Raw genomic sequence first — 56026 nt, 5'->3', positions numbered from 1 at the left:
GAGCCCGCGAAGACGAGTCCGTAGTCGGTCAGTTCGCAGGAACCGCCCATGTCGGTGAAGATCTCACGCAGCTTGTCGCCGGGCTGGGTGGTGCGGGACGGCCAGTCGGGGATCACGATCTTGCCGCCGGTCACCAGGGCGGCCGCCAGGAACGGCTGGGCGTTGGACAGGTCGGGCTCGACCGTCAGGTCCCGGCCGAGCAGCGCGCCCGGCGTCACCCGCCAGACGTTCGCCTCGCCGCCGGACTCGGGGGTGTCGACCTGGGCGCCGGCCGAGCGCAGCATGTCGACGGTCATGCGGATGTGCGGCATGGACGGCAGCGCCGAACCGGTGTGGCGGACCTCGACACCCTGGTTGAAACGCGGTCCGGACAGCAGCAGGGCGCTGACGAACTGCGACGACGAGGACGCGTCGATCTCCACCGGGCCGCCCTCCAGGGCGCCGCCGCCGTGCACGGTCAGCGGCAGGGCGCCGCGTCCGTCGTCGTCGACCCGGGCGCCCAGGACGCGCAGCGCGTCGATCACGCCGTGCAGCGGACGCTCGTACGACCGCGGGTCGCCGTCGAAGCGGACCGCGCCGTCGGCGAGGGTCGCGACCGGCGGCAGGAAGCGCATGACCGTGCCGGCGTTGCCGACGTCGACCGTGGCGGGGCCGCGCAGGCCGGCCGGGATGACCCGCCAGAACTCCCCGGTGCCGTCCGGGCCGACGCCCTCCTCGATCTCGACGCCCATCGCGCGCAGGGCCCCGGCCATCAGCAGCGTGTCCCGGGAGCGCAGCGGGCGGCGCAGCCAGCCGGGCTCGGAGGCGAGGGCGGCCAGCACCAGTGCGCGGTTGGTGACCGACTTGGACCCGGGCACGTGGACGGTCGCGTCGACGGCTCCGCTCGCGTGCGGGGCGGGCCAGGGATCGGTGTGCGCGGGATTCACGGTCATGGCGCCCACTTTAATGGCTGAAGGCGGTCCGGGATCTTGATCAAAAGTGTCGAAACCTGACCGAAAGTGCAACAGTGCACGTGCCGTGCATATATGCGGCAGCTCGGGTGCGGCCCCGGTCCTCGCCCGCCCGGTCCTCGTCTCCCGGTCCTCGCCCTCCCCGGTCCTCGCCCGCCCGTCACAGCTCCAGCAGCCAGCGCCCCCCGCCTATCAGCGAGCACAGCGACACCGCGTGGAACAGGAAGAACCACACCCCCGCCGGCGCGTGCGTCAGCCGCGCGAGCTGGTCGGCGTCGGAGTCCCCCGCGCCACCGCGCGCCCGCTTGGCCTGCAGCTCGAAGGCCGGACGCACCCCGCCGAGCAGCAGGAACCACACCACCGCGTACGCGAACGCCGCCTGCACCTGCGGCCCGGCCAGCCACGACACCAGCACGAACGTGCCGCCGGAGACCACCACCGTCAGCACCCCGTAGGCGTTGCGGACCATCACCAGCAGGGCGACGAGCAGGGCCGTCGCCAGCCACAGCAGCAGGGTGATGCGGCCCGCCGCGAGCAGCGCGGAGCCGCCCAGGCCGAGCAGCGGGGGAGCGGTGTAGCCGGCGACCGCGGTGAGGATCATCCCGAGGCCGCGCGGCTTGCCCCGGCTCACGGTCAGGCCGCTGGTGTCCGAGTGCAGGGTTATCCCGGTCAGGGTGCGCCCGGTGAGCAGCGCCACGAGCCCGTGGCCGCCCTCGTGGGCGATGGTGATGGCGTTGCGTGCCATCCGCCACGGCCCGTGCGGCACGACGACGGCGAGCGCCACCACCAGGGTCGCGATCACCACCCACAGGTCGGGGTCGGGCTGGGTGCCGGAGACCTCGTCCCACAGGGAGGTGAGCGAGGCCGATGCGAGGTGGTCCATGTTCGGGGAGGGCTCCTCGGATAAGCGCGGGGTCTGGCAGTGTGGCACGTATGTGCGGACGGTATGCGGCGAGTCGTCGACCCGAGGATCTCGCGGGAATCTTTGAGATCGAGAAGTGGGAGCCCAAGGAGAGCTTGGAACCCGACTACAACGTGGCCCCCACCAAGGAGGTCCACGTCGTCCTGGACCGTCCTCTGAAAGACGCCGGGGACCCGAAACCGGTTCGCCAGCTGCGGAAGCTGAAGTGGGGCCTCGTCCCGTCCTGGGCCAAGACGCCCGAGGGCGGTGCCCGGATGATCAACGCCCGCGCGGAGACCGTCCACGAGAAGCCGTCCTACCGCCGCGCCTTCAGCACCCGGCGCTGCATCCTGCCCGCCGACGGCTACTACGAGTGGGTCACCGGCAAGCAGGAGCGGGATCTGGAGGTCGAGGGGCGGAAGAAGCGGCCCCGCAAGCAGCCGTACTTCGTCACGCCGGCCGACGGGTCGGTGTTCGCCATGGCCGGGCTCTACGAGTTCTGGCGGGACAGGACCCTGCCGGACGACCACCCCCAGGCCTGGTGGGTGACCTGCTCCGTGATCACGACCGAGGCCGAGAGCACGCCGCTCGCGGTGGCGCCGGCCGACGGACCGCGCGCCCTCGCCGACATCCACCCCCGGATGCCGCTGATGCTGACGCCGGACCGCTGGGACGACTGGCTCGACCCGGCGCGCACCGACCCGGACGAACTGGCCTCCCTGCTGGCACCGCCGCCCGCCGGGCTGATGCGGGCCTTCCCCGTCTCCACGGCCGTGAGCAACGTCCGCAACAACGGGCCGGAGCTGCTAGAGGAGCTCGAGGCACCCGAAGAGGGCACACTCTTCTGACGTGAGCAGCGACACCACCACCGACACCGTCGGCACCGAGGCCGGCACCGCACGCATCACCTGGCACCCGGCGCCGGCGCCCCGGCTCGTGCTCGCCCTCGGCCACGGTGCCGGCGGCGGCGTAGAGGCGCGCGACCTCAGGGCGCTGGCGGCCGCCCTGCCCGCCCACGGGGTGAGCGTCGCCCTCGTCGAGCAGCCCTGGCGGGTCGCCGGCAAGAAGCTGGCGCCCGCGCCGAAGACCCTGGACACCGGCTGGCGGGGCGTCTGGCCCGCGCTCGCCGCGCCGGGACTGCCGGTGATCTCGGGCGGCCGGAGCGCCGGCGCCCGCGTCGCCTGCCGTACCGCGGCCGAACTGGGCGCGCACGCAGTCCTCGCCCTCAGCTTCCCGCTGCACCCGCCGGGCCGGCCCGAGAAGTCCCGCGCCGGGGAACTCCTCGGCACCGGCGTGCCCACCCTCGTCGTCCAGGGCGGCAACGACCCCTTCGGCAGACCGGAGGAGTTCCCCGAGGCGCCCGGCGGGACGTACGACCTGATCGAGGTGGAGCACGGAGACCACGGGTTCGCGGTGCCCAAGCGGGCGGCGACCGGTCAGGAACAGGCCCTGGAAGTGATCACCGGCGGCGTCGTGGAGTGGACCGGATCACTCGCCTGACGCCCCCGGGAATGCCGAGCGGGCGGCCACTGTTGTGGCGGACGTACGTTGCTGAGCCCTCAGCACCGACGCCGTAGGAGAGGAAGTCCGCCGCATGGGTTCGACCTTCTGCCCTCGTCGCAGCAGCCGCGCCGACCTGGACTGGACGGTGCTGCACGCGGCGAAGACCGCCCCCGTTCGGGCGGCGGGCGGACCGGATCGTCGTCTATCCTCCGATTCGAGCGTGGCCGCATTCGGCCCCGCGACAACACTGGAGGAGGTGGGTCCGGTCACTGGGACCGACGCAGGGACCGAACACGGCCAGGCGGAGCAGCCCGAGGGCCGGGGTACGGGCGCGGAGTCGACCGCGGAGCGCAGCGCGCGCTTCGAGCGGGACGCGCTGGAGTTCCTCGACCAGATGTACTCGGCCGCGCTGCGCATGACGCGTAATCCGGCCGACGCCGAGGACCTGGTGCAGGAGACCTACGCCAAGGCGTACGCGTCCTTCCACCAGTTCCGCGAGGGCACCAACCTCAAGGCGTGGCTGTACCGCATCCTCACGAACACCTTCATCAACTCGTACCGCAAGAAGCAGCGCGAACCCCAGCGCAGTGCGGCCGAGGAGATCGAGGACTGGCAGCTGGCGCGCGCCGAGTCGCACATGTCGACCGGTCTGCGCTCCGCCGAGTCGCAGGCGCTGGACCACCTGCCGGACTCGGACGTCAAGGAAGCGCTGCAGGCGATTCCCGAGGAGTTCCGTATCGCCGTCTATCTGGCGGACGTCGAGGGGTTTGCCTACAAGGAGATCGCCGACATCATGGGGACACCCATCGGTACGGTGATGTCCCGGCTGCACCGTGGACGCCGTCAGCTGCGCGGCATGCTGGAGGACTACGCCCGTGACCGCGGGCTGGTCCCGGCCGGCGCCGGAGAGTCGAACGAAGCGAAAGGCTCGGGGTCATGAGCTGCGGAGAGCCGCACGAGACGGATTGCAGCGAAATCCTCGATCATCTCTACGAGTTCCTCGACAAAGAGATGCCGGACTCGGACTGCGTGAAGTTCGAGCACCACTTCGAGGAGTGCTCGCCCTGCCTGGAGAAGTACGGGCTGGAGCAGGCCGTGAAGAAGCTGGTCAAGCGGTGTTGCGGTCAGGACGACGTGCCGGGTGACCTGCGTGCCAAGGTGATGGGGCGGCTGGACCTCATCCGGTCCGGGCAGTCCGTGCCCGACCACGACGTCACCGCCGCGCCGTCGGCTCCGCAGGAGTCCTGAGGCGCACGAGGCGTGACGCACGAGTCGTGACGCACCAGGCCCGACGCACGCGGCCTGAGTCACCAGGCCCGAGCCATCACGCCTGAGTCACTCGTACGTGCTAATCCGCGGGTTATCTGCCCGCGGCCTCCTCGTCGTCGCCCTAGGCTCCGAGCCTGACAGGCCTGGCCGGGGAGGGGCTCATGGACGCTGTACCGGCACGCGCGCGTGCCTACGTCGTCTGCGTCGCCCTCGCCGTCCTGGTCTGTCTGTGGCCGCTGCCGCGGGTGCACACGCCCTGGTGGGCGGTACTGCTGCTCGCCGGTCTGTACGCGGGCTCCGAACTCGTCGCACGGTCCCGTTTCGTGGGGACCTGCTATCCCGTGCTGCTCGCCGGCGCCTTCCTGCTGCCACCGCCCGCCGCCGCGCTCGTGGCGCTGCCCGGGGCACTGCTGGCCCCCGTGGCGCAACGGCCGCGCGGACTGCGGCGCGCCTGGCGGGCCGCCCAGTTGGCGCTGGCCGTGTGGGCGGCCGCGTGGACGCACTGGCAGCTCGGCGGGCGGGACGCGGTCGTCGAGTCCGACTTCCCTTACGCGCTCGTCCCCGCCGGTGCCGCGGTACTGGCGTTCTGCCTGGTCCTCACCCTGCTGGACGGCGGGATCCGGACGCTCGCCGTGGCAACGCCGCGGGTGCCCGTGGGCCGGCGCCTGCGCCTGCCCACGGGCCGGGTGTGGCGAGGGCTCTTCGTGCGCTCGCTCGCACCGGTCGCCGTGCACGGGCTCGCCGGGCTGATGATGGCGGTCCTGTGGCGCAGCCCCTACGGGCCGGTCGCCGCGCTGCTGGTGCTGCTGCCGATGTGCGTGGCCTGGTGGGCGTTCGCCCAGTACCACCGGGAGCGGGCCGCCCACCAGGCGACCATCCGCGCCCTGGTGCAGGCCGTCGACATCAAGGACGGCTACACGCGCGGGCACAGCGAGCGCGTCGGCCAGGCCTCCATGATGATCGCCCGCGAGCTGGGCATGGACGACGAGCGCGTCGAGACACTGCGCTTCGCCGGGATCCTGCACGACGTGGGCAAGCTCGGGGTGCCCACCCGGCTGCTGCGCAAGGACGGGCCACTGACGCCCGAGGAGCGGCGCGTGATCGAACTGCACCCCGAGTACGGGCACGAGATGGTGCGCGGCATCCGCTTCCTCGGCGAGGCGCGGGCCGCCGTCCTCCACCACCACGAACGGCTGGACGGCAGCGGCTACCCCTACGGCCTCGTCGGCGACCGCATCCCCGAGTCGGCCCGGGTGGTGGCCGTCGCCGACGCCTTCGACGCGATGACCTCCACGCGCTCCTACAGCAGGGCCCGGCCCGTCGCGGTGGCCGTGCGCGAGCTCCAGCGGTGCGCCGGGGGGCAGTTCGACCCCCGGATGGTGGGGGCACTGGTCCGCGCCCTGGGCCGCCACGGCTGGCGCCCCTCGGTGACCGCCGACGGCACACCCGCCCCGCGCACCGGCACGATCCCGGGCCAGGACGAGGACACGCGTGACAGCGTGGGCCGGGGGGTGGTGTCGTGACGCGGCACCGGGCCCGTTGCCGGTCGGCGGTGCCGGTGGCGGTGGCAGTGGCAGTGGCGGCAAACGACAGCGCCCCCGGCTCCGGATGCCGGTCGGGGTGCGTGGCTTCCGGCTTGGGGTGTCGGTCCGGGTGCGTGACTCCCGGCTCCGGATGCCGGTCCCGGTACGCGCCCCCCGGTAGCCGGCGTCCGGTCGACGACGCGGCCGCCGGCGCCGGCCGGCAGTCCGCTCCCGGTGTCCCGGGGCGTCCCCGCACCCGCGCACCGCGCGGCGACCTCGCCCCTCCGGACTCACGGCCACCGACGCCGGCGGGCGGACCACCCCCGGCACCGTCACAAGGCAGCCCGCTCCGCGGTCACGGGAGGCGTCCCCGGTGAGGCGGCTCGTGCCCGTGTGCGTGCGGATCCTCGTGCCCCTCTGTGCGGGGTTCCTCGTGCTCGGCTGCCTCGTCCCCGTGCTCTGGTCCGGGCTCGCGCAGCGCCCCGTCGCGCTGGCCTTCGGGGCGCTGGTCTCCCTCGGCGAGCTGACCCGGAGGTCCGGGGCCGAGGTCCGGGAGGCCGCGCCGCTCGGCGCCGCCGGGGCGCTCGCGTACACGCTGCTCGCGGACGTCGCCGGGCAGCCCGCGCACCACGGTGTCGCGCAGACCGTGACCGTCGTGGCCGCCGCCGCCCTGCTCGGCAGCGTGCCCCACGTCGCCCGCGGCAACGGCCCCGTCCTCGGACACCTGGCGCGGCGCGTGCTCACCGTCGCCTTCGCGGCCGTGTGCTTCCGTCCGCTGTCCAACCAGGGCGTCTTCGAGGACTGGAGCGGCCCCGCCCACGCGCTGCTGCTGCTCGCGGTGCTCGCCCTGACCACGTTGTGCGACGCCGTGCTCGCCGCGGCCCCCGCCCACGCCCGCACCGGGTGGCCCTTCGGCCCGCTGCTGCGCGAGGAACTGCGCGGGATGGTCGGCATCACGTCCGCGGTGTGCGCGACCGGCGCCGTCATGGCGCTCGCGGTCGCCGTCGCGGGACTGTGGGCGCTGCCCGTCCTCTGCGTACCGCTGCTGCTCACCCAGCTGTCCTACCGCCGGTACGCCGCCGTCCGGGCCACCTACCGGCAGACCATCGCCTCCCTGGCCCGCGCCACCGAGATCGCCGGGTACACCCCGGCCGGGCACGCCCGCCGCGTCGCCCGGCTCGGCGTGGCGGTCGGCCGCGACCTCGGGCTCTCCGGTGCCGAACTGACCGTCCTGGAGTACGCGGCGCTCATGCACGACATCGGCCAGCTCAGCCTGGTGGACCCGGTCCCGGCGGGAGCCACCGCGGCGCTGCCCGTCACCGAACAGCGCCGGATCGCGCTCCTCGGCGGCGCCGTCGTCCGCCAGACCGGCGTCGACGCGGCGGTCGCCGTGGTGGTGGAGCGCCAGGCCGACCCGTGCCGGGAGCAGCCGGTCGCCGCGCGGATCGTGCGGGTCGTGAACGCGTACGAGGAGAAGGCGCGCGAGGCGGGGCCGGGCGGCGATCTGACGGCGCTGGAGGAGCTGCGCCTGGCCACCGCGGGCGACTACGCTCCCGAGGTGGTGGAAGCACTGGCCCGGGTCCTTGCCCGAGGCAGCCTTACCGAGCCCGCGGCTGGGTAACCCATGGGTAATGAGCGCCTCCGCAGCCGCACGTGGTTTGATGCGGAGGAGAGGGTGTCCGGGGGCGCGAAAGGCACAGCCAGCCCACTGAACGGAACTGGCAGGCGGGAATCGTGAGGATCTTCGGCAAGGCACGGCACCGGCCCTCCGCCTCCTGGCGGCAGGCCACCGACCGCGCGTTCACGCTGATCGGCGACGGTCGCTACGACGACGCGGGTGCGCTGCTGACGCGGGCGGCCGACCTGGAGCCCTGGCTGTCGGAGTCCTGGTTCAACCTCGCGCTGCTGCACAAGTTCCGGCACGACTGGGAGCAGGCCAGGGCGGCCGGCCTCAGGGCCGTGGCACTCCTCGACCGGGACACCGGGGCCCCCGACTGGTGGAACGTCGGCATCGCGGCGACCGCCCTGCAGGACTGGCCGCTGGCCCGCCGGGCCTGGCAGGCCTACGGGCTGCGCACCCCCGGGAACGCCACGGACGCCGGTGAGCCGCTCGGCATGGACCTCGGCAGCGCGGCCGTACGGCTGTCCCCCGAGGGCGAGGCCGAGGTCGTGTGGGGGCGGCGGCTCGACCCCGCCCGGGTCGAGGTGCTGTCCATCCCGCTGCCGTCCTCCGGGCGGCGCTGGGGCGAGGTCGTCCTGCACGACGGAGTGCCGCACGGGGAGCGGACGACCGGCGCGGGGCACTCCTACCCCGTCTTCGACGAGATCGAGCTGTGGGCGCCCTCGCCCGTGCCCACCTGGGTGGTCCTCCTGGAGGCCGCCACCGAGTCCGACCGCGACGCCCTGGAGCAGCTGGCCGCCGACGCCGGGTTCGCCGCCGAGGACTGGTCGTCCTCCGTGCGGCTGCTGTGCCGGATGTGCTCGGAGTCCCGGATGCCGTCCGACGAGGGCGAGGGCGAGCACCTCGACCCGCACGACCACAGCGAGCCCGGACACCCCGGCCCCCTGGGGCACCGCACGGACGGGCAGTTGTGGGTGCCCGAGCGGGAGTGCGGGGTCGCTGCGCCGGCCGGGCTGGTGAAGGGGCTGCTGGACGGCTGGGTCGCGGACAGTCCGGACTCGCGTGACTGGCGGGACCTGGAAGAGGTCTGCTGAGCGGCCCCGTAGTCTTGACCGGGCAGCCGTCACCGGGTCTTCGCATCCGGGCCCCCGCACCGGGAGCCCGTACCACGAGTCCGCACCAGGACTTCGCGGCGACCGTGCGGCAGCAGTCGTCATGAGCACCACCCCAGCAGTTCGAGGAAGGCGTACGTCGGTCATGGCCCAGCAGGACACCGATCAGCAGCACACGGGCGTGCTCCCCGTGGACGACGAGGGCTTCGTCGTCGACACCGGGGAGTGCGAGCAGCGCGAGGCCGACTGGCGCGGGCGCGGCACCTCGCGCCCCATCACGGTGGTGGGCAACCCGGTCCTGCACAAGGAGTGCGAGGACGTCACCGACTTCGGCGAGGAGTTCCAGCAGCTGGTCGCGGACATGTTCGCCAGCCAGCGCACCGCCGAGGGCGTGGGGCTGGCCGCCAACCAGATCGGCGTCGCCCAGAAGGTCTTCGTCTACGACTGCCCCGACGACGAGGGCGTCCGCCACGTCGGAGTCGTCTGCAACCCCAGGCTCGTCGAACTCCCCGCCGACCGGCGCCGCCTGGACGACAGCAACGAGGGCTGCCTGTCCGTGCCGACCGCCTACGCGTCGCTCGCCCGCCCCGACTACGCCGAGGTGACCGGGCAGGACGAGAAGGGCAACCCGGTCAGGGTCCGCGGCACCGGGTACTTCGCACGGTGTTTGCAGCACGAGACGGACCATCTGTACGGGTACCTCTACATCGACCGGCTCTCCAAGCGCGAACGCAAGGACGCGCTGCGGCAGATGGCCGAGAACGAGCCCCGCTACCCCGTCGTCGCCAACGACTGACACCGCCCCACCCGCCTCCCCTCTCCCTTGCGCACGGCGCCCGTTCGGGTCTCACTCCCGAGCGGGCGCCGTTCGTCTGCCGAGAGCCAGCACACAACAGGAGAATTCCGGCATCAAGTCGTATCGAGGGGTAGTGAAGGGAGCAAATCCGTTCCCAGAACGGTCAGTTGTGGTGCTGAATGGGAAGTGCGGGGATACGCAACGGCGCACGCCCCGCTCAGCGAGAGGAGTGCGCCACCGGCGGCTGAGAGGGGTTTGTTCGTGCACGCTTTCCCACACGGCACCACAGCGACACCGACCGCGACCGCAGTACCGCCGTCGCTTCGTCTTCCGGTGATCGAGGCGGCATTTCCGCGGCAACTGCACCCGTATTGGCCGAGGCTCCAGGAGAACACCCGGACCTGGCTGCTCGAAAAGCGGCTCATGTCCGCGGACAAGGTCGAGGAATATGCCGACGGACTGTGCTACACGGACCTCATGGCGGGGTACTACCTGGGCGCCCCCGACGAGGTCATGCAGGCGATAGCGGACTACAGCGCGTGGTTCTTCGTCTGGGACGACCGGCACGACCGGGACATCGTCCACGGCCGTCCCGCCGCCTGGCGGCGGCTGCGCGGCCAACTGCACACAGCACTCGACGCACCCGGGGACCACCTGCACCACGAGGACACGCTGGTGGCCGGATTCGCCGACAGCGTACGGAGGCTGTACGGCTTCCTGCCGGCCACCTGGAACGCCCGCTTCGCCCGGCACTTCCACGCGGTGATCGAGGCGTACGACCGGGAATTCGGCAACCGCACCCGCCAGGTCGTGCCCGGCGTCGAGGAGTATCTCGAACTGCGCCGGCTCACTTTCGCCCACTGGATCTGGACCGATCTGCTGGAGCCGAGCGCCGGCTGCGAACTGCCGGACGCGGTCCGCAAACACCCGGCATATCGCCGGGCTGCACTGCTGAGTCAGGAATTCGCCGCCTGGTACAACGACCTCTGCTCGCTGCCCAAGGAAATAGCGGGGGACGAGGTCCACAATCTCGGAATCAGTCTCATCACGCACCACTCGCTCACGCTGGAAGAAGCGATCGGAGAAGTCAGGCGACGCGTCGAGGAATGCATCACGGAATTCCTCGCCGTGGAGCAGGACGCCCTGCGGTTCGCCGACGGACTCGCCGACGGAACCGTACGCGGAAAGGAACTGAGCTGCGCCGTACGGGCCAACGTCGGCAATATGCGGAACTGGTTCAGTTCCGTCTACTGGTTCCACCACGAGTCCGGCCGCTACATGGTCGACAGCTGGGACGACCGGTCCACGCCCCCGTACGTCAACAACGAATCGGCAGGTGAGAAATGACCGTCGAGTCCGTCCACCCCGAAACCGGCCCGCAGCAGGCGCCCGACCTGCCCGAGCCGCCGCTCGCGGGCGGTGGCGTGCCGCTGCTCGGCCACGGCTGGCGGCTGGCCCGCGACCCCCTGGCGTACATGGCCGGCCTGCGCGACCACGGCGACGTCGTCCGTATCAAGCTCGGCCCGAAGACCGTCTACGCGGTCACGAACCCGGAGCTGACCGGCGCCCTCGCCCTGAGCCCCGACTACCACATAGCCGGCCCGCTGTGGGAGTCGCTGGAGGGCCTGCTCGGCAAGGAGGGCGTCGCCACCGCCAACGGCCCGCTCCACCGCCGCCAGCGGCGCACCATCCAGCCGGCCTTCCGGCTCGACGCCATCCCCGCCTACGGGCCGATCATGGAGGAGGAGGCGCACGCCCTCACCGAGCGCTGGCAGCCGGGCACCACGATCGACGCGACCTCCGAGTCCTTCCGGGTCGCCGTGCGCGTCGCGGCCCGCTGCCTGCTGCGCGGGCAGTACATGGACGAGCGGGCCGAGCGGCTGTGCGTCGCCCTCGCCACCGTCTTCCGGGGCATGTACCGGCGCATGGTGGTCCCGCTCGGACCGCTGTACCGGCTGCCCCTGCCGGCCAACCGCGCGTTCAACAACGCGTTGGCCGATCTGCATCTGCTGGTCGACGAGATCATCGCCGAACGCCGGGCATCCGGTCAGAAGCCCGACGATTTGCTCACGGCATTGCTGGAGGCGAAGGACGACAATGGCGACCCGATCGGGGAACAGGAGATCCACGACCAGGTGGTCGCGATACTCACCCCGGGCAGTGAAACCATCGCCTCCACGATCATGTGGTTGCTGCAGGCACTTGCCGACCACCCGGAACATGCCGACCGCATACGCGACGAAGTCCGAGCGGTCACCGGCGGGCGCCCCGTGGCATTCGAGGACGTCCGCAGCCTGAAGCACACCGGCAATGTCATCGTCGAGGCCATGCGTTTGCGTCCGGCCGTATGGGTATTGACCCGGCGGGCGGTGACCGAGACCGAACTCGGTGGCTATCGCATTCCGGCCGGAGCCGACATCATCTACAGTCCGTACGCAATCCAACGCGATCCGAAGTCGTACGACGACAACCTGGAGTTCGACCCCGACCGGTGGCTTCCGGAACGCGCGACGAATGTGCCGAAATACGCCATGAGGCCGTTCAGCGTGGGCAATCGCAAGTGCCCCAGCGATCACTTCTCGATGGCGCAGCTGACCCTGATCACGGCCGCCCTCGCCACCAAGTACCGCTTCGAGCAGGTGGCGGGTTCCAACGACGCGGTCCGGGTCGGCATCACCCTGCGCCCGCACGACCTGCTGGTCAGGCCCGTGGCGCGGTGACGGGCCCGGCGGCCCCGCGGCTCAGGCGGCGGCCTCCGGACCCCGGAACGCGCGCCGGTAGGCGTGCGGGGTGGTGTCCAGGGCCCGCACGAACTGGTGCCGCAGGGCCGCCGCCGTGCCGAAACCGGTGCGCCGGGCGATGGTGTCCATCGTCTCGTCCGTCGCCTCGAGGAGCCGCTGGGCCAGCAGTACGCGCTGGCGCAGGAGCCAGCGGTAGGGGGTCGTCCCCGTCTCCTGCTGGAAGCGGCGGGCGAAGGTGCGCGGGGACATGTGCGCCCGGGCCGCGAGCTGTTCGACGGTGACCTCCTCGTCGAGGTGCTGGTCCATCCAGGCCAGCACCTCGCCGACCGTGTCGCAGGAGGAGCGCGGCAGCGGCCGTTCGATGTACTGCGCCTGCCCGCCGTCCCGGTGCGGCGGCACCACCATGCGCCGGGCGATCCGGTTGGCGACCTCCGGCCCCTGCTCCTTGCGCACGATGTGCAGACAGGCGTCGATGCCGGAGGCGGTTCCCGCGGACGTGATCACCGGGTCCTCGTCGACGTAGAGCACGTCCGGCGAGACCCGGGCCCGCGGGTACTGCCGGCTCAGCTCGGCCGCGTGGTGCCAGTGCACCGCGCACCGCCGCCCGTCCAGCAGACCGGCGGCGCCCAGCACGAAGACCCCGGAGCACACGCTCAGCACCCGGGTGCCCCGCTCCGTCGCCGTGCGCAGGGCTTCGAGCAGCTCGGGCGGGTACTCGCGCCGGGCGAAGTCGTTGCCGGCCGGCACGGCGATGAGGTCGGCCTCGTCCAGCCGCTCGAGTCCGTAGGGCGTGGAGACGGACAGCCCGCCGACATGGGTGCCGAGCGCGGGGCCCTCCGCGGAGACGACCGCGAAGTCGTACCCGGGAAGGCCCTCGTCACTCCGGTCGATGCCGAAGACCTCGCAGATCACGCCCAGTTCAAAGGGATGCACCCCGTCCAGCAGGACGGCGGCCACGTTCTGCAGCATGCTGCCAGTGTGGACCGGATGTGGCAGGAAGTCGAGGTCCTGCGGCAGTCCTGCCACTCCCGGTAAGGCGTCTCCGGAGCGACAGTGGTGTCATGACCGGAAACCAGATCGAAGCCCTTGTCGGAATGCTCGTGACCTTCGGACTCCTCGTCCTCATGGTCCTCCCCTCGCTGGGCGGCATCGTGCGCGACCGGCGCATCGACCGTCAGCTCAGGGAGGCCCAGGAGGGCCGGCAGAACCGGGGCCGGGCCGAGGAGACCCGGCGGACGCCGCGGCCTCAGAAGTCCTCGTCCAGGTCGACGGTGCCCTCCACCGCCACCTGGTACGCCGAGGGACGCCGCTCGAAGAAGTTGGTCAGCTCCTGAACGCCCTGCAGCTCCATGAAGGAGAAGGGGTTCTCGGAGCCGTACACCGGGGCGAAGCCGAGCCGGGTCAGACGCTGGTCGGCCACGCACTCCAGGTACTGCCGCATCGAGTCGGTGTTCATGCCCGGGAGGCCGTCGCCGCACAGGTCGCGCGCGAACTGCAGCTCGGCCTCGACGGCCTCCCGCAGCATGTCGGTGACCTGCTTCTCCAGCGCGTCGTCGAACAGCTCCGGCTCCTCCTTGCGCACGGTGTCGACGACGTCGAACGCGAAGGACATGTGCATCGTCTCGTCCCGGAAGACCCAGTTGGTGCCGGTGGCCAGGCCGTGCAGCAGGCCCCGGCTGCGGAACCAGTAGACGTAGGCGAAGGCGCCGTAGAAGAACAGGCCCTCGATGCACGCCGCGAAGCAGATCAGATTGAGCAGGAAGCGGCGGCGGTCGGCCTGCGTCTCCAGCCGGTCGATCGACTCCACCGAGTCCATCCACTTGAAGCAGAATTCTGCCTTCTCCCGGATGGACGGGATGTTCTCCACGGCCGCGAAGGCGGCGGCGCGGTCGTCCGGGTCGGGCAGGTAGGTGTCCAGGAGCGTCAGGTAGAACTGGACGTGGACGGCCTCCTCGAAGAGCTGGCGGGACAGGTACAGCCGCGCCTCGGGGGAGTTGATGTGCTTGTAGAGCGTCAGCACCAGGTTGTTGGCGACGATCGAGTCGCCCGTCGCGAAGAAGGCCACCAGCCGGCCGATCAGGTGCTGCTCCTCCGGGCTGAGCTTCGCGAGGTCGGCGACGTCCGAGTGGAGGTCGACCTCTTCGACGTGCCAGGTGTTCTTGATGGCGTCCCGGTAGCGCTCGTAGAAGTCCGGGTAGCGCATGGGGCGCAGGGTCAGCTCGAAACCCGGGTCGAGCAGGTTCTTCGTGGTGGGGTTCGCGGTGGCGGCGGGGGACTCGGGGTTCGTGGGGGTCTCGGTGGTCATTACTGGCAGGCCTCGCAGGACTCGGGGTTTTCCAGGGAGCAGGCGACCGCTTCGGGATCCGGGGCGGCCTGCACGGGGACGGTGTCGGTCCGGGCCGCGGCACGGGCGATCCGGGTCGCCGGGCGCGAACGCAGGTAGTACGTGGTCTTCAGGCCCTGCTTCCAGGCGTACGCGTACATCGAGGAGAGCTTCCCGATGGTCGGCGTCTCCAGGAACAGGTTCAGCGACTGGGCCTGGTCGAGGTACGGGGTGCGGGCGGCGGCCATGTCGATGAGGCCGCGCTGCGGGATCTCCCAGGCGGTGCGGTACAGCGCGCGCACGTCCTCGGGGATCCAGGAGAAGCCCTGCACCGAGCCGTTGGCCTCGCGCAGCGCCTCACGGGTGCGCGCGTCCCACACGCCGAGCCGCTTGAGGTCGTCTACCAGGTAGGAGTTGACCTGGAGGAACTCGCCCGACAGCGTCTCGCGCTTGAACAGGTTGGACACCTGCGGCTCGATGCATTCGTAGGCGCCCGCGATGGAGGCGATGGTCGCGGTCGGCGCGATGGCCAGGAGCAGGGAGTTGCGCAGCCCGGTGGCGGCCATGCGCTCGCGCAGCGCGGCCCAGCGCTCCGGCCAGGTGTGCGTCACACCGTAGTGGTCCGGGTGCAGTACGCCGTCGGCCGTACGGGTCCTCGCCCAGGCCGGTGCGGGACCGCTGCGCTCGGCGAGGCCGGCGGAGGTCTCGTACGCGGCGAGCATGATCCGCTCGGCGATCCGGGTGGACAGGGCCCTGGCCTCGGCGGAGTCGAAGGGCAGCCGGAGCTGGAAGAAGACGTCCTGCAGCCCCATCGCACCGAGGCCGACCGGGCGCCAGCGGGCGTTGGAGCGGCCCGCCTGCTCGGTGGGGTAGAAGTTGATGTCGACGACCCGGTCCAGGAAGGTCACGGCGGTGCGGACGGCCGCGTCCAGCCGCTCCCAGTCCATGCCGCCGCCCGCCTCGTCGACGAACGCTCCGAGGTTGACCGAGCCCAGGTTGCAGACCGCGGTCTCCCCGTCGTCGGTGACCTCGAGGATCTCCGTGCAGAGGTTGGAGGAGTGCACGACGTGGCCGGGGAGGGCCGTCTGGTTGGCCGTGCGGTTGGCGGTGTCCTTGAAGGTCATCCAGCCGTTGCCGGTCTGTGCGAGGGTGCGCATCATACGGCCGTACAGCTCGCGCGCGGGCAGCGTCCGGCGGGCGAGCCCGGCCTCTTCGGCCTTGCGGTAGGCGGCGTCGAACTCCGCACCCCACAGGTCGGTCAGCTCGGGCACGTCGGCGGGCGAGAACAGCGACCAGGTCCCGTCGGCGTCCACCCGGCGCATGAACTCGTCCGGAACCCAGTGCGCCAGGTTCAGGTTGTGGGTGCGGCGGGCGTCCTCGCCGGTGTTGTCCCGCAGTTCCAGGAACTCCTCGACGTCCGCGTGCCAGGTCTCCAGGTAGACCGCCGCCGCGCCCTTGCGCCGGCCGCCCTGGTTCACCGCCGCAACCGAGGCGTCCAGCGTCTTGAGGAACGGGACGATGCCGTTGGAGTGCCCGTTGGTGCCGCGGATCAGCGAACCCCGGGCGCGGACACGGGAGTAGGCGATGCCGATGCCCCCGGCGTGCTTGGACAGGCGGGCGACCTGGTGGAGGCGGTCGTAGAGCGAGTCCAGCTCGTCCTTCGGGGAGTCCAGGAGGTAGCAGGACGACATCTGGGCGTGCCGGGTGCCGGAGTTGAACAGGGTGGGGGAGGAGGGGAGGTAGTCGAGCCGGCTCATCAGGCCGTACAGCGCGGCGACCTCGTCCAAGGAGCGGGCGCTGTCGTCCTCGGCGAGCCCGGAGGCCACGCGGAGCAGGAAGTGCTGGGGCGTCTCGACGACCTTGCGGGTGACCGGGTGCCGCAGGAGGTAGCGGCTGTGCAGCGTGCGCAGCCCGAAGTAGCCGAAGCGGTCGTCGGCGGCCGGGTCGACGAGGGCGTCCAGCCGGTCCGTGTGCAGCCGCACGAACGCGGCGGTGCGGTCGGCGATCAGGCCCTCGCGGTGACCGGTGGCGACCGACCCGCTGAACGAGGTGACGCCCTGGGAGGCGGCCTCGGCGCGGATGGCGAGGGTCAGCAGACGGGCGGCCAGCCGGGAGTAGACCGGGTCCTCGGAGATCAGTCCGGCGGCCGCCTCCGTGGCCAGCTCGCGCAGCTCGGCCTCGTCCGCGCGGGCGGAGCGGCCGCGCAGCGCGGCGGCGGCCACCCGGCCGGGGTCGGCGTCCGCGAGGTCCGCGGTCAGCGCGGTCAGGGTCCGCAGCAGGGCGGCACCGGGCCCGTCGGGGGCCTCGGGCACGGGGGCGGCTGTCACCGGGGTGGTGTCGGCCGTCACCGGGGTCGCTGAAGCCGGGTCGGCTGGCGCGATGGTCACGTGGGGGCACTCCCTCGCTCGGCACGGGGCCCGGCGGAGGGCAGGAGGCAGCTCACGAACGCACGCGGCGTCGCGCCCACCGGCCCATTCCACGAGGCCCGGACGTCAAGGCACCCGGACCGGGACGGCCGGGCGCACTGTCGGCAGGTCCTCGGACTGGACATGCGTGCGGGGACGTACGCGGACGTACGGAAACACGCAGGTACACCGTTGCGGGACAGTTCCGGATTCGCACCGGATTCCCCTGCGGCGACAGCGAGCACGAGCATACATCTTGTGCCGGGGCGCGCCAGCACCCCCAGATGTTGTGTCCCGACGGGTCGTCAGGGTGCCGCGTCCGGCCGGGGCGGGAGCCCAGGTCCGTGGCCCGGGAACGTCAGTCCGTAGGTGAGGAGCGAGATGCCGTCCAGCTCCGGCAGCGGGTTCCAGTCGCGGTCGGGCGTGCGGACGAAGCCCAGGCGCTCGTAGAGGCGGTGCGCGGTGCGCATGGTGCGCTGGGTCGAGAGCACGACACCCGCGCAGCCCGGCACGGACCGGGCGCGGTCCGTACAGGCCCGTACGAGGGCCTCGCCGACGCCGCGTCCGCGTGCCTCGGGGGCGACGGCCAGCATGCGTATCTCGGCCTCGCCGGACCGGGCGATGTCCGCCATCGGGCCGCCGGACGGCACGAAGGTCACGCCGCCGAGCACGTGGTCGTCGACGGCGGCGACCAGCACCTCGGCGGCAACCGCCCGCCCGCCCACGTCGCGCAGCTCGTCGAGGTACGCGTCGCTCTCCCCGAAGTCGAGGAAGCCGTCGCGCAGGTAGGCCTGCGCGGTGAGCTCGCCGAGGGCCGCGAACTCCTCGGTGCCCGCCCGCCGTATCACGAAGTCCATGACGCCGAGTGTGCCCGACGGGTACGACAACGGGCCGCCGGATTTCTCCGACGGCCCGCTGAACAGGGCTGCTCTAGTGCGAGCTGCCCGCCGTGGCCGGTGGCAGTTCCACCTGGACGCCCGGATCGCCGGCGTCCGCCGTGTAGTCGGCCGGCTTCGTCTCGTCGACGCCGTCGGGCGCCTTGACCGCCCGCAGGACGAAGGTCAGGACGACGGTGACCAGGACGTTCAGCACGAAGGCGGTCAGACCGATGTAGCCGATCTCCCCGATGCCCGGGATCTCGTCCGAGGAGCCGCCGAAGTGCTTCTGCGTCGGCGAGGCGACACCGTAGGCCGCGACCGTGCCGTAGACCATGCCGACCGCCCAGCCGCCGAGCAGCGCCCAGCGGTGGAACCAGCGGGTGAACAGGCCGCCGACCAGCGCCGGGAAGGTCTGCAGGATCCAGATGCCGCCCAGCAGCTGGAAGTTGATCGCGACCGTCTTGTCCATGCCGAGGACGAAGATCAGCGCGCCCACCTTCACGAGGAGCGACACCAGCTTGGAGACCTTCGTCTCCTGCGCCGGGGTGGCGTCCGGCTTGATGAAGTCCTTGTAGATGTTGCGGGTGAAGAGGTTCGCGGCCGCGATCGACATGATCGCCGCCGGGACCAGGGCGCCGATGCCGATCGCCGCGAAGGCCACGCCGGCGAACCAGTCCGGGAACATGTTCTCGAACAGCTGCGGGATCGCCAGCTGGCCGTTGTCCACCTTGACCCCGGCCGCGATCGCCATGAAGCCGAGCAGCGCCAGCAGGCCCAGCATCAGCGAGTACAGCGGCAGGATCGTGGTGTTGCGGCGGATCACCTCACGGCTGCGCGAGGACAGCGTCGCGGTGATCGAGTGCGGGTACATGAACAGCGCCAGCGCGGAGCCGAGCGCCAGCGTCGCGTACGTCCACTGGCCCCCGTGGTCCGGGGTCAGCGCGCCGCTGCCCGCCGAGGTGAACTTGTCGTTCGCCGCGGCGAAGATGTCGTCGAAGCCGCCGAGCTTGATCGGGATGTAGATGATCGCCACGGCGATCACGATGTAGATCAGCGTGTCCTTCACGAACGCGATCAGCGCGGGCGCGCGCAGCCCCGACGAGTAGGTGTACGCCGCGAGCACACCGAAGGCGATCAGCAGCGGCAGGTCCTTGACGAACCAGTTGGTGTCCTCGCCGCCGCCGACGCCCATCACGTCCAGGACGGCCTGGATGCCGACCAGCTGGAGCGCGATGTACGGCATGGTCGCCAGGATGCCGGTGACGGCCACCGCCAGCGACAGGCCCTTGGAGCCGAACCGGCCCCGCACGAAGTCCGAGGTCGTCACGTACCCGTGCTTGTGCGAGACCGACCACAGGCGCGGCAGGAAGGTGAAGATCAGCGGGTAGACCAGGATCGTGTACGGCACCGCGAAGAAGCCGGACGCGCCCGCCGCGTAGATCGCCGCCGGGACGGCCACGAACGTGTAAGCCGTGTACAGGTCGCCGCCCAGCAGGAACCAGGTGACCCAGGTGCCGAACGAGCGGCCGCCCAGACCCCACTCGTCGAGGCTGTGCTCGTTCTCGGCCCGGCGCCAGCGGGCGGCGAGGAAGCCCATGGCGGTGACGAGGACGAAGAAGAAGATGAAGACGCCGAGCGCGACGCCGTTCACACCGTCGTTCATCGCGGCTCACCGCCCTTCGCGGCCGCGGGGGCGGCGGCACGTCCGCGCTGGTCGCGCTGCCACAGCTTGTACGCGGTCACGGTGAGCGCGCTGGACACCGGCACCCACGCCATCTGGTACCAGTAGAAGAACGGGATGCCGATGAAGGTCGGTTCGATCCTGGAGAACGAACCCACCCACAGCATGGCGACGAACGGTGCGACGAGGCAGATCCCGATGACGACGCGCACCGGCGTCACCACCGGCCCTCTGCTCGCCTCCGGCTCTTCCGGCTCTCTGGGCATGGGCGGCTCCGTCCCCTCGCTGATCACCTGGTGCAGTGCGCAGGAAATGTAGGTGACGGTGTCAAGACGGCGGAAGACCTCGTCCGCATATCGGTCCCCAACCGCAATCTGGCGACGCCCGGGGACTCGCTTGGTCTAGTCCTGAGGCCGCTTCAGCCGGGCCACGAACTTGTAGCGGTCGCCGCGGTACACCGAGCGGACCCACTCCACCGGCTGGCCGGTCTCGTCCCGCGAGTGCCGGGAGAGCATCAGCATGGGCAGCCCCACGTCGGTGCCGAGCAGGCCCGCCTCGCGTGGGGTGGCCAGGGAGGTCTCGATGGTCTCCTCGGCCTCGGCGAGATGGACGTCGTACACCTCGGCGAGCGCGGTGTAGAGGGACGTGTACTTCACCAGGGACCTGCGCAGCGCCGGGAAGCGCTTCGCGCTGAGGTGCGTGGTCTCGATGGCCATCGGCTCCCCGTTGGCCATGCGCAGCCGCTCGATGCGCAGCACCCGTCCGCCGCCCGTGATGTCCAGCAGTCCGGCGAGCCGGTCGTCCGCGGTGATGTAGCCGATGTCCAGCAGCTGCGAGGTGGGTTCGAGGCCCTGGGCCCGCATGTCCTCGGTGTAGGAGGTGAGTTGCAGCGCCTGCGACACCTTGGGCTTGGCGACGAAGGTGCCCTTGCCCTGGATGCGCTCCAGGCGGCCCTCGACGACCAGTTCCTGCAGTGCCTGGCGCACCGTCGTGCGCGAGGTGTCGAACTCGGCGGCGAGCGTGCGCTCCGGCGGGACCGGCGTGCCCGGCGTCTGAGTCCGGGTCATGTCGAGCAGATGCTTCTTCAGACGGTAGTACTTGGGCACGCGCGCGGTACGGACGGTCGCCCCACCCTCGTTCTCCGCACTGCTGACGTCGGTGCTCATGCTCTGCCTTCCCGGCTCCGGGCGCCGAAGCGACCGCTATCCCTGTCGGCCACGGCTCACATCGTGGCACGGCCCCGTGCCGGGAAGTCCCCGCACGCTCCGTGATCCCTTCTGTATACCTCCGGGACCACCCTTGGTCTAGTCCACAGCCGCGTCGGGCGGGGTGCCGCGGAGGCTGTCTGACGGGTTGTGGGGCGGTGCGGCGGGTACGGCTGGTACGTGTGCCCGAAACCGTACCGGTGCGTCGTCCGCCGGGCGGTGGTACACCCGGTCCGAGTGTGCCCGATCTGTGGCTTGCGCAATGAAAGGTCCCTGCATATCTCGGTCGCATCACGGACGGCGGGACTGGGTTTGAACACCCTTGACAGCCCTAATGGTCTGGGCCAAGCTCCCCGTACTGGTCTACACCATTGGTCCAGGTCCCGGCCCCATGGGCGGTCCGCGCCGACGAGCAACCGCGGGGAGGCAGGGGGGTGGTGTGGCATCCCTGAGGAGGGTGGCGTGAAGCGCAAGCTGATAGCCGCGATCGGTATCGCGGGCATGATGGTCTCGATCGCAGCATGCGGCGGCGACAGCGACGACGGCAAGAAGTCCGGGGCGGACGGTTACGCCGGCGAGACGCTCACCGTCTGGGTGATGGACGGCTCCTCGCCGGACGACTGGCAGGCGGCCGTCGCCAAGGAGTTCGAGACCAAGACCAAGGCCAAGGTCAAGTTCGAGGTCCAGCAGTGGAACGGCATCCAGCAGAAGCTGACCACCGCCCTGTCCGAGGAGAACCCGCCGGACGTCTTCGAGATCGGCAACACCCAGACGCCGGCCTACGCCAAGACCGGCGGCCTCGCCGAACTGGCCGACCTGAAGAGCTCGATCGGCGCGGACTGGACCGAGTCCATCAACGAGTCCTCCGTGTTCGACGGCAAGCAGTACGCGGCCCCGTGGTTCGTCGCCAACCGTGTGGTCGTCTACAACAAGAAGATCTGGGCGGACGCGGGGATCAAGGAACTCCCCAAGACCCGCGACGAGTTCTACGACGCCCTCAAGACCGTCGGTGAGAAGACCGACGCCGAGCCGATCTACCTGCCGGGCCAGAACTGGTACCACTTCGTCGGCCTCGCGATCGGCGAGGGCGCCGAACTGGTCAAGAAGGACGGAGACAAGTACATCTCCAACCTCGACGACCCGAAGATCGCCGCCGCGACGGAGACCTACAAGAAGTTCCAGGCCCTCTCCCAGGCGCCCAAGGACAAGGACGAGGCCACTCCGCAGCAGGGCGAGGTCTTCGCCAAGGGCAAGACCGGCGCGTTCATCGGCATGGGCTGGGAGACCGGCATCGCCATCGAGGCCAACCCGGCCATCGAGAAGGACATCGGCTACTTCACCATCCCCGGCCCGAGCGCCGACAAGCCCGAGGGCGTCTTCCTCGGCGGCTCCAACCTCGCCGTCGCCGCGGGCAGCGAGAAGCAGGAACTCGCCAAGGAGTTCCTGAAGATCGCCCTGTCCGACCAGAACGAGGGCGCGCTGGCCAAGGCCAACGGCGTCATCCCCAACAAGGACGCGCTGCAGACCAACCTCAAGGGCAACGCCGCCGCCGAGGCCGCCGCGCCGGCCGTCGCGGGCGGTGGCACCACGCCGCTGATCCCGGAGTGGGCCGCCGTCGAGAACGCGCCCAACCCGATCAAGACCTACCTGACCGCCGTGCTCAAGGGGAAGTCCCCGGCCGACGCGGCCAAGCAGGTCGAGGACGAGTTCAACAAGCGCCTGGCGCAGGAGCAGTAACACCGGGTCGGCCGGGGCGGGACAGCCGGATTCTGACGGCTCCCGCCCCGGCCACCGCACGCGGGTCGACGTACACAGGTCGAGAAGAGAGATCGCGAGCATGACCGTGCAGACCGAACGGCCGCCCTCAGGCCCGGCCGACGTCCGAGGGACGGACGGCGGCGGCACCGGCGGGCCGAGGAAGAGAGCCGCCTCCCGTGCCGGCGAGCTCGCCCCGTACCTGTTGCTGCTGCCCGCCTGCGCCGCCACCGTGCTGCTGCTCGGCTGGCCGCTGCTGAAGGACATCCTGCTGTCCTTCCAGAACCTCAACATGGGGCAGCTGATCCGGCACGTCACCGAGTGGAACGGCGTCGACAACTACAAGGAGACCCTCGGCAGCGAGGACTTCTGGCGGGTCACCCTCCGCTCGATCCTGTTCACGGCGGTCAACGTCGTCCTGATCATGCTCCTGGGCACGCTGGTCGGCCTGCTGCTCGCCCGCCTCGGCAAGCGGATGCGCTTCACCCTGCTGTTCGGCCTGGTACTGGCCTGGGCCATGCCGATCGTCGCCGCCACCACCGTCTACAAGTGGCTGTTCGCCCAGCGCTTCGGCGTCGTCAACTGGGTCCTGGACAAACTCGGCTGGCACTCCATGGCCGACTACAGCTGGACCAGCAGCCAGATGTCGACGTTCTTCGTCGTCACCCTGCTCATCGTGTGGATGTCGATCCCGTTCGTCGCCATCAACCTCTACGCGGCGACCACCACCATCCCCAAGGAGCTCTACGAGGCCGCGTCCCTCGACGGCGCCGGTGCCTGGCGCAGCTTCACCACGGTCACCATGCCCTTCCTGCGGCCCTTCCTCTACGCCACGACCTTCCTGGAGATCATCTGGGTCTTCAAGGCGTTCGTGCAGGTCTACCTCATCAACGAGGGCGGCCCGGACCGGCTCACCGAGATCCTGCCCGTCTACGCCTACGTCGAGGGCGTCGGGAACCAGCACTACGGCATGGGTGCGGCCATCGCCGCCCTGACCATCCTGCTCCTGATCGGCCTGACCGCGTACTACCTGAGGATCGTGCTCAAGCAAGAGGAGGACGAGCTGTGAAGCGCTCGCTCTTCGGCCGCCTGTGGCCCAACGTCACGGCCGTCGTCCTGTTCATCGGCTTCGTCTTCCCCGTGTACTGGATGTTCGCCACGGCTCTCAAGCCGACCGGCGACATCCTCTCGGAGGACCCGGTCTGGATCCCGACCGACATCACCTTCGAGCACTTCACGACCGCGACCGACGTCGACCACTTCTGGACGTACGTCACCAACTCGCTGACCGTCACCGTCCTCGCCGTGGTCTTCTCCCTGATCATCGCGCTGGCCGGGTCCTTCGCGCTGGCGCGGATGCGGTTCAAGGGGCGGCGCGGCTTCATCATCGGCTTCATGCTGGCCCAGATGGCGCCCTGGGAAGTCATGATCATCGCGATGTACATGATCGTGCGGGACGCGTCGATGCTGAACAGCCTGGTGCCGCTGACGCTCTTCTACATGATGATGATCCTCCCCTTCACCATCCTGACGCTGCGCGGCTTCGTCGCCGCCGTGCCGAAGGAGCTGGAGGAGTCGGCGATGGTCGACGGCTGCACCCGCGCCGAGGCGTTCCGCCGTGTCATCCTGCCGCTGCTCGCGCCGGGCCTGATGTCCACCTCGCTGTTCGGGTTCATCACCGCCTGGAACGAGTTCGCCCTGGTCCTGGTCCTCAACAAGGACGCCGAGGCCCAGACGCTGCCGCTGTGGCTGTCCAGCTTCCAGACCCAGTTCGGCGACGACTGGGGCGCCACCATGGCCGCCTCGTCCCTCTTCGCCATCCCGATCCTCGTTCTCTTCGTCTTCCTGCAGCGCAAGGCCGTCAGCGGCCTGACCGCCGGCGCAGTGAAGGGATGACGCACCCATGACGACCCTGACCAGGGCCCCCGACACCCTCACGCGCGACGCGCTCACCGTCCTCCAGCCCGGCTTCGCCGGCACCACCGCCCCCGACTGGCTGCTGCGCCGCCTCGGCGAGGGCCTGGCGTCCGTCGCCCTGTTCGGCCGCAACGTCACCTCGCCCGAGCAGGTCGCCGCCCTCACCGCACAGCTGCGCGCCGAGCGCGAGGACGTGCTGGTCGCCATCGACGAGGAGGGCGGCGACGTCACCCGGCTCGAGGTGCGCACCGGCTCCTCCTTCCCCGGCAACCACGCGCTCGGCGCCGTGGACGACGTGGGCCTCACCCGGGAGGTCGCCGCCGCGCTGGGCCGTCGGCTCGCGGACAGCGGCGTCAACTTCAACTGGGCGCCGTCCGCCGACGTCAACTCCAACCCGGACAACCCGGTCATCGGCGTACGCGCCTTCGGGTCCGACACCGACCTGGTCGCCCGGCACACCGCCGCCTATGTCACCGGCATGCAGTCGGCCGGCGTGGCCACCTGCACCAAGCACTTCCCGGGCCACGGCGACACCGGCGTCGACTCCCACCACGCCGTGCCGCTCATCGACGTGGACGCCGGGGTGCTCGCCGAACGCGACCTCGTCCCGTTCCGCGCGGCCGTCGCCGCAGGCAGCCGCGCGGTGATGAGCGCCCACATCCTGGTCCCCGCCCTGGACCCGGACCGCCCGGCGACGCTCTCCCGCCGCATCCTGACCGAGCTGCTCCGCGGCGAACTGGGCTACGACGGCCTCATCGTCACCGACGGCATCGAGATGCGGGCGATCTCCGGCACGTACGGCATCGAACGCGGCACCGCGCTGGCCGTCGCGGCCGGTGCCGACGCGATCTGCGTGGGCGGCGGCCTGTCCGACGAGGACACCGTGCGGCGGCTGAGCGACGCCCTGGTCGAGGCCGTCCGCTCCGGCGAGCTGCCCGAGGAGCGGCTGGCCGACGCGGCGGAACGCGTCCGGTCCCTGTCCGCCTGGACGGCCGCGAACCGGCCGGACCCGTCGGGCACGGGTGCCGGGGACACCCCCGACGGCGACGTGGGACTGCGCGCCGCCCGCCGCGCCCTGCGCGTCACCGCCGCCGACGGCTTCGCCCCGCTCACCACGGCGCCCTACGTGGCCGCCTTCACCCCCGTCGCCAACATCGCGGTCGGCGACGAGACGCCCTGGGGCGTCGCCGCGGAACTGCGCCGGCTGCTGCCGGGCACCGAGACCGGCAGCTTCAACGGTCCCGACGCCGGCCGCGAGGCGCTGACGGCGGCGGGCGGGCGCCGCGTCGTCGCCGTGGTCCGCGACGAGCACCGCCACCCGTGGATGGCGGCGGCCCTGGACACCCTGCTCGCGGCCCGCCCCGACACGGTCGTCGTCGAGATGGGCGTCCCCCGCGCCGCACCCCGCGGCGCCCTCCACCTCGCCACCCACGGAGCGGCCCGCGTCTGCGGCCGCGCGGCGGCGGAGGCGGTCGTGGGCACGGGGCACTGACGCCTCCTGCCACCGGAACGGCACAGGCGCCGGTCCCCGTCACGGGGGCCGGCGCCTGCGCGGGCGTGCGGGGCGGGTCAGATGCCCTGCCAGTCCGGCTTGTGGGCGTAGGTGTGCCGGAAGTAGTCGGCGAGCTTCAGCTTGGCGGCCGCCGCGTCGTCGACGACGACCGTGGCGTGCGGGTGCAGTTGCAGCGCCGAGGCCGGGCACACGGCCGCGACCGGCCCCTCCACGCTCGCGGCCACCGCGTCCGCCTTGCCCTCCCCGGTGGCGAGCAGCACCACGTGCCGGGCCTCCAGGATGGTGCCGATGCCCTGTGTGATCACGTGGTGCGGCACCTGCTCGATGTCGCCGTCGAAGAAACGCGCGTTGTCGACGCGGGTCTGCTCCGTGAGGGTCTTGATCCGGGTCCGCGAGGCGAGCGAGGAGCAGGGCTCGTTGAAGCCGATGTGCCCGTCGGTGCCGATGCCGAGGAGCTGCAGGTCGACCCCGCCCGCCGCGCCCAGCGCCGCGTCGTAGGCCTCGCACGCCGCCTGGACGTCCTCGGCCGTGCCGTCGGGGCCCATGAAGGCGTCCATGCCGATGCCCAGCGGTTCGAGCACCTCGCGGCGCAGCACCGAGCGGTAGGACTCCGGGTGCTCCGCGGGCAGCCCCACGTACTCGTCGAGCTGGGCGATCCGCGCCCGCGCGGTGTCCACGGCACCCGAGCGCGCCTTGGCCGCCAGTGCCTCGTACACGGGCAGCGGCGTCGAGCCGGTGGCCACCCCCAGCAGGGCGTCGGGCTTGCGCCGGAGCAGCTGTGCCATGGCCCCGGCTATGAGTTCGCCGCCCGCCTTGGCATCGGGAACGATGACAACTTCCACGCTGGCCTGCCGTTTCGAAGAGAGGACTCACCCGGGGTCCGGGACTGGCTATGTGGTGACTGTGTGGTTTAGACCAATCTAACAGAGCGGGGTCCTCGCGGTCGCGGGAACGGCGGACGGCCGCGGGTGACGGGTGGACGGGCGCGGGGTGCTGGGTGGACGGCCGCGGGTGACGGGTGGACGGCTCCCGGTGTCACCGGGAAAGGTGACGGCCCGCGTCCGGCCCGCCCCCTCGCGGGTCGACGGCGATAGGCTCGACAAAACTACGGTCCACCGCATGGACACGCTTAGTGGTCTAGTCCAGAATGGGCGCCAGGACACCGACCGTGTCGCTCGCGCGAGGTGACCGCAGGCTTCCGCCCTCCCCGCACAGGAGGGCGGACCGAGGAACCGGGGCTCTCTGCCCTGACTGCTCCGGCTCCTCGTCCTTCGGCCGACGGGACCGCACACCCCACGGCCGATGTTGCTCCGGGCTGCGGTGCCGGGAGGGTTGAGGGTCCCTCCCAGGCGCCGCGGCCCGCGGGTGTTCTCCGGGGCCCGTTCGAAGCGGGTCCGGGCCGTGCCAGGGCGTTGTCGGAGCGGGGGAGCGGTGGCGAGTGGCTCGTTTCGATCGCTGTCCGTACCGCCAGGTACGCTCAGCCCCGTGCCCTCCATGAACGAACTCGTACGCCAGCACACCGCGCTCGACGACTCCGATCTCGAGTGGCTCCACCTGCTGGTCTCGGAGTGGCAGCTTCTCTCCGACCTCTCCTTCGCCGACCTGGTCCTGTGGGTCCCCACGCGGGACGGCACGCGGTACGTCTCCGTCGCCCAGATGCGCCCCAACACCGGCCCCACCTCGTACCAGGACGACATGGTCGGCCACCTGGTCCCGCGCGGCCGGCGCCCCATGCTCGACGCCGCCCTGGACGAGGGCCGCATCGTGCGCGAGGGCGACCCCGAGTGGCGCGAGGAGGTCCCGGTCCGCGTCGAGTCCATCCCCGTACGCCGCCAGGGACGCGTCCTGGGCGTCATCGCCCGCAACACCAACCTGCTCACCGTGCGCACGCCGAGCCGCCTGGAGCTGACGTACCTGCAGAGCGCCTCGGACCTCGCACAGATGATCGCGGCCGGCGCCTTCCCGTTCGAGAACCAGCAGCTCGACATGGACGCCTCGCCCCGCGTCGGCGACGGCCTGATCCGGGTCGACGGGGACGGCATCGTGCAGTACGCCTCCCCGAACGCACTGTCGGCCTACCACCGCATGGGCCTGGCCGCCGACCTGGTCGGCCACCACCTCGGCCGGACCACCGCCGAACTCGCCCCCTCCCGCGGCCCGGTGGACGAGGCGCTCGCCAAGGTGGCCAGCGGCTGGGCGCCGCGCGAGTTCGAGATCGAGGCGCACGACGGGGTGATCCAGTTCCGCGCCATCCCCCTCAAGCCCAAGGGCACGCGCATCGGTTCGCTGGTGCTCCTGCGGGACGTGACGGAACTGCGCCGCCGCGAACGCGAGTTGATCACCAAGGACGCCACCATCCGGGAGATCCACCACCGGGTGAAGAACAACCTGCAGACGGTCGCGGCCCTGCTGCGCCTCCAGGCCCGGCGCATCGAGTCCGCGCGGGGCCGCGAGGCGCTGGAGGAGGCCGTGCGCCGGGTCGGTTCGATCGCGATCGTGCACGAGACGCTCTCCCAGAACCTGGACGAGCGCGTGGAGTTCGACGAGATCGCCGACCGCGTACTGGCGATGGTGGCGGAGATCTCCCCGGGCAAGGTCACCGGCCGGCGCGCCGGCCGCTTCGGCATCCTCGACGCCGAGGTCGCCACCCCGCTGTCCATGGTGCTGACCGAGGTGCTGCAGAACGCCCTGGAGCACGGCTTCCGCGACGGCGACACCGGCACGGTCGAAGTCTCCGCGGTCCGCGGCGGCACGACGAAGGAGGCCCGGCTGCTGGTCACCGTCCAGGACGACGGCGTCGGCCTGCCCGAGGACTTCGACCCGCACCGTTCCGGGAACCTGGGACTGCAGATCGTACGCACCCTGGTGGAGGGCGAGTTGGGTGGCACCTTCGACATGGTGCCGGTGCCGGCTCCCGACCGCGGCACTCGCGTGATCCTGGACATCCCGGTTCCCACGGAGAAGTAGCCGGAGGAGTGGCTGGAGGAGCAGCCGGAGAAGTAGCCGGAGGAGCAGCGGTGCGGTTCGGCGCGGGGTGGTGCGGGGCAGCGCGGGGCAGGGGCAGCAAAAAGCCCCGGACCTGTGAAGGTCCGGGGCCAGTGCTCGTGCGATGCATCGTCCCGATGCTCATCGGGGGGTACTGCGCGCTGCGGCTCGGGGGCGGGGGATGTGTACGCGCTGTACACGCCGCCAAGCTGAGGCTGTCAGTAGGGGCGGCTGGTCAGGCGGAGGCCTGACGAGCCCGGTTGCGGGCGGCACGGCGCTTCATCGCGCGACGCTCGTCCTCGCTGAGACCACCCCAGACGCCGGAGTCCTGACCGGACTCGAGCGCCCACTGCAGGCACTGCTCCATGACAGGGCAGCGACGGCAGACGGCCTTGGCTTCCTCGATCTGCAGCAGCGCGGGACCGGTGTTGCCGATGGGGAAGAAGAGCTCGGGGTCTTCCTCGCGGCAAACGGCGCGGTGACGCCAGTCCATGGCTGCTACCTCTCCTTGGTATTACGTGCGGGTTGCTTGTGAATGTGAACGCTTTCACGAATCCCTCGACAAGGGAAGGGCCTACCGCCAGGTTCCCTGGCGTGGTCCTGTGGTTTGAAGAGGGGTTCCGGTGATCTGTGGAGGCCGGTCTTGCGGGCCGTCCCGATCGCCAAGAAGAGACTCGCAAACCTCGGCGGCGGATACAACCCCTTCCGGAAAGTTTTTTTTGATTCTTCGGTGTCGACTAGGTCACAGCCGTACTTCCATGGGGTGGACCCTGGCCTAAACGTTCGAGTGAAAGGACTTTAGCCGGTTCTGCTCACACAATCACACGCAGTGCACGGCGTACGCCTGTGAACGTCACGCTGGTGCGCAGTCCCAGGTGGTCACCGTCCATCTGGAGGGGGAGAGGCACCTTCGAATGCAAGGTGAACCCCGTCAGATCGTGCAGCGAGACGGCATGCCGCCCACGCGGTCCGCGTTCGGGGGACGAAGTGAGCAACTGCGTGCCATACCGGGCCACCGCGCCCGCCGAGAGCCGGCTGAGACCGAACACGTCGAGGGCGGTGTCGAACGAGGCCTCGGGGGACGCGTAGATCGGACGGTTGCCGAGGAACGTCCACGGAGACGTGTTCGAGACTATGGACAGCACCAGGTCGGTGACCGGGTCCTCGCCCTCCCGTTCCAGGGTGATCGTCCCGTGGCGCCGGTGCGGCTCCCCGACCAGGGCGCGCATCACCTGGCGGACGTACAGGGCGTGGGTCGACTTCTTGCCCCGCTCGCGGTGCTGCTCGACACGGCCGACGACGCCTGCGTCGAAGCCCAGTCCGGCGTTGAAGGTGAACCAGCGCTCCGGGACCGCCTCGTCCTCCGTGCCCGGCGTGCCGGAGGCGAGCCCCAGGCCGACGGTGCGCTCGCGGCCCTCGCGCAGCGCGTCCAGCAGGGCGCCGGTGGCCTCCACCGCGTGGTTGGGCAGGCCGAGGGCGCGGGCGAACACGTTGGTGGAACCGCCGGGGACCACCGCGAGGCCGGGCAGGTGCTCCGGGTCGGGCCCGCCGTGCAGCAGGCCGTTGACGACCTCGTTCACCGTGCCGTCGCCGCCGAGGGCCACCACCAGTTCGACGTCGTCGCTCTGCGCGGCCTGTCTGCCGAGGTCCCGGGCGTGGCCGCGGTACTCGGTGGTGACCGCCTCCAGCTTCATCTCGCTGGCCAGCGCATGGATCAGCACGTCGCGCGTACGCGCGCTCGTGGTGGTTGCCGCCGGATTGACCACGAGAAGTGCACGCATGGTCTGCAGGGTACCTACTGGGTGGTACCCGGCCCAGGCCGAGGTGAAGAACCCCACGGACACCCCACAGACCCCCGGCGTGCGTGATATGCCCGACGCCCTCGCGGACGCCCGTGCGACGAGGACTACCCTTCAAGGGTGAGCAGCGAGCAGACCCCCACCCCCGAAGCCGCCGACGAGGCGGGACCCCGCCCCGGCCGGCTGACCGCCGCGGCCGCGCTGGCCGCGCTGGAGGGCCTGGCGCTCGTCGTGGGCGGCGCCTGGATGCTCGTGGGGGGACTCACCGGCCACCCCGACGACCGGACCTCGGCCGTCACCGGCGGCGTCACCCTGATCGTCCTCGCGCTGCTGCCGCTGCTCGCCGCCCGCGGGCTGCTCGCCCGGCGGGGCTGGAGCCGCGGGCCCGCCGTCGTCACGCAGATCATGGCACTGCCCGTGGCCTACACCATGGTGCGGGCCGACGGCACGGCCATCGCGGCGGGCGTCGTGCTCGGTGCCGTGGCCGTCGCCGGCCTGGTGCTGCTCGTCAACCCCACGACCACCCAGGCCCTCGGCATCCGCGGGCCGGGCAACGCCGGGCAGCAGCCGGGCAACGCCGGGAAGTAGCCGACGGCACCGGGAGACCGCTGCCCGATGACGCCGGGAGACCGCTGTCGGCGGCCTCCGGGCGGGGACCGGTCAGGACGGGGACCGGTCAGGCGGGCCGGAGATCGGCACCGGCACCGGCGTCCGGGGCCACTCCCCGCCACTCCCTGCCACTCCCTGCCACTCCTCGTCACTCCTCGACGAGCAGTTTCTCCCGCAGCTGCGCCAGTGTGCGGGCGAGCAGCCGGGACACGTGCATCTGCGAGATCCCGACCTCCTGCGCGATCTGCGACTGGGTCATGTTGCCGAAGAAGCGCAGCAGCAGGATCCGCTTCTCCCGCGGTGGCAGGTCCTCCAGGAGCGGCTTGAGGGACTCGCGGTACTCGACGCCCTCCAGCGCCTCGTCCTCGGCGCCGAGCGTGTCCGCGACCGCCGGGGACTCGTCGTCGGTGTCCGGGACGTCCAGGGACAGGGTGGAGTAGGCGTTGGCCGACTCCAGGCCTTCCAGGACCTCCTCCTCCGAGATCGCCAGCTTCTGGGCGAGCTCGTGAACCGTGGGGGAGCGTCCGTGCAGCTGGGAGAGCTCCGCCGTCGCCGTCGTCAGGGCCAGCCGCAGCTCCTGCAGCCGGCGCGGGACGCGCACCGCCCATCCCTTGTCCCGGAAGTGCCGTTTGATCTCGCCGACGACCGTGGGCGTCGCGTACGTGGAGAACTCCACCCCGCGGTCCGGGTCAAAGCGGTCGACCGACTTGATCAGCCCGATCGTCGCGACCTGCGTGAGGTCGTCCAGGGGCTCGCCGCGGTTGCGGAAGCGGCGCGCGAGGTGCTCGACGAGCGGCAGGTGCATGCGGACCAGCCGGTTGCGCAGCTCCGCGTACTCGGGGCTGTCCTTCGTCAGCGTGCGCAGCTCGCTGAAGAGCAGACGCGCCCCGCTGCGGTCCTGCGGGTCGTGCCGCGTGCCCTGTGCGCCCCGTGCACCGGGCACGCCGTCTTCCGAGTGGTGCTCGTGCTCGGAGTGTCGCTCGTGCTCGCTCATCGTCCCGCCCGTTGCCCTTTCCCGAGCTCCCGCCTCCGCTCGGACGGGGCGGGCCGGGGTCTCCCCGGCCCGCTGCCCGTCGCCCGGTACGACGGCCTCGGGTGAGGTCTCGTCCTCCGGATGCGGCCGGGCCTGCTCGGGGATGCCGTCGATGCCGTCCGCCGTGCGCCGGGCCTCGCTCTGAGAACGTGCGCCCCCGGTCGGCAGCTCCCGTGTGCCGCGCTCTTCGTCCCGCACCGGCCCGTCCCCGTTCGTCACGCCGGCCCGGGTCCCGCGCCGCGCTGTTTGTAGAGGCTGATCGAAACGGTTTTGTCCTCGTCCACGGCGGAGGAGACCTTGCCCGCGAGGGCGGACAGCACCGTCCACGCGAAAGTGTCCCGCGAGGGGGCGTGGCCGTCCGTGGTCGGCGCCGAGACGGTGACCTCGAGCGAGTCGTCGACGAGGCGGAAGACGCAGCTGAGCACCGAGCCCGGCACGGCCTGCTGGAGCAGGATCGCGCAGGCCTCGTCGACTGCGATACGCAGATCCTCGATCTCGTCGAGGGTGAAGTCCAAGCGGGCTGCGAGGCCGGCCGTCGCCGTACGCAGCACCGACAGGTAGGCACCCGCGGCCGGCAGCCGGACTTCGACGAAGTCCTGGGTCCCGGGCTCGCCTGCGATCTGGGACACCCTCACCTCCAAGGTGGTACAAGCGTCAAAGGGCCGAGGGTCGCCCCTCGGGGTAACGCGATACGTGGTTCAGCGGTGACGTTATCGCGCTCCGAACTTTCCTGTCCCGCAACCCCAACCCCTTGCTGTCACTCATAGTAAACACCCGAACACGCACAGTGGCTAGGGGTTGGGCGGGCCCAAATCGGAAGAGCGCGCGCCGGGTTGACGTACCCAGACGTCAGACGGTCGAACCGTCCCCGGCAGAGGTCTCGCGACACTCGCGCGACGCCTCACACGAGGACGTGGTCGACGAAGCACCAGCGCCAGCTCTCCCCGGGCTCGAAGGTGCGCATCACCGGATGGCCGGTCTCCTTGTGGTGGGCCGTGGCGTGCTGCCCGGGGGAGGAGTCGCAGCAGCCGACGTGACCGCAGTCGAGACACAGTCTCAGCTGCACCGGGTCCGTGCCCTCGGCCAGACACTCCGGACAGGTCTCGCCGCGTGGTTCCGGTTCCGGGTGCGGCAGCGCGTCGGCGTGCGTGCACTGTTTCATGATGGCCAGGTTACGACGGGTGTGCGGATCACCGCGCGGAAAATGAGGGCGGGCGAGGACGATGCACGTGATGCCGCTGCTGCTGCTCGTGGCGGGCAGCGCCGCGGTCGCCGCGGCGGGGCGGCGGGTACCGGTGCCGGTGCCCCTGCTGCTGGTCGCGGTGGGCCTGGCGGTGAGCTACGTGCCCGGTGTGCCCGAATACACCCTCGACCCGCACATCGTCCTGCCCCTCCTGCTGCCCCCGCTGCTCTACACGGCGGCCGCCGACAGCTCCTACCTGGACCTGCGGGCCCAGGCGCGGCCCGTGGCGCTGCTGTCGGTGGGCTACGTCCTCTTCGCCACGTTCGTCGTGGGCTGCGCCGCCTACCTGATCGTGCCCGGCCTGCCGCTGACCGCTGCCCTGGTGCTCGGCGCGGTCGTGGCGCCCCCGGACGCCGTCGCGGCCACGGCGGTCGCCCGCCGCGTGGGGCTGCCCTCCCGGATCACCACCATCCTCCAGGGCGAGTCCCTGGTGAACGACGCCACCGCCATCACCGCCTTCAAGGTGGCGCTGGCCGCGGCGGTCGGCGAGAGCGCGACCTGGGCCGGCGGGATCGCCGAGTTCCTGATCGCGGCGGTGGGCGGCGTCGGCGTGGGACTGGTGCTGATGGTGCCGCTGCACTGGCTGCGCACCCACCTGACGGAGGCGCTGCTGCAGAACACGCTCTCCCTGCTGATCCCGTTCGCCGCCTACGCCGTCGCCGAGCAGGTGCACGCCTCCGGAGTCCTCGCGGTGGTCGTCGTGGCGCTCTATCTGGGCCACCGCGCGTGGGAGGTCGATTTCGCCACCCGGCTCCAGGAGGAGGCGGTGCGGAAGATGGTCGCCTTCGTCCTGGAGTCGGCCGTCTTCGCCCTCATCGGGCTGCAGTTGCCCGTCGTCCTCAAGGGCCTCGGGGAGTACCGGGGCGCCGACGCCGCCTGGTACGCCCTCGCCGTCTTCCTGGTGGTCGCGGCGGCAAGGTTTGTGTGGGTGTACCCGGCGACCTTCCTGCCCCGGCTGTCGGCACGCGTCCGCGCGCGCGAGGGCGAACTCTCCTGGAAGGGACCGTTCGTGATCGCCTGGGCCGGGATGCGGGGCGTGGTCTCGCTGGCCATCGCCTTCTCCGTCCCGCTCACCGTGCACGGCGGCGAGCCCTTCCCCGAGCGCAACCTCCTCCTCTTCCTCACCTTCACCACCGTCATCGGCACGCTGGTGGTCCAGGGCGTCAGCCTGCCGCCGCTGATCCGTCTGCTGAAGTTCCCCGAGCACGACGTACAGGCCGGGACACTGGCGGAGGCCAACGCCCAGGCGCAGGCCTCCCGGGCCGCCGAGCAGCGCCTGGACGAACTGCTCGCCGACGAGCGCAACACCCTGCCGGGCCCGCTGGCCGACCGCCTCCGCACGGTCCTGGAGCGCCGCCGCAACGCGGTCTGGGAACGGCTCGGACAGGTCAACCCCGTCACCGGCGAGAGTGTCGACGACACCTACCGGCGCCTGTCCAGCGAGATGATCGGCGCCGAACGCGAGGTGTTCGTACGGCTGCGGGACGGCCGCTACATCGACGACGAGATGCTGCGGACACTGCTGCGCCGACTCGACCTGGAGGAGGCGGCGGCGTACCGGGAAACGACGTGAGCGGCGCGCGGCGGGCGCGGCGGACCGGTCCCGTCCGGGGAACGCTCAGGGGAAGGGGCGGCCGGTGACGACCGCCGCCACCGTGGTCCCGCGCGGGAAGGCGCCCTCCTGGGCGAGGGCGCTGAGGGCGTACAGCATCTTGGCGACGTACACGCGTTCCACGCCGAGGCCGTGCCTGGCCTCGAAGTCCGCGGCGAAGGCCTCCAGTCCGGGCGACGTGCGGGCGTAGCCGCCGTGGTGGAAGCGGTCGTCGAGGCTCCACGCGCCGCGCGGCCCGCCGAACGCGCGGTCCTGGAGCCGCCGTATGTCGCCCTCCAGGAAGCCGCCCCGGAGCACCGGGATGCCCAGTGCCCGGCTGCCCCGGGGCAGCCCCGCCGCGAGCCCGGCGAGCGTGCCGCCGGTGCCGCAGGCCACGGCGGCGACGTCCGCCTGCCCGGCCAGCTCCTCGCCCAGGGCCCGGCACCCCCGGACCGCCTCCGCGTTGCTGCCGCCCTCCGGGACGACGAAGGCGTCCTCGGCGTCCACCGCGCGCAGCAGCGCCGCCAGCGTCCCCGGTTCGGTCTTGCGCCGGTACGTCGGGCGGTCGACGAAGTGGAGCCGCATGCCGTCGGCGGCGCACCGGGCGAGGGACGGGTTGAGCGGCAGACCGGCCAGTTCCTGGCCGCGCACGACCCCCACCGTGGGCAGGCCGAGCAGCCGGCCCGCGGCCGCCGTGGCGCGCAGGTGGTTGGAGTAGGCGCCGCCGAAGGTGACGACGGCTCGGCCGCCCGCCGCCGGGAGGTTCGGCGCGAGTTTGCGCCATTTGTTGCCGACGAGTTCCGGGTGGATCAGGTCGTCGCGCTTCAGCAGCAGCCGGACACCGTGCCGCTCGAACCGGCCGTCGACGACCTCCTGGGAGGGCGACGGCAGGCGCGGAGCCAGGGCGGCGGGGTCGAAGGTGTCGGTGCCGGTCACCCCGCCATTGTCGCGCGGGCCGCCGGTCGCGCGGGCGGCCGGTGGTCGGGCGGGTTGCCGACCACGTGGGCCGACGGTCGCCCCGGGAGGGACGGCGGGGCCGGGCGACAAGGGCGGGATGACCGGCTCACGTGGGGCGGTACGTCACTTCAGCCGGTCCCGGACCCGCTCCCGCATCGCGTCCATCGTGAACCCTCGCGGGTCCACCTTGCCCGGCTGCCATTCGAGATGACCGATGACGGACCGCTCGTTCCAGCCGTGGTGGCGGCAGACGGCCGCGGCGGCCCGCTCGATCGCCTCCAGCTGCTCGGCCGGCCAGGGGTCCTCGCCGTCGCCCAGGTTCTCGCACTCGAAGCCGTAGAAGTGCCGGTTGCCGTCGGTGTTCGCCTCGTTGTCCGCGGGCAGCCGCTTCTCCGAGATCACCGCGCGCAGGACGTCGTCGTCACCGAGCCCGGCGTGGTTGGCCCTGCCGTGTCCGACCAGGTGGACCCTGCCGTCCTTGGTGATGACCCCGTGGCACAGCGGACCCGGCAGGTTCGCATGGCCCGTGCGGCAGATGTCCACGGTCTGCGCGCTGCCCCTGGTGACCGTGTGGTGGATCATCACGCCGTGCACGGGCCCCCAGGCGCCCTTGTCGTTGCGGTTGTGGTGCTGCCAGTCGCCGACCTCGACGACGGTGAGGCCCTCCGCCTTCAGGGCGTTGAGGAAACTGCTCGCGGACATGGGTGGGGCCACGGCCGACTCCTTCACTCAGTGCGACGACCGCCCGGCGCGGCCGTCTCGTACGGTGCTTGTACCGGAGCGGAGCGGTTTCTATTACTTGTCCGCTCCGTGTACGAGCCGATCAGGACAATCTCGCCCCCGGCCAACGGCATTGACCAGTCCCGGACAAGACTGCCGAGAACGCGAACAAGCTCCCATATCTGCCCCGGCTGCTCGTGATCCATTCCCGCTCGTTCGTGTAATAGCACCGGCACGCACCGTGAGGAAGGCTGGTCCCTGCACATCGATGCCGGGCGCGTTCGCCCGGCATGACCGGGAGGGCAATTCCTTATGTCGGTAGGCGAAGAGGTCCGCACCGAGCAGACCAGGCCGCAGCAGAGCCTCGGCACGGCGGCCGCGCGGAACCTGGCCACCACCACCAAGTCCGTTCCTCAGATGCAGGAGATCAGCTCGCGCTGGCTGCTGCGCTCGCTCCCCTGGGTGGACATCCAGGGCGGCACGTACCGGGTGAACCGGCGTCTGACCTTCGCCGTCGGGGACGGCCGTGTGACCTTTGTGAAGACCGGCGACCGCGTCGAAGTCGTCCCCGCGGAGCTGGGCGAGCTGCCCGCCCTGCGCTCGTACGAGGACGACGAGGTCCTCTCGGCCCTCGCGCAGCGCTGCGAGCAGCGGGAGTTCGGGCCCGGTGAGGTGATCGCCTCGTTCGGCGGCCGGGCCGACGAGGTCTACCTGCTGGCCCACGGCAAGGTCGAGAAGATCGGTACCGGCCCCTACGGCGACGACGCGGTGCTCGGTGTCCTCGCCGACGGCGCCTATTTCGGTGACCAGGCGCTGCTGGACGAGGACCCGATCTGGGAGTACACCGCCCGCACGGTCACCGCCTGCACGGTGCTCGTGCTCTCCCGCCAGCAGGTGGAGCAGGTCGCCGAGCAGTCGGACTCCCTGCGCGCGCACCTGGACGAACGGCGCTCGCTGCCCGAGCAGAACACCAACAAGCACGGTGAGAAGGCGATCGACCTCTCCGCCGGCCACAGCGGCGAGCCGGACATCCCGCACACCTTCGTCGACTACGAAGCCCGGCCCCGCGAGTACGAGCTGAGCGTCGCGCAGACCGTACTGCGCATCCACTCGCGCGTCGCCGACCTGTACAACAAGCCGATGAACCAGACGGAGCAGCAGATCCGGCTGACCGTCGAGGCGCTGAAGGAGCGCCAGGAGCACGAGCTCATCAACAACCGGGAGTTCGGACTGCTCCACAACTGCGAGTACGACCAGCGGATCCAGCCGCACGCCGGGGTGCCCGGTCCGGACGACCTGGACGAGCTGCTGAGCCGCCGGCGCGGCACGAAGCTGCTCCTCGCCCACCCGCGGGCCATCGCGGCGATCGGCCGCGAGCTGAACAGGCGCGGACTCGTCCCCGAGACGATCGACGTCGCGGGCAACCGCATCCCCACCTGGCGCGGGGTGCCCATCTACCCGTGCAACAAGATCCCGGTCACCGAGGCCCGAACCTCCTCGATCATCGCGATGCGTACCGGCGAGCAGGACCAGGGCGTCATCGGTCTGCGGGCCACCGGGATTCCCGACGAGATCGAGCCGAGCCTGTCGGTGCGCTTCATGGGCATCAATGAGCAGGCCGTCATCAAGTACCTGGTCACGGCCTACTACTCGGCCGCCGTCCTTGTGCCGGACGCGCTCGGAGTCCTGGAGAACGTCGAGATCGGCCGCTGGCAGTGACGTCGGTTCCCCGAACGCCGTGTCCCCGCCCGTCCGGGCGGGTACACCCCGGGGGTACGGACGGGCCGACGGGGAGGGTGAGTCCATGACGGAGGCTCGGCGCGGCGCCACCGCGACGTGTCGCCCCACCGGAACGGCGGAGAGGCAGTGGCCCATCGGCGCACAGCGAGACGAAGAGCCGGGAGCGCCGCCCGACGGGGACGGTTCGGGGTCCGACGGGGGCTGTTCCGGGGCAGAGCCGCAGGGGCCGGTGGCGGTCGGCGGACGGGAAGCGGTGGTGGTCGAGGGCGGCCACGAGGCGGAGGCGCTCCTGCGGGAGTCCCGGGCGTCCGTCGATCCCGAACTGCGCTCCGCCATCGCGTCGTTGCCCCCCAGTATGCGCCGGGTCGCCTCCTACCACTTCGGCTGGCAGCACGCGGACGGCACACCCGCCGCCGGCAACGCGGGCAAGGCGATCCGTCCCGCGCTCGTCCTCACCGCGGCGGCCGCGCTCGGCGGCCCCGCGGCCCGGGCGTCGGCCGGCCGGGCCGCGGCGGCGGTGGAACTGGTCCACAACTTCACGCTGCTGCACGACGATGTGATGGACCGGGACACCACGCGCCGTCACCGGCCGACCGCCTGGACCGTGTTCGGTGTCCCCGATGCGATCCTCGTCGGGGACGCACTCCAGGCCCTCGCCCTGCGGTTGCTCGCCGCCGACCCCCACCCGGCGTCCGCGGCGGCGGGCGCCCGGCTCGCCGACTGCGTCATGGAGCTCTGCGAGGGCCAGCACACGGACACCGAGATGGAAGGGCGCGCCCCGGGCGAGGTCACGCTCGACGAGACCCTCCTCATGGCCGAGGCCAAGACGGGAGCCCTGCTGGGATGCGCCTGCGCCCTCGGTGGGCTGTACGCCGGTGCCGCGGCGGAGCACGTGGACGCGCTGGACGCCTTCGGCCGTGAGGCCGGGCTGGCCTTCCAGCTCATCGACGACGTGATCGGCATATGGGGCGACCCGCGGCACACCGGCAAGCCGGCCGGCGCGGACCTGGCCGCCCGCAAGAAGTCCCTGCCGGTGGTCGCCGCCCTCACCTCCGGCACCCCGGCGGCCGCGGAGCTGGCCGCGTTGTACGCGGCGCCGTACGACGAGGACAAGGAGGACCTGGAGTACACCGCTCTCGTCGTGGAGCGGGCCGGCGGGCGGGACTGGGCACAGGCCCGGGCGGCCGACCGGATGGCCAGGGCCATGCAGGAGCTGGCCCGCGCCGTGCCCGACCCGGAGGCAGCCGGTGGCCTGCTCGCACTGGCCGAGTTCGTGACCCGGCGCAGCTCCTGACGACCGTCCCGGCCGTCCCGGCTGTCGGGGACGCCCCGGCCGCTCTGCCGGGTGCGGGGCGACCGTCGAACGCCCGGTCCGGCACGCAAGACCCCGGAGTCCGTACAGGGCCGTACGGCACCTGACCGACGTACGGCCGCACCGCCGACGGCTCCGGCCGGCGGGTCCCGCACTTCCCCACGGTGTGCGGGGCCCGTCCTCCCGCTTGCCTATCTTCCCGTCCGGCGCGGACACCACCCGTTAGGCTCAACCGCCGTACGCACGAGCGAGGTTGGGCGAAGGGGCGGGCGGAGCATGGGCGTGGTGATCCGGACTGCGGGTGAGGACGACCGGGAGCGGGTTGTCCGGCTGCTGGACGAGGCGTTCCGGGACGACCCGGTGAGCAGCTGGGTCTTCCCCGGCGCGGAGTACCGCCGCCGCACCCACCACCGGCTGATGGCCGCCTTCGCCGACGCGGTGTTCGCCGACGGACGCATCGACCTCACCGAGGACGGCTCGGCCTGCGCGCTGTGGCTGCCCGTCCCCGCGGACGCGGGCGAGGACACCGGGGACACCGGACCCGAGGACGTTCCCGCTCAGGTCCGAAAGGCCGTCGACCCGGAGAACGAGCGCGTCGAACTGATAGCCCGGCTGACGGAGGACATCCATCCCTCCGGCCGGGCCCACGAGTACCTGTGGATGATCGGCGTGTCACCGGACCGGCAGGGCGAGGGGCTGGGCACCGCGTTGATCGGGACGGTCCTCGACCGCTGTGACCACGAAGGGCTGCCCGCCTACCTGGAGGCGAGCAGCGCCCGCAGCAAGGTGCTGTACGAGCGCCTCGGCTTCGAGTTCACCGGCCGCGCCCTGGACCTCCCCGACGGCCCCCGGATGTGGCCCATGTGGCGCGAGCCCCGGACCCGTTGACCGCCGCACGAATTGACTGCCGCACGAATTGATCGCCGCACGAATTGATCGCTGCACGAACAACTACGTATGAAGTACTGTGATCGTAGTGGTCACTGGGCCGGCGACCGATGATCGGTGGTCAATCTCAGTGGTCGGTGGTCAGTGGTCACGACGGTGATCACCTCGGGGAAAGGGGACCGGTTTGCGTGGACTCACGTACTTCATCGCCTGCTCGATCGACGGCTTCATCGGCGGCCCGGACGGCGACGCGTCGTTCATGACCCGCTTCGTCGACGAGGAGTACTTCGGGTTCCTGAAGGCGGAGTACCCGGAGACGCTGCCGACCCAGGGCCGCCGCCACCTGGGAATCGACGACCTGCCGAACAGGCGGTTCGACACGGTCCTCCAGGGCAGGGCCAGCTACGACCTGGCCCTGAAGGACGGCGTCACCAGCCCCTACGCCCACCTGCGCGAGTACGTCGCCTCACGCACGCTCACCGGGTCGCCCGACCCGAACGTCGAGATCATCACCAGCGACCTCGTCGGCAGGGTCCGGGCGCTGAAGGCGGAGGAGAGCGCGTACGACATCTACCTGTGCGGCGGGTCGGTCGTCGCCGGTGAACTGGTCGACGAGATCGACGAACTGGTCGTCAAGACCTACCCGATCGTGCTCGGCACCGGTATGCCGATGTTCGGCTCGGCCTTCGGGATCTCCGAGTTCGTGACGCGGGACGTGCGGACCTTCGGAAACGGCGTCGTGGTGCGGACGTACGCCAGGAAGCGCTGACCAGGTGGTGGCGGTACTCGCCGCGGACGGCGCGGCGGTGACGCTCGGGGACGCGACGCTGCTCGAACCCACGTCGTTCGAGGCCGGCCCGGGCGAACTCTGGTGCGTCACGGGCGGCAACGGCACGGGCAAGACCACCCTCCTGCGCGCCTTCCTGGGCACCCGGAGCCTCACGGCCGGTTCGGTCTGCGTACGAGGTGAACCGCCGGCCAGGACCGACCCCCGTCACCGACGGCTGATGGCCTCGCTGGTCGAACCGGTGCCCGTCGCCCGCGACATGACGCTGCGCGAGCAGGTGACCCTCGTCGCCGCCTCCTGGTACGGCAACTCCGCGGCCACCACCGAGGCCGCCGACCGCGTAGTCGAGCGGCTGGGTCTCTCCGCGCTGGCCGAGCGCTTCCCCCACCAGGTCTCGTCCGGACAGTCCCAGCTCTTCGGCCTCGCCCTGACCCTGGTACGCCCCGCCGACGCCGTACTGCTCGACGAGCCCGAGCGGCACCTCGACCGCCACCGCGTCGACCTGGTGGCCGACCTGCTCACGGAGCGGGCGCAGGCGGGCACCGCGTTCCTGGTCGCCACCCATGAGCCGGCCCTCGTTGCCGCATGCGACGGCCGCGTGGAGCTCGGGTGACACGACAGGACCCCGTGACATCCGCCGAAGCCGAAGCCGAAGTCGAAGCCGATACCGAAACCGAAGCTGAAACCCGGCTCGAAGCCGAAGCCGAGGCCGAGGCCGGTGATCGCGTCCGCGCCGTGTGGCACCGGTACAGCCGTCGCGGCGACCGCGCCTCTGCGGGCAGCCGCGCGTACACCGCGTACCTCGTCGTCCTCTTCGGCACCCTCTTCCTGGTGCCCGCCCTGCACGCCGCGGCCACGTCCCCCGCGCTCGTGTCCCTGCGCACGCCCGGCGCAGCGACCGCCGCGGCCTGCGCCTTCACGGTGACGGCGTGCTGGACCGCCCAACTCGCCGGCCGGTTCTGGGGCCCGCTGGTGCTCCAGCCCTTCGTGCTGCACGTCTTCATGTCCACGGACCTGCCCCCGACGGCCTACCTCGGCAGGCCGGCCCGCCGCCGTCCGGCGTACGCGGGTACTGCGCTGCTGCTCGCATCCTGCACGGCGGCGTACCTCACGACCGACCTGTTCGACCACGTCGGCACCGGGCTGCAGGCCGTCGCGGTCGCGGCCGGCGCCGGCGCGCTCGCCGCGACGGCGTGGCTGTGGGGCCAGGTGCGGACGGCCCGCGACAACCTCGTCCTCGCGTCGGCCGCGGGCGCCGCGGCCGTCGTCGTGACGGTGACGGCTCAGCTCTGGCTCGTGGCCGTCGCTGCCGCGGCCGCAGCGACGGTGACGGGCCGGGCGGCCTTCCGCTCCGTCCGGACGGTGGACCTGTCCCGGCTCGCCCGCGAGTCGGCCCGTGCCTCCCAGGCCCAGACGTACGCACTGACGGGCACCCTCCACCACGCCCTCGACCTGTACCGGCCGGAACCCCGCGGTCTCACCTCGGCCCTCTTCCGCCCCGGCGGCCGCCTGCGCGGCCACGTCTCCCGGGGCGCGGTCCGGGCCCTGCGCACTCCCGGCCGCACCGGCGCGGCCGCGCTGCTCCTGCTGACCGGCGGCGCCGCAATGACGCTCGGGACCGCCGGAGCGTACGGCGGTCCCGCCCCGCTGCTGTGGACGGCCGGCGCCTGCTGCGCCTACCTGGGCGCGGGCCGGGCCGGCGAGACGTGGCGCGGACTGCGCGACGAGTCGACCCTCCCTCCGCTGTACGGCGGCCGGCGGGGCGGCGCGTTCGCCCGGGCGCTGACCTGGCCCGTCGTCGCCGTGACGACCGGGACCCTGCTGGGCGGCGGAGCCGCGGCGGCGGCCCGGTGGTCCTCGTACGACGACCGCACGGCGGAGACGGTGCTGCTCGTCGCGGGGACGGTCGTGCTGGTCCTCGGCGCCAGATTCCTGCGCGAGATGAAGTCGAACCTGCCGCTCTCCCTGCTGCTCCCGGTCATGACACCGTTCGGCGACCTCTCCGGGCTGCTGATCGCGGCTTGGCAGTTCGACGGACTCGTGGCGGTCGTACTCGGCACAGCGGTGACGCACGCGGCCCCGTCCGCACCGTGGGCGGCGCTGCTCGCGGCCGGCACCACCGCCTGCTGCGTCTGGACGGGCCTGCGCAGGACGAGGTCGGCGCGGTGAGGGGCGCCCCGGGACCCTTCGGGGCTCGTGGCTCCCGTTCGACGACGCTCGCCCACGGGTGAGTTCGTCACCGGGCTGGAGCAGCGCATGACGGACGGTCTGGATCGGCCGTCTGCGGCGCTCACGGACGGCTCGGTGGGCGGGGTGAAGGCCACCACCCGCGAGGCGCGGCCCAGACCGCGCCGTACTGTCTACGCCCTGATCGAGCGCGTCCCGCTCGGCGGCGTCCAGTTCAGCGGTGCGCGGGACATCCCGGAGGAGACCGCCGGTCTCGTCGGGGCGCTGGGGCGGCGGACCAGGCACGGGTCATGACCGCTTGCGTATGCGGGCGGAGCCGCCGCTGATCACGGCGTGCGGATCGGCCCCGGACGGTGGGTTCCGGTGAGCAGAGCTTCGGCATGCTTGCGGAAAGCGGTGACCAGACGGCTGCGGTCGCCGGTGCGCGTGGCGAGTACGACCTGACTCGGTTCGACCCCGTGCAACGGGACGGTGGTGAGGCTGGGATGCAGGCCGGTCGCGTGGGTGAGGGGCGGCCCGACAGCCACGGCCTGCCCGGCGGCGATGAGTTCGTGTTTGTCCTCAAGGGCTTCGGCCAGGGGGCCGTCGGGCGCGGGCCGCCCGTCGGGCCGGGGATCGAGCCGCCAGTAGGCGTTCAGCAAGGGGTCGGACTGGCGTACGTGGGGGATCGGCTCGTCGGCGATGTCGTCGAGGGTGACGGACTCCTCGTCGGCCAGACGGTGGTCCCGGGGCACGACCAGTACACGCGGTTCGTCGTAGAGGACGGTGACGCGCAGCCGGTCGGTGGGGAAGGGCAGACGGGTCACCACCGCGTCGACGCGGTGCTCCAGCAGCGCGCCGCGCGAGTCGTTCCAGGCGAGCAGGCGGGTGTGGACCTCGGCGTCGGGATGGCGTTCCCGCAGGGCCCGCACGGCCGCGGTGATGACCAGTCCCTTGGTGTAGCCGATGGTGACGCTGCTGGGCCGGGCCGCGGCCCGGGTGCGGGCCATTGCCTCGACCGCGGCGCGCAGCAGTTCCCGGGCCTGGGGCAGGAAAGCCTCGCCGGCCTCGCTGAGCCGGGTGCCGCGCGTGGTGCGGTCGAGCAGGCGGACGCCCACTTGCTGCTCGAGGCGGCGGATCTGCCGGCTCAGTGACGGCTGGGTGGTGTGCAGCTCCTCGGCGGCGTGGCCGAAGTGCTGGTGCTCGGCGACCACCGTGAAGCACTGCACCAGCCGCAGGTCGAGGTCCACGGGTGCGGGGAAGCGTTCGGACACCACCTCACTCTACCTGGCCTTATACGGTGACCGTATTACGTGTGCCGGAACAGTCATTGGACTGCGCGCTCGTCACGGCCGCACCGTGGTGACCATGACATCGGACAGCGTGACACCTTTTCGTATCGACATTCCGGACCGTGCCCTGGAGGATCTGAAGGACCGGCTCCACCGGGTACGCCTCGCCGGCCGGGAGACATCGCCGGACAGCAGCCAGGGGGTGCGGCGGGAGCGACTCGAGGAGTTGCTGGAGTACTGGGCCACCGGGTACGACTGGCGCGCTCTGGAGCGGCGCCTCAACGAGCTGGGCCAATTCCGCACGACCATCGACGGTCTCGGCCTCCACTTCATGCACGTACGCTCGTCCCGCTCCGACGCCACCCCCCTGTTGCTGCTGCACGGATGGCCGGGCTCGTTCCTGGAGTTCCTCAAGACCGTCGGCCCTCTCACCGAGCACGGCTTCCACCTTGTCGTCCCCTCGATGCCCGGCTACGGATTCTCCGACCAACCCACCGCCACCGGCTGGGACCCGGACCGGATCGCCCGCGCGTACGGCGTGCTCATGCGGCGTCTCGGCCATGACTCCTATGTGGCCCAGGGAGGCGACTGGGGCGGTGTCGTCGCGACCCGCATGGGGGCGCAGCGCCCGGCGGGCCTGCGTGCGATCCACGTCAACTTTCCCGAGTTCCTCGCCGCACCACCGGTCGGCGACGACCCGACATCCGAGGAGAAGGCCGCACTCGAACAGGGCGGCCGCTTCTCCGCCGTCCATTCCGGATACCACGTCGTGCAGCGCACCCGGCCGCAGACCATCGGCTACGCCCTGACCGACTCCCCGGCCGGGCAGGCCGCGTGGATCTACGAGAAGTTCCTCGACTGGGCCAGGCCCGACGCCCTCACCCGCGACGAGATCCTCGACCACGTCTCGCTGTACTGGTTCACCGGCACCGCCGCTTCCTCCGCCCGCCTGTACTGGGAGTACGCCCGGCAGCCGCCGGCGCTGACCGAGCTGGACCTGCCCGTCGGGGTCAGCGTCTTCCCGGACGAGCTGACGCGTACCCCCCGTATCTGGGCCGAACGCGCCTATCACGACCTGCGCTACTTCAACGACGACATCCCCGCGGGCGGCCACTTCGCCGCCCTGGAGCAACCGCAGCTGTTCGTCGAGGAGATCGTCAAGTTCTCGCGGACGGTGGCCGCGTGAAGACGGTCTTGATCACCGGGGGCACGTCCGGTATCGGGCACGGCCCCGCCCGCACCTGGCTCAAGCGTGGAGACCGCGTCGAGGAGATCCTGCCGTTCCCGGCTTCCGGTACCCCGGGCCACCCCGTCACCGTGAGCGGGGGAGCGAGGACCGTCCCGCGGGACCCTCGGCCTTCCTCCCCCGCCGACGTACGACGGCTCCACGACTGCACCCGGGAGGTGCTTGCCCGATGAAATGGGTCAGCTACCGCTCCGCCGACGGCTCCACGCGCTGCGGCGTGGTGCAGGACAACAAGATCCACGCCGTGGGCATGGGCCTGTTGGAGCTGCTGCGCGCCGAAGGCGGGCTGGAGGCCGCCGCTACCAGGGAACCGACCGAGATCCTCGAGCTGGCCACGGCCGACCTGCTGGCGCCCGTACCGGTGCCCCCGGCGGTCCGGGACTTCGCCGCGTTCGAACGTCACATCAGCAACGCGGGCAAGGCAGCCGTGGGCGACGGCAGGGTCAGCCCGGTCTGGTACGAATATCCGCTCTTCTACTTCTCGAACCCGGCGGCGATCAAGGGACCGCACGACGAGGTCCCCGTCGCCCCGGGCGCTCAGTCGTGGGACTACGAGGTCGAGGTCGCAGCGGTGATCGCCGGGGACTGCTCGAACCTGGACGCCGCCACGGCGGAGCATCACGTCGCCGGCTACCTGGTCTACTGCGACTGGAGCGCACGCGACATCTCCGCGAGCGAGATGGGGTTCGTGTACGGCCCGTCCAAGAGCAAGGACGCCTCGACCAGCCTCGGCCCGTTCCTCGTCACCCCTGACGAACTGGAGCCCTACCGCTCGGGCAAGGGCTATGCGCTGCGGATGGACGGGTACGTCAACGACGAGCACTACGGCGGCGGCAGCTGGGACGAGATCCACTGGTCGTTCGGCGAGATGCTGGCGCACGCGTCGCGCGGCACCACCCTGCGAGCCGGTGACATCGTCGCCAGCGGGCCCGTGGGTACCGGCTGCATCCAGGAGTTGTCCGACCACCGCCCCTACCTGGCGCCGGGAGACACGGTCCGGATCGAAGTACAGGAACTCGGCGCGATCTCCGCGCGGATCACCACGCCGGAGCCGCCCTGACTTACCGGACGCACCAAGAACGATCTCGATACCTCCACTTGCCGGGAGACCACCGCGATGCATCTCGCCAGCACTTTCGCTCGCGCCGACATGGACCTGAATGCCGTCCGCGAGGTAAGCCTCACCATCAACGCGACCCACCTGTTCGTCTACTTCATCCCCGAGGCACCGGAAGAGGCCGCCCAGCTGGGCGTGACCGAGTACGGACCGGCGTACTTCGCGTTCCGGTCAGCCCCGATGGGCGCAGTCCCGTGGCAGGTCGCGCTCGCGGCCTTCTACAACTTCAGCCCCCGGTCGGTGCAGGCCATGGCGGGAGTCTGGGACACAGCGACGCCTCAGCAGTGGCAGGCCGCCCGCTTCGCAGCCGTCGACCGTGCGTTGCAGCGCGTCGACGTGAGCCTCACCGCCGATCAGATCACCGAGGCACGATCGCTGATCGACCCGGTCGTCGCGAGCGCCGACTACGCCGGGAAGACGATGGCTGCCGCCAACGCCTCGGTCCCCCTCCCAGCCGATCCGCTCGTCGCGCTGTGGCAGCAGATCACGGTGGTGCGCGAGTGGCGCGGCGACGCGCATTTCACGGTGCTCGCCGCCAACGACCTCGGGCCGTGCGACTGCAATGTTCTGCAGACCGCGACCGGTCACTTCCCGGAAGCGATCGCGCGTGCCACCCGGCTGTGGGACGACGAGGAGGTGGCCGCGGCAACGACCCGCCTCGTCGCACGCGGCTGGCTCAACGCCGACGGCACCGCTGCCGATGCCGGCATCGCGGCGCGCGAGCAGATCGAGGTCGAGACCGACGAGCACTGCGCGGCGCTGTGGACACCGATCGGCGACGCCGCCGTCCGGCGCCTCACCTCGCTCATCAAACCGATCCACGACGCGTTCACCGCTGCCAGGACCTACCCCTTCCGCGTGGAGACGGGAGACACGCAGTCCGCCGCCGATCCGGAGGCCGCCGGGTAGGCCCGGTTCCCGCGCAGCCGCGACGAACGGGCTCGTAGCGCGGGGTGACGCTGGGGGCTGGACCGGCCTCGTCGTACACCGCGCGGGTCGAGCGGTACCTCACCGGCGCGGGCCCGCGAAGCCTTCCGCGCGGATCTGTCGGATCTCGCTGTCGACGTGGGGACGGATGCCCGCCCGCGCACCCCGTCGTCGCCCACCACATCATGGCTCACGGGCGACTCGGGAGAGTCCGGCCGGAGGGAAGAAGACCGCACCCGGACCGTCACGGACGCCGTGGTCGGCGGCCTGCGGGCCGGGTGCGGGACAGGCAGGCGATGCGGCCCGCGGTACCGCGGGGCAGAAGGCCCAGCCATGGATCAGGCCTTCTTGGTCTCCCAGAAGATCTCGTCGATCCGGGCGATGTAGTCCAGGGCCTTCTGGCCGGTCGCCGGGTCCTTCGAGCCCTTGGCGGCCGACAGGGCCTTCAGGGTGTCGTTGACCAGCTGGTGCAGCTCCGGGTACTTCTCGAAGTGCGGGGGCTTGAAGTAGTCGCTCCACAGCACGGAGACGTGGTGCTTCGCGAGCTCGGCGCGCTGCTCCTTGATGACCGTGGCGCGCGTCTGGAAGTGCGGGTCGTCGTTGCCGGCCATCTTCTCCTGGACGGCCTTCACCGACTCCGCCTCGATGCGGGCCTGGGCCGGGTCGTACACGCCGCAGGGCAGGTCGCAGTGGGCGCTGACCGTGACCTTGGGGGCAAACAGGCGGGAAAGCATGCAGCGTTCCTTCCTCGTGATCGTCTTCTCAGGGGGGACATTACTCCCTGGGAGACGCGATTTCGCGGGTGCCCCCGTGGGCTTAGGACAAAAGTCCGGGGTGAGACTGAGACTGGTGGAGGAAAGACCGGGGAGGTGCCGGGTGATGCCGGAGCAGCTGTCGCAGGAGACCGGGCGCGCGAGAGGGGCGCTGCCCTTCGGACCGGCCGAGGTGACCGGCCCGTCGATGGTGCCCACGCTGCACCACGGGGACGTACTGCTGGTGCACTGGGGGGCGAGGGTCCGGCCGGGTGACGTGGTCGTGCTGCGGCACCCCTTCCAGCAGGACCTGCTCGTGGTCAAACGGGCCGCCGAGCGGCGCCGGGGCGGCTGGTGGGTCCTCGGGGACAACGCCTTCGCGGGGGGCGACAGCACCGACTACGGGGTCGTCCCGGAGGAGCTCGTGCTCGGGAGGGCGCGGCTGCGGTACCGGCCCCGGGCCGGTCAGCGCTCGCCGTTCGCCGTGGTCCGCTGGGCGCTGTCGGCGCTCCGGCCGGTACTGGCGGACCGGTCCGCCTCCAGGCGCTTGCGGGCACGGTAGGCCGCCACGTTGGCGCGGGTGGCGCAGCGGTCGGAGCAGTAGCGCCGGGAACGGTTGGTGGAGGTGTCCAGGTAGGCGTTGCGGCAGGGCGCCGCCTCGCACAGGCCCAGCCGGTCCACGCCGTACTCCGTGAGGTGGAAGGCCAGGCCCATCGCCGCGATCGCCGCGAAACCCGCGGTCGCGTTGGACGGGTGGTCCGCCAGGTGCATGTGCCACAGCGGGCTGCCGTCCTCGTCGCGGTGGTCGTGGCCGGAGATCTGCGGGCTCACCGGGAACTCCAGGAGCAGGGAGTTCAGCAGGTCCACGGCGAGGGTCTCGTCGCCGCCGTCGGCCGCCTCGAAGACGGCGCGCAGCCGCCCCCGTACGGAGCGGAACCTCGTGACGTCCGAGTCGGTGGTGCGGCGGGCCGCCGACTGGTTGGCGCCGAACAGCTCGCGGACGGCCTCCACCGACGTCAGGGAGTCCTGTCCCCGCGACGGTTCCTCGGTGTTGACGAGACGCACGGCGTAATCCGAGTAATAGGCCAGTTCCACTTGTAGTCCTTACGAAGGGGCTTTAGGGTCGTGCCTGCGATCAGGTAAGAGCTGATCGTGCTTCCAGGGTATTACGTCACGCAGTACGGAGGGGCTTGATGACGGACGCCGACATCACCACCGGCGCCACGGCCGGCACGGACTGGCAGGCCTGGCAGCGCAGCTGGGACCGGCAGCAGGAGTGGTACATGCCGGACCGCGAGGAACGGTTCCGGATCATGCTCGACATGGTCGGCGCACTGGTCGGCCCCGCGCCCCGGGTCCTCGACCTGGCCTGCGGCACCGGCACCATCACGGCCCGGCTGCTCGCCCGCTTCCCGGAGGCCACCAGCACCGGCGTGGACCTCGACCCGGCGCTCCTCGCCATCGCCGAGGGCACCTTCGCGGGCGACGACCGGGTCGGCCTCGTCACCGCCGACCTCAAGGACCCCGACTGGCCGGCGAAGCTGCCGTACGACACGTACGACGCCGTCCTGACCGCCACGGCCCTGCACTGGCTGCACGCCGAACCCCTCGCGGATCTCTACGGCCGGGTCGCGGGGCTCGTCCGCGACGGCGGTGTCCTCATGAACGCGGACCACATGATCGACGACACGACGCCCCGGATCAACGCGGCCGAACGGGCACAGCGGCACGCGCAGATGGACGCGGCCAAGGGCGAGGGCGCGCTCGACTGGGCCGAGTGGTGGCAGCTGGCCGCCAAGGACCCGGTGCTCGCCGGGCCCACCGCCCGCCGCTTCGAGATCTACGGCGAACACGCCGACGGCGACATGCCCTCGGCGGCGTGGCACGCGCGCGTACTGCGCGAGAAGGGCTTCGGCGAGGCGCGGCCGGTGTGGTGCTCGCCGTCGGACACGCTGCTGCTCGCCGTGAAGTGAGCCGCCGCACGGACGAGGGACAGGGGCGGTACGGGCCTGCCCGTACCGCCCCTGGACGCCGTCTCAGAGGACCTTGGAGACGCCGTCTCAGAGGACCTTGGACAGGAACGCCTTCGTCCGTTCGTGCTGCGGGTCGGTCAGGACGTCGCGCGGACGGCCCGACTCGACCACCACGCCGTCGTCCATGAAGACCAGGCTGTCGCCGACCTCGCGGGCGAAGCCCATCTCGTGGGTGACGACGACCATGGTCATGCCGGACTCGGCGAGGTCGCGCATGACGTCGAGGACGTCGCCGACCAGCTCCGGGTCCAGGGCCGACGTCGGCTCGTCGAACAGCATCAGCTTCGGGTCCATGGCGAGGGCCCGCGCGATGGCGACGCGCTGCTGCTGGCCGCCGGAGAGCTGCGAGGGGTAGTTGGCGGCCTTGTCGCCCAGGCCCACGCGCTCCAGCAGGCCCCGGGCGCGCTCCCTGGCCTGCGCCTTGCTCACGCCCCTGACCTGGACCGGCGCCTCCATGACGTTCTCCAGCGCCGTCATGTGCGGGAACAGGTTGAAGCGCTGGAAGACCATGCCGATGTCCCGGCGCTTGAGAGCGACCTCGCTGTCCTTCAGCTCGTAGAGCTTGTCACCCTTCTGGCGGTAGCCGACCAGCTCCCCGTCGACGTAAAGACGTCCGGCGTTGATCTTCTCGAGGTGGTTGATACACCTGAGGAAGGTGGACTTGCCGGAGCCGGAGGGGCCGATGAGGCAGAACACCTCGCCCTGCTTCACCTCCAGGTCGATGCCCTTGAGCACCTCCACCGGGCCGAAGGACTTGTGGACGCCCTCGGCCTTCACCATGGCGGTCATGCGGCGCCTCCCGTCGGCTTGGAGCGGCTGGACAGGGACAGCACGTTCGCCTTGATCTTCTGGATCGGGGTGGCCGGCAGCGACCGGCTCGAGCCCCGCGCGTAGTGCCGCTCCAGGTAGTACTGGCCGACGCTGAAGACCGAGGTCAGCAGCAGGTACCAGGCGGCCGCCAGGAACAGCATCTCGGCCGGTGCGCCGGAGGTCTGGCCGATGTCCTGGGCGACCCGGAACAACTCGGCGTACTGGACGACCGACACCAGCGAGGTCGTCTTCAGCATGTTGATGACCTCGTTGCCCGTCGGCGGCACGATCACGCGCATCGCCTGCGGGACCACGATCCGGCGCAGCGTCCTGGCGTGGCTCATGCCGAGCGCGTGCGCCGCCTCGGTCTGCCCCTCGTCCACCGCGAGCAGACCGGCGCGGCAGATCTCCGCCATGTACGCGGCCTCGTTGAGACCGAGGCCGAGCAGCGCCGTCAGGAACGGCGTCATGAAGTCCGACCACTCGTCGCGGTAGAGCGGCCCGAGGTTGATGTACTCGAAGACCAGCCCGAGGTTGAACCAGACGACCAGCTGCACCAGGACCGGCGTGCCGCGGAAGAACCAGATGTAGAACCACGCGATGGACGACGTCACCGGGTTCTTCGACAGCCGCATCACCGCGAGCAGGATGCCGCCCACGATGCCGATCAGCATGGCCAGCACCGTGATCAGGAGTGTCTTGCCCATGCCCGTCAGGACACGGTCGTCGAAGAAGTAGTCCGGGATCGCCCCCCAGTTGATCTTGCCCTGGGAGAACGCGAAGACGACCGCCGCCAGCAGCGCGATCGCGACGACCGCGGAGACGTAGCGCCCGTAGTGCCGGACCGGGATGGCCTTGATGGCCTCCGGCCGGGTCGGCGGGGTGCCGGACGGGCCGCCCGCCGTCTTGTCGATGTCAACAGTCATGGATGCTGCCCTTCAGCGCCCGCCGCGCGGTCACTTGCCGGCGTTGACGGTGGCCTGGGTGACGGCGCCTTCCGCCACGCCCCACTTGTCCATGATCTTCTTGTACTCGCCGTTCGCGATCACCGCGTCGAGCGCCGCCTTCAGGGCGTCGCGCAGCTGCGTGTTGTCCTTGGCGACCGCGATGCCGTACGGCGCCGCCTCGACCTGCTCGCCGACGAGCTCGAAGTCCTTGCCGCCGCCGGAGGTCTTCACCGCGTACGCCGCGACCGGGAAGTCGGAGGAGCCGGCGTTGGCGCCGCCCGCGCGCAGCCGGGTCTGTGCCTGCTGGTCGTTGTCGAAGGCCTCCATGGCGATCTTCTTGCCGGCCGGACACTTCTTGTTCTCGGCCTTGGCGAGGTCCTCGGAGACCGTGCCGCGCTGCAGCACGAGCTTCTTGCCGCACAGGTCGGACCAGGTCTTGATGCCCTGGTCGTCGCCCTTCTTGGTGTAGATCGAGACACCGGCGGTGAAGTAGTCGACGAAGTCGACGCCCTGGCCGACCTTCTTGCCGGTGTCGGCGTCGATGCCCTCCTGCCGGTCCTTGGTGTCGGTCATCGCGGACATGGCGATGTCGTACCGCTTGGAACGCAGGCCGGTGATCAGGGTGTCGAAGGTGCCGTTCTCGAACTCGAACTTCACCCCGAGCTGCTTGCCCATGGCATCCGCGAGGTCCGGGTCGATGCCGACCGTGTTGCCGGAGTCGTCCTTGAACTCGACCGGGGCGTACGCGATGTCGGAGCCGACCTTGACGGTGCCCTTGTCACGGATCGACTTCGGCAGCTTGTCGGCCAGCGGAGCACTGCTCGAGGACTGGCCGTCGCTGCTGCCGGAGCCGCCGCTCTCGGTCTGGTCGCCGCATCCGGTGAGCAGCAGCGCGCCCGCGACCGCGATCGCACCGACCACTGCGGGCCGGAGGTGCGCGGCGGTCGTACGACGGGTGGAGCTTGCGGTCATGGTGGTTCCTCCGGCGGATGAATGGAGTTGCCGATGGGACGGGACACCGGCCGGGGTCCGGCCGGTGCCGTGGGTCGACGAGAGCACACGTCTTCGAGTGCCGCGACCTCGTGCGATTACGGCATCTTGCCATTCGGACTCGGCCATTCAGGGGGGCGGCCATGTCAAAATCGGATAACGGGTCACCCCGCGAACCGCACCAGGTCGGTACATCACGACCGAACCTTTACGGGAATCTGCCCTTCCGGCCGGAAGATCTGTGGAATTCCTCGTAATACGAACATGGATCACGGGTGCGGACGATCGTCCGTGGCGCCTGCTCCGGTCCTGTCAAGGGGTGCCGGGAAGTTGTCCGGAACCCTGGCTATGAGTCATGTCACCGACATGCGGAGTCCCAGGTCCGACATGTGAGCTTGCGATGGTGCGACTCGTCGGCGGGGGCGTCGGTCGGGTAAGAAGGTTCTTTACACCCCTCATCAGGGGCTCAGGGCGCGTGTGCGGCGCGCCCGTCGCGCGGGGGCCTCGTGGCCCAGACAGCCATCTCCTCGCGCGGTGCCCGCCCATTCCTCACCAGGAGTGGACAAACCCTCAAACCATGAACTCTTAAGGGGTAAGACAAAGTGGCAGCGGAGATCGTCAATCCTCGCAGCGACAACGACGCCGGTGCGGAGCAGGAGTCGGGCGCGGAGCCGCTCGACTCCTTCGACCCCGCCTTCGCGCTGCACCGCGGCGGCAAGATGGCCGTGCAGGCCACCGTGCCGGTCCGCGACAAGGAAGACCTGTCCCTGGCGTACACGCCCGGCGTCGCGAAAGTGTGCAGCGCGATCGCCGAGCAGCCCGACCTCGTCCACGACTACACCTGGAAGTCCTCGGTCGTCGCGGTCGTGACGGACGGCACGGCAGTGCTGGGACTCGGGGACATCGGCCCCGAGGCGTCCCTCCCGGTGATGGAGGGCAAAGCGATCCTCTTCAAGCAGTTCGGCGGCGTGGACGCCGTCCCGATCGCGCTGAACTGCACGGACACAGACGACATCGTCGAGACCGTGGTCCGGCTGGCCCCGTCCTTCGGCGGCGTCAACCTGGAGGACATCTCGGCGCCGCGGTGCTTCGAGATCGAGCGCAGGCTCCAGGAGCGCCTGGACATCCCGGTCTTCCACGACGACCAGCACGGCACGGCGGTCGTGACGCTGGCGGCGCTGCGGAACGCGGCACGGCTGAGCGGGCGGACGCTCGGTGAGCTGCGTGCGGTGATCTCGGGTGCGGGCGCGGCCGGGGTCGCCATCGCCAGGATGCTGGTCGAGGCGGGCATCGGGGACGTCGCGGTCACCGACCGCAAGGGTGTCGTCTCGGCCGACCGGGACGACCTCACCCCGGTGAAGCAGGAGCTGGCCGGCTTCACCAACAAGGGCGGGCTGTCCGGCTCGCTGGAGGCGGCCCTGTCCGGCGCCGACGTCTTCATCGGAGTCTCCGGCGGTACGGTGCCGGAGCCGGCGGTCGCCTCCATGGCGGAGGGCGCGTTCGTCTTCGCGATGGCCAACCCGAACCCCGAGGTGCACCCGGAGGTCGCCCACAAGTACGCGGCGGTCGTCGCGACGGGGCGCTCGGACTTCCCGAACCAGATCAACAACGTGCTGGCGTTCCCGGGGATCTTCGCGGGTGCGCTGCAGGTGCGGGCGTCGCGGATCACCGAGGGCATGAAGCTGGCGGCGGCCGAGGCGCTGGCCTCCGTGGTGGGGGACGACCTCGCCGCGGACTACGTCATCCCGTCGCCCTTCGACGAGCGGGTGGCGCCGGCGGTCACGGCGGCGGTGGCCGCGGCGGCCCGGGCGGAGGGGGTCGCCCGCCGGTGACGGTGTGATGTGCGGTGTGGTGAGCGGCCTCGTCCCGGGTGGGGCGGGGTCGTTTGCCGTTTGCCGCCCAGCGTTCGTGGGTGTGGGTGTGGGTGTGGGTCGGGGTCCAGGTGCGGGTAGGGGTGCGTGTGCGTCGGTTGCGTGGTGGGCCGGGGTG

54 protein-coding genes and 1 riboswitch (1 of these 55 cut by a window edge) are annotated in these 56026 nt (G+C 71.2%); of the genes, 31 read left to right on the top strand and 23 right to left on the bottom strand.

Annotated elements, in window-relative coordinates:
- Positions 1 to 932, bottom strand: partial view of a 3-phosphoshikimate 1-carboxyvinyltransferase gene (gene aroA, locus HZS56_RS10975; protein ID WP_216720549.1) — the 5' portion only. Its footprint begins 385 nt before the window's first position; the window shows 932 of its 1317 coding nt (coding positions 1–932); it begins with the start codon at positions 930 to 932; its stop codon lies beyond the left edge, outside the window.
- Positions 933 to 1110: 178 nt separating this feature from the next.
- Positions 1111 to 1833, bottom strand: a complete 723-nt coding sequence (locus HZS56_RS10970; protein WP_216720548.1) for a M50 family metallopeptidase — start codon at positions 1831 to 1833, stop codon at positions 1111 to 1113.
- A 50-nt stretch (positions 1834 to 1883) separates the two neighbouring features.
- On the opposite strand from HZS56_RS10970, the gene HZS56_RS10965 reads away from it, so the two are divergent.
- The 10 genes from HZS56_RS10965 (at position 1884) to HZS56_RS10920 (ending at position 12395) form a co-directional block, all read left to right on the top strand.
- Complete coding sequence (locus HZS56_RS10965; RefSeq protein ID WP_216720547.1) at positions 1884 to 2699, top strand: SOS response-associated peptidase; 816 nt, start codon at positions 1884 to 1886, stop codon at positions 2697 to 2699.
- Between the two features lies 1 nt (position 2700).
- Positions 2701 to 3351, top strand: a complete 651-nt coding sequence (locus tag HZS56_RS10960; RefSeq protein WP_216720546.1) for an alpha/beta hydrolase family protein — start codon at positions 2701 to 2703, stop codon at positions 3349 to 3351.
- 259 nt (positions 3352 to 3610) lie between these two features.
- Positions 3611 to 4294, top strand: coding sequence for an RNA polymerase sigma factor SigR (gene sigR / locus HZS56_RS10955; protein ID WP_188183311.1), 684 nt, complete (start codon positions 3611 to 3613; stop codon positions 4292 to 4294).
- A complete protein-coding gene (gene rsrA, locus HZS56_RS10950; protein WP_216720545.1) occupies positions 4291 to 4602 on the top strand; it encodes a mycothiol system anti-sigma-R factor in 312 nt (103 codons plus the stop codon). The genes sigR and rsrA overlap by 4 nt, the downstream gene beginning before the upstream one ends.
- 182 nt (positions 4603 to 4784) lie before the next feature.
- Positions 4785 to 6146 (top strand): HD-GYP domain-containing protein, encoded by a 1362-nt coding sequence (locus HZS56_RS10945; protein WP_216720544.1) that lies wholly within the window; start codon positions 4785 to 4787, stop codon positions 6144 to 6146.
- A 373-nt stretch (positions 6147 to 6519) separates the two neighbouring features.
- A complete protein-coding gene (locus HZS56_RS10940; RefSeq protein WP_216720543.1) occupies positions 6520 to 7767 on the top strand; it encodes an HD-GYP domain-containing protein in 1248 nt (415 codons plus the stop codon).
- A 113-nt stretch (positions 7768 to 7880) separates the two neighbouring features.
- Positions 7881 to 8861, top strand: a complete 981-nt coding sequence (locus HZS56_RS10935; RefSeq protein ID WP_216720542.1) for a tetratricopeptide repeat protein — start codon at positions 7881 to 7883, stop codon at positions 8859 to 8861.
- A gap of 163 nt (positions 8862 to 9024) precedes the next feature.
- Complete coding sequence (gene def / locus HZS56_RS10930) at positions 9025 to 9675, top strand: peptide deformylase (RefSeq protein ID WP_216720541.1); 651 nt, start codon at positions 9025 to 9027, stop codon at positions 9673 to 9675.
- Between the two features lie 261 nt (positions 9676 to 9936).
- Positions 9937 to 11022, top strand: coding sequence for an epi-isozizaene synthase (gene cyc1, locus HZS56_RS10925; RefSeq protein ID WP_216720540.1), 1086 nt, complete (start codon positions 9937 to 9939; stop codon positions 11020 to 11022).
- Complete coding sequence (locus HZS56_RS10920; protein ID WP_216720539.1) at positions 11019 to 12395, top strand: bifunctional albaflavenone monooxygenase/terpene synthase; 1377 nt, start codon at positions 11019 to 11021, stop codon at positions 12393 to 12395. The genes cyc1 and HZS56_RS10920 overlap by 4 nt, the downstream gene beginning before the upstream one ends.
- Positions 12396 to 12416: 21 nt before the next feature.
- Here HZS56_RS10920 and HZS56_RS10915 read toward each other — a convergent pair whose 3' ends face one another.
- Positions 12417 to 13385, bottom strand: a complete 969-nt coding sequence (locus HZS56_RS10915; RefSeq protein WP_216720538.1) for a helix-turn-helix domain-containing protein — start codon at positions 13383 to 13385, stop codon at positions 12417 to 12419.
- Between the two features lie 92 nt (positions 13386 to 13477).
- Between HZS56_RS10915 and HZS56_RS10910 the strand changes: the two genes are divergently transcribed.
- Entirely contained in the window at positions 13478 to 13750 is a 273-nt protein-coding gene (locus HZS56_RS10910) for a hypothetical protein (protein ID WP_216720537.1), read from the top strand.
- On the opposite strand, the gene HZS56_RS10905 is transcribed toward HZS56_RS10910, so the two are convergent.
- From HZS56_RS10905 to HZS56_RS10880, 6 genes are all read right to left on the bottom strand, one after another.
- Positions 13663 to 14721 (bottom strand): ribonucleotide-diphosphate reductase subunit beta, encoded by a 1059-nt coding sequence (locus HZS56_RS10905; RefSeq protein ID WP_216720536.1) that lies wholly within the window; start codon positions 14719 to 14721, stop codon positions 13663 to 13665. The genes HZS56_RS10910 and HZS56_RS10905 overlap by 88 nt on opposite strands.
- A complete protein-coding gene (locus HZS56_RS10900) occupies positions 14721 to 17126 on the bottom strand; it encodes a ribonucleoside-diphosphate reductase subunit alpha (protein ID WP_216720535.1) in 2406 nt (801 codons plus the stop codon). The genes HZS56_RS10905 and HZS56_RS10900 overlap by 1 nt, the downstream gene beginning before the upstream one ends.
- Positions 17127 to 17251: 125 nt before the next feature.
- Positions 17252 to 17395: riboswitch (cobalamin riboswitch) on the bottom strand.
- A gap of 54 nt (positions 17396 to 17449) precedes the next feature.
- Positions 17450 to 18001 (bottom strand): GNAT family N-acetyltransferase, encoded by a 552-nt coding sequence (locus HZS56_RS10895; RefSeq protein ID WP_216720534.1) that lies wholly within the window; start codon positions 17999 to 18001, stop codon positions 17450 to 17452.
- 73 nt (positions 18002 to 18074) lie between these two features.
- On the bottom strand, positions 18075 to 19685 hold the full coding sequence (gene mctP, locus HZS56_RS10890; RefSeq protein WP_216720533.1) for a monocarboxylate uptake permease MctP: 1611 nt from the start codon (positions 19683 to 19685) through the stop codon (positions 18075 to 18077).
- On the bottom strand, positions 19682 to 19969 hold the full coding sequence (locus HZS56_RS10885; RefSeq protein WP_216720532.1) for a DUF3311 domain-containing protein: 288 nt from the start codon (positions 19967 to 19969) through the stop codon (positions 19682 to 19684). The genes mctP and HZS56_RS10885 overlap by 4 nt, the downstream gene beginning before the upstream one ends.
- 135 nt (positions 19970 to 20104) lie before the next feature.
- Positions 20105 to 20869, bottom strand: a complete 765-nt coding sequence (locus HZS56_RS10880) for a GntR family transcriptional regulator (RefSeq protein ID WP_216720531.1) — start codon at positions 20867 to 20869, stop codon at positions 20105 to 20107.
- A 501-nt stretch (positions 20870 to 21370) separates the two neighbouring features.
- On the opposite strand from HZS56_RS10880, the gene HZS56_RS10875 reads away from it, so the two are divergent.
- The 4 genes from HZS56_RS10875 to HZS56_RS10860 all read left to right on the top strand — a co-directional run bounded on the left by HZS56_RS10875 (position 21371) and on the right by HZS56_RS10860 (position 26072).
- Entirely contained in the window at positions 21371 to 22645 is a 1275-nt protein-coding gene (locus HZS56_RS10875; RefSeq protein WP_216720530.1) for an extracellular solute-binding protein, read from the top strand.
- Positions 22646 to 22745: 100 nt separating this feature from the next.
- Positions 22746 to 23732, top strand: a complete 987-nt coding sequence (locus HZS56_RS10870) for a carbohydrate ABC transporter permease (protein WP_216720529.1) — start codon at positions 22746 to 22748, stop codon at positions 23730 to 23732.
- Positions 23729 to 24559, top strand: a complete 831-nt coding sequence (locus tag HZS56_RS10865; RefSeq protein ID WP_216720528.1) for a carbohydrate ABC transporter permease — start codon at positions 23729 to 23731, stop codon at positions 24557 to 24559. The genes HZS56_RS10870 and HZS56_RS10865 overlap by 4 nt, the downstream gene beginning before the upstream one ends.
- Positions 24560 to 24566: 7 nt before the next feature.
- A complete protein-coding gene (locus HZS56_RS10860; protein ID WP_216720527.1) occupies positions 24567 to 26072 on the top strand; it encodes a glycoside hydrolase family 3 protein in 1506 nt (501 codons plus the stop codon).
- A 77-nt stretch (positions 26073 to 26149) separates the two neighbouring features.
- Here the strand turns inward: HZS56_RS10860 and nagB are convergent, their stop codons facing one another.
- Positions 26150 to 26935 (bottom strand): glucosamine-6-phosphate deaminase, encoded by a 786-nt coding sequence (gene nagB / locus HZS56_RS10855; RefSeq protein ID WP_216720526.1) that lies wholly within the window; start codon positions 26933 to 26935, stop codon positions 26150 to 26152.
- A 643-nt stretch (positions 26936 to 27578) separates the two neighbouring features.
- Here nagB and HZS56_RS10850 point away from each other — a divergent pair.
- Positions 27579 to 29060, top strand: coding sequence for a sensor histidine kinase (locus tag HZS56_RS10850; protein ID WP_216720525.1), 1482 nt, complete (start codon positions 27579 to 27581; stop codon positions 29058 to 29060).
- 253 nt (positions 29061 to 29313) lie between these two features.
- On the opposite strand, the gene HZS56_RS10845 is transcribed toward HZS56_RS10850, so the two are convergent.
- Positions 29314 to 29571, bottom strand: a complete 258-nt coding sequence (locus tag HZS56_RS10845; protein ID WP_003973730.1) for a WhiB family transcriptional regulator — start codon at positions 29569 to 29571, stop codon at positions 29314 to 29316.
- 319 nt (positions 29572 to 29890) lie between these two features.
- A complete protein-coding gene (locus tag HZS56_RS10840; protein ID WP_216720524.1) occupies positions 29891 to 30859 on the bottom strand; it encodes a diacylglycerol/lipid kinase family protein in 969 nt (322 codons plus the stop codon).
- Between the two features lie 138 nt (positions 30860 to 30997).
- Here HZS56_RS10840 and HZS56_RS10835 point away from each other — a divergent pair, with 138 nt between their 5' ends.
- Complete coding sequence (locus HZS56_RS10835) at positions 30998 to 31465, top strand: hypothetical protein (RefSeq protein ID WP_216720523.1); 468 nt, start codon at positions 30998 to 31000, stop codon at positions 31463 to 31465.
- Positions 31466 to 31634: 169 nt separating this feature from the next.
- Here HZS56_RS10835 and HZS56_RS10830 read toward each other — a convergent pair whose 3' ends face one another.
- The 3 genes from HZS56_RS10830 to HZS56_RS10820 form a co-directional block, all read right to left on the bottom strand.
- Positions 31635 to 32738, bottom strand: coding sequence for an RNA polymerase sigma factor SigF (locus HZS56_RS10830; protein ID WP_308408052.1), 1104 nt, complete (start codon positions 32736 to 32738; stop codon positions 31635 to 31637).
- Positions 32735 to 33148, bottom strand: coding sequence for an ATP-binding protein (locus HZS56_RS10825; protein ID WP_031039773.1), 414 nt, complete (start codon positions 33146 to 33148; stop codon positions 32735 to 32737). The genes HZS56_RS10830 and HZS56_RS10825 overlap by 4 nt, the downstream gene beginning before the upstream one ends.
- 272 nt (positions 33149 to 33420) lie before the next feature.
- Positions 33421 to 33681 carry a UBP-type zinc finger domain-containing protein gene (locus HZS56_RS10820; protein ID WP_031039770.1) on the bottom strand — a complete coding sequence of 87 codons (261 nt, stop codon included), beginning with the start codon at positions 33679 to 33681 and terminating at the stop codon, positions 33421 to 33423.
- A 61-nt stretch (positions 33682 to 33742) separates the two neighbouring features.
- On the opposite strand from HZS56_RS10820, the gene HZS56_RS10815 reads away from it, so the two are divergent.
- Positions 33743 to 35335, top strand: a complete 1593-nt coding sequence (locus tag HZS56_RS10815; RefSeq protein WP_216720522.1) for a Na+/H+ antiporter — start codon at positions 33743 to 33745, stop codon at positions 35333 to 35335.
- A 45-nt stretch (positions 35336 to 35380) separates the two neighbouring features.
- Here the strand turns inward: HZS56_RS10815 and HZS56_RS10810 are convergent, their stop codons facing one another.
- Together HZS56_RS10810 and HZS56_RS10805 are read right to left on the bottom strand one after the other, a co-directional pair.
- On the bottom strand, positions 35381 to 36289 hold the full coding sequence (locus HZS56_RS10810) for a 1-aminocyclopropane-1-carboxylate deaminase/D-cysteine desulfhydrase (protein WP_216720521.1): 909 nt from the start codon (positions 36287 to 36289) through the stop codon (positions 35381 to 35383).
- A 144-nt stretch (positions 36290 to 36433) separates the two neighbouring features.
- A complete protein-coding gene (locus HZS56_RS10805) occupies positions 36434 to 37012 on the bottom strand; it encodes an N-acetylmuramoyl-L-alanine amidase (RefSeq protein ID WP_216720580.1) in 579 nt (192 codons plus the stop codon).
- Between the two features lie 330 nt (positions 37013 to 37342).
- On the opposite strand from HZS56_RS10805, the gene HZS56_RS10800 reads away from it, so the two are divergent.
- The 7 genes from HZS56_RS10800 to HZS56_RS10770 all read left to right on the top strand — a co-directional run bounded on the left by HZS56_RS10800 (position 37343) and on the right by HZS56_RS10770 (position 44238).
- Positions 37343 to 38749, top strand: coding sequence for a family 2B encapsulin nanocompartment shell protein (locus tag HZS56_RS10800; RefSeq protein WP_216720520.1), 1407 nt, complete (start codon positions 37343 to 37345; stop codon positions 38747 to 38749).
- Between the two features lie 85 nt (positions 38750 to 38834).
- Positions 38835 to 40064, top strand: a complete 1230-nt coding sequence (locus tag HZS56_RS10795; protein WP_216720519.1) for a family 2 encapsulin nanocompartment cargo protein polyprenyl transferase — start codon at positions 38835 to 38837, stop codon at positions 40062 to 40064.
- 294 nt (positions 40065 to 40358) lie between these two features.
- Entirely contained in the window at positions 40359 to 40970 is a 612-nt protein-coding gene (locus HZS56_RS10790) for a GNAT family N-acetyltransferase (protein WP_216720518.1), read from the top strand.
- A 184-nt stretch (positions 40971 to 41154) separates the two neighbouring features.
- Complete coding sequence (locus HZS56_RS10785; RefSeq protein WP_216720517.1) at positions 41155 to 41739, top strand: dihydrofolate reductase family protein; 585 nt, start codon at positions 41155 to 41157, stop codon at positions 41737 to 41739.
- Between the two features lie 7 nt (positions 41740 to 41746).
- On the top strand, positions 41747 to 42370 hold the full coding sequence (locus HZS56_RS10780) for an ABC transporter ATP-binding protein (RefSeq protein ID WP_308408051.1): 624 nt from the start codon (positions 41747 to 41749) through the stop codon (positions 42368 to 42370).
- A 14-nt stretch (positions 42371 to 42384) separates the two neighbouring features.
- Positions 42385 to 43926, top strand: coding sequence for a hypothetical protein (locus HZS56_RS10775; RefSeq protein WP_308408050.1), 1542 nt, complete (start codon positions 42385 to 42387; stop codon positions 43924 to 43926).
- A gap of 87 nt (positions 43927 to 44013) precedes the next feature.
- Positions 44014 to 44238 (top strand): hypothetical protein, encoded by a 225-nt coding sequence (locus tag HZS56_RS10770; RefSeq protein ID WP_216720515.1) that lies wholly within the window; start codon positions 44014 to 44016, stop codon positions 44236 to 44238.
- 32 nt (positions 44239 to 44270) lie between these two features.
- Here HZS56_RS10770 and HZS56_RS10765 read toward each other — a convergent pair whose 3' ends face one another.
- Entirely contained in the window at positions 44271 to 45197 is a 927-nt protein-coding gene (locus tag HZS56_RS10765; protein ID WP_216720514.1) for a LysR family transcriptional regulator, read from the bottom strand.
- A gap of 94 nt (positions 45198 to 45291) precedes the next feature.
- Here HZS56_RS10765 and HZS56_RS10760 point away from each other — a divergent pair, with 94 nt between their 5' ends.
- The 3 genes from HZS56_RS10760 to HZS56_RS10750 all read left to right on the top strand — a co-directional run bounded on the left by HZS56_RS10760 (position 45292) and on the right by HZS56_RS10750 (position 48487).
- Entirely contained in the window at positions 45292 to 46401 is a 1110-nt protein-coding gene (locus HZS56_RS10760; protein ID WP_216720513.1) for an epoxide hydrolase family protein, read from the top strand.
- A 229-nt stretch (positions 46402 to 46630) separates the two neighbouring features.
- Complete coding sequence (locus HZS56_RS10755) at positions 46631 to 47521, top strand: fumarylacetoacetate hydrolase family protein (RefSeq protein WP_216720512.1); 891 nt, start codon at positions 46631 to 46633, stop codon at positions 47519 to 47521.
- A 57-nt stretch (positions 47522 to 47578) separates the two neighbouring features.
- The gene (locus tag HZS56_RS10750; RefSeq protein ID WP_216720511.1) at positions 47579 to 48487 is read left to right on the top strand and encodes an SCO6745 family protein; all 909 of its coding nucleotides are present in this window, start codon (positions 47579 to 47581) and stop codon (positions 48485 to 48487) included.
- A gap of 356 nt (positions 48488 to 48843) precedes the next feature.
- Here HZS56_RS10750 and sodN read toward each other — a convergent pair whose 3' ends face one another.
- A complete protein-coding gene (sodN, locus tag HZS56_RS10745) occupies positions 48844 to 49239 on the bottom strand; it encodes a superoxide dismutase, Ni (protein WP_031039738.1) in 396 nt (131 codons plus the stop codon).
- A gap of 145 nt (positions 49240 to 49384) precedes the next feature.
- Between sodN and sodX the strand changes: the two genes are divergently transcribed.
- A complete protein-coding gene (gene sodX / locus HZS56_RS10740) occupies positions 49385 to 49819 on the top strand; it encodes a nickel-type superoxide dismutase maturation protease (protein WP_216720510.1) in 435 nt (144 codons plus the stop codon).
- Here sodX and HZS56_RS10735 read toward each other — a convergent pair.
- Positions 49723 to 50352 (bottom strand): CGNR zinc finger domain-containing protein, encoded by a 630-nt coding sequence (locus HZS56_RS10735; protein ID WP_216720509.1) that lies wholly within the window; start codon positions 50350 to 50352, stop codon positions 49723 to 49725. The genes sodX and HZS56_RS10735 overlap by 97 nt on opposite strands.
- Before the next feature lie 98 nt (positions 50353 to 50450).
- On the opposite strand from HZS56_RS10735, the gene HZS56_RS10730 reads away from it, so the two are divergent.
- A complete protein-coding gene (locus tag HZS56_RS10730; protein ID WP_216720508.1) occupies positions 50451 to 51230 on the top strand; it encodes a class I SAM-dependent methyltransferase in 780 nt (259 codons plus the stop codon).
- A gap of 87 nt (positions 51231 to 51317) precedes the next feature.
- Here HZS56_RS10730 and HZS56_RS10725 read toward each other — a convergent pair whose 3' ends face one another.
- From HZS56_RS10725 to HZS56_RS10715, 3 genes are read right to left on the bottom strand one after another with little or no spacing between them, the layout of a single operon-like run.
- On the bottom strand, positions 51318 to 52079 hold the full coding sequence (locus HZS56_RS10725) for an amino acid ABC transporter ATP-binding protein (RefSeq protein WP_301543007.1): 762 nt from the start codon (positions 52077 to 52079) through the stop codon (positions 51318 to 51320).
- Positions 52076 to 53026: an amino acid ABC transporter permease gene (locus tag HZS56_RS10720; protein WP_216720507.1), complete on the bottom strand. Its 951-nt coding sequence runs from the start codon at positions 53024 to 53026 to the stop codon at positions 52076 to 52078. Before HZS56_RS10720 ends, HZS56_RS10725 begins: the two co-directional genes overlap by 4 nt.
- A gap of 30 nt (positions 53027 to 53056) precedes the next feature.
- Positions 53057 to 54019, bottom strand: coding sequence for an ABC transporter substrate-binding protein (locus HZS56_RS10715; RefSeq protein WP_216720506.1), 963 nt, complete (start codon positions 54017 to 54019; stop codon positions 53057 to 53059).
- Positions 54020 to 54639: 620 nt separating this feature from the next.
- Here HZS56_RS10715 and HZS56_RS10710 point away from each other — a divergent pair.
- Complete coding sequence (locus HZS56_RS10710; protein ID WP_216720505.1) at positions 54640 to 55869, top strand: NAD(P)-dependent malic enzyme; 1230 nt, start codon at positions 54640 to 54642, stop codon at positions 55867 to 55869.
- Positions 55870 to 56026 lie beyond the last annotated feature (157 nt).

It is taken from the genome of Streptomyces mayonensis (assembly GCF_018982965.1).
In the GTDB taxonomy this organism is placed as follows: Bacteria; Actinomycetota; Actinomycetes; order Streptomycetales; family Streptomycetaceae; genus Streptomyces; species Streptomyces mayonensis.
The sequence above is the reverse complement of the archived record's forward strand: the minus strand, read 5'-3'. Positions and strand labels throughout refer to the sequence as shown.

What these genes read in the sequence shown, in the direction of transcription:
- HZS56_RS10970 (WP_216720548.1), bottom strand. Translation starts at nt 1,833, where the DNA reads ATGGACCACCTCGCATCGGCCTCGCTCACCTCCCTGTGGGACGAGGTC.
- HZS56_RS10965 (WP_216720547.1), top strand. Translation starts at nt 1,884, where the DNA reads ATGTGCGGACGGTATGCGGCGAGTCGTCGACCCGAGGATCTCGCGGGA.
- rsrA (WP_216720545.1), top strand. Translation starts at nt 4,291, where the DNA reads ATGAGCTGCGGAGAGCCGCACGAGACGGATTGCAGCGAAATCCTCGAT.
- HZS56_RS10945 (WP_216720544.1), top strand. Translation starts at nt 4,785, where the DNA reads ATGGACGCTGTACCGGCACGCGCGCGTGCCTACGTCGTCTGCGTCGCC.
- def (WP_216720541.1), top strand. Translation starts at nt 9,025, where the DNA reads ATGGCCCAGCAGGACACCGATCAGCAGCACACGGGCGTGCTCCCCGTG.
- HZS56_RS10920 (WP_216720539.1), top strand. Translation starts at nt 11,019, where the DNA reads ATGACCGTCGAGTCCGTCCACCCCGAAACCGGCCCGCAGCAGGCGCCC.
- HZS56_RS10915 (WP_216720538.1), bottom strand. Translation starts at nt 13,385, where the DNA reads ATGCTGCAGAACGTGGCCGCCGTCCTGCTGGACGGGGTGCATCCCTTT.
- HZS56_RS10910 (WP_216720537.1), top strand. Translation starts at nt 13,478, where the DNA reads ATGACCGGAAACCAGATCGAAGCCCTTGTCGGAATGCTCGTGACCTTC.
- HZS56_RS10905 (WP_216720536.1), bottom strand. Translation starts at nt 14,721, where the DNA reads ATGACCACCGAGACCCCCACGAACCCCGAGTCCCCCGCCGCCACCGCG.
- HZS56_RS10895 (WP_216720534.1), bottom strand. Translation starts at nt 18,001, where the DNA reads ATGGACTTCGTGATACGGCGGGCGGGCACCGAGGAGTTCGCGGCCCTC.
- mctP (WP_216720533.1), bottom strand. Translation starts at nt 19,685, where the DNA reads ATGAACGACGGTGTGAACGGCGTCGCGCTCGGCGTCTTCATCTTCTTC.
- HZS56_RS10885 (WP_216720532.1), bottom strand. Translation starts at nt 19,969, where the DNA reads ATGCCCAGAGAGCCGGAAGAGCCGGAGGCGAGCAGAGGGCCGGTGGTG.
- HZS56_RS10880 (WP_216720531.1), bottom strand. Translation starts at nt 20,869, where the DNA reads ATGAGCACCGACGTCAGCAGTGCGGAGAACGAGGGTGGGGCGACCGTC.
- HZS56_RS10870 (WP_216720529.1), top strand. Translation starts at nt 22,746, where the DNA reads ATGACCGTGCAGACCGAACGGCCGCCCTCAGGCCCGGCCGACGTCCGA.
- HZS56_RS10860 (WP_216720527.1), top strand. Translation starts at nt 24,567, where the DNA reads ATGACGACCCTGACCAGGGCCCCCGACACCCTCACGCGCGACGCGCTC.
- HZS56_RS10845 (WP_003973730.1), bottom strand. Translation starts at nt 29,571, where the DNA reads ATGGACTGGCGTCACCGCGCCGTTTGCCGCGAGGAAGACCCCGAGCTC.
- HZS56_RS10840 (WP_216720524.1), bottom strand. Translation starts at nt 30,859, where the DNA reads ATGCGTGCACTTCTCGTGGTCAATCCGGCGGCAACCACCACGAGCGCG.
- HZS56_RS10820 (WP_031039770.1), bottom strand. Translation starts at nt 33,681, where the DNA reads ATGAAACAGTGCACGCACGCCGACGCGCTGCCGCACCCGGAACCGGAA.
- HZS56_RS10815 (WP_216720522.1), top strand. Translation starts at nt 33,743, where the DNA reads ATGCACGTGATGCCGCTGCTGCTGCTCGTGGCGGGCAGCGCCGCGGTC.
- HZS56_RS10805 (WP_216720580.1), bottom strand. Translation starts at nt 37,012, where the DNA reads ATGTCCGCGAGCAGTTTCCTCAACGCCCTGAAGGCGGAGGGCCTCACC.
- HZS56_RS10800 (WP_216720520.1), top strand. Translation starts at nt 37,343, where the DNA reads ATGTCGGTAGGCGAAGAGGTCCGCACCGAGCAGACCAGGCCGCAGCAG.
- HZS56_RS10795 (WP_216720519.1), top strand. Translation starts at nt 38,835, where the DNA reads ATGACGGAGGCTCGGCGCGGCGCCACCGCGACGTGTCGCCCCACCGGA.
- HZS56_RS10790 (WP_216720518.1), top strand. Translation starts at nt 40,359, where the DNA reads ATGGGCGTGGTGATCCGGACTGCGGGTGAGGACGACCGGGAGCGGGTT.
- HZS56_RS10770 (WP_216720515.1), top strand. Translation starts at nt 44,014, where the DNA reads ATGACGGACGGTCTGGATCGGCCGTCTGCGGCGCTCACGGACGGCTCG.
- HZS56_RS10760 (WP_216720513.1), top strand. Translation starts at nt 45,292, where the DNA reads ATGACATCGGACAGCGTGACACCTTTTCGTATCGACATTCCGGACCGT.
- HZS56_RS10755 (WP_216720512.1), top strand. Translation starts at nt 46,631, where the DNA reads ATGAAATGGGTCAGCTACCGCTCCGCCGACGGCTCCACGCGCTGCGGC.
- HZS56_RS10750 (WP_216720511.1), top strand. Translation starts at nt 47,579, where the DNA reads ATGCATCTCGCCAGCACTTTCGCTCGCGCCGACATGGACCTGAATGCC.
- sodN (WP_031039738.1), bottom strand. Translation starts at nt 49,239, where the DNA reads ATGCTTTCCCGCCTGTTTGCCCCCAAGGTCACGGTCAGCGCCCACTGC.
- sodX (WP_216720510.1), top strand. Translation starts at nt 49,385, where the DNA reads ATGCCGGAGCAGCTGTCGCAGGAGACCGGGCGCGCGAGAGGGGCGCTG.
- HZS56_RS10730 (WP_216720508.1), top strand. Translation starts at nt 50,451, where the DNA reads ATGACGGACGCCGACATCACCACCGGCGCCACGGCCGGCACGGACTGG.
- HZS56_RS10725 (WP_301543007.1), bottom strand. Translation starts at nt 52,079, where the DNA reads ATGACCGCCATGGTGAAGGCCGAGGGCGTCCACAAGTCCTTCGGCCCG.
- HZS56_RS10720 (WP_216720507.1), bottom strand. Translation starts at nt 53,026, where the DNA reads ATGACTGTTGACATCGACAAGACGGCGGGCGGCCCGTCCGGCACCCCG.
- HZS56_RS10715 (WP_216720506.1), bottom strand. Translation starts at nt 54,019, where the DNA reads ATGACCGCAAGCTCCACCCGTCGTACGACCGCCGCGCACCTCCGGCCC.